Below are 55,839 nucleotides of genomic sequence, written 5' to 3'. Positions count from 1 at the left end.
GCGCCACCGCCGAGGGAGAGCGCTACAGCTGCACCCCTGAACTGGGCATCTTCCACGCCGTGACCGGCATCCACGGCGACATCCTGATCCCCGAGGACCGCCTGCGCGCCGCCCTGGTCCGCTCCCAGCAGGGCGAGACGCAACTGGAGTCCGAACTCACCAAACTCCTCGGCAAGCCGTGGGACGACGAACTGGAGCCCTTCCGCTACGCAGGCGAGGGCGCCCCGGTCCGCTGGCTCCACCAGGTGGTCTGAACCTTTCAGCCGGGCGCGCCCCTTCAGGGGCGCGGGGAACTGCGCGACAAGCCCCCACCGACGGTCAGCCGAAATCCAACGAACGACAAGTGGCCCGGGTTCCTCAAGGAGGAGCCCGGGCCACTCACCGTAAGCACAAATACGGCTGAAATCAGACCGTACGGAACGCCAGAACCACGTTGTGCCCACCAAACCCGAACGAGTCGTTCAGCGCGGCGATCCGCCCTTCGACGGGCAACTTCCGAGCCTCGCCACGAACGATGTCGGCGGCGGCCTCCGCCTCGGGGTCGAGGTTGTCGACGTTGATGGTCGGCGGCGCGACCCGGTGGTACAGCGCGAGCACCGTGGCGACGGACTCGACACCACCCGCACCACCCAGCAGATGCCCGGTCATGGACTTCGTACCGGAGACCGCGAAGTGGTCGGTGTCGTCACCGAAGACCTTGCGCAGCGCCTTCAGCTCGGCCACGTCACCGGCCGGCGTGGAGGTCGCGTGCGCGTTGACGTGCACGATCTCCGCCGGGTTCAGGTCCGTGTTGTCCAGCAGGTTCTGCAGGGCGTGGGCGATGCCCCGCCCTTCGGGCTCCGGCTGCACGATGTCGTGGCCGTCGGCCGAGATGCCCTGGCCGACCGCCTCCGCGTACACGCGGGCGCCGCGCTTGGCGGCGTGCTCGGCCGACTCCAGGACGATGACGCCCGCGCCCTCGCCGAGGACGAACCCGTCCCGGCCGAGGTCGTAGGGGCGCGAGGCGCCCTGCGGGTCGTCGTTGTTCTTGGACATCGCCATCATGTTGCCGAAGGCGGCGATGGGCAGCGGGTGGATCGCCGCCTCCGTACCACCGGCGACGACGACGTCGGCGCGGCCGGTGCGGATCATCTCGATGGCGTAGCCGATGGCCTCGGCGCCCGACGCGCAGGCGGAGACCGGGGTGTGCACACCGGCGCGCGCGCCGACGAGCAGACCCACGTTGGCCGAGGGGCCGTTCGGCATCAGCATGGGGACGGTGTGCGGGGAGACGCGGCGTACGCCCTTCTCCTTCAGCACGTCGTACTGGTCGAGCAGGGTCGTGACGCCGCCGATGCCGGAGGCGATGACCGCGCCGAGGCGGTCGGGGTCGACCGCCGCGTCCTCGCCCGCCTTGTCGGTGTAACCGGCGTCCGCCCAGGCCTCCTTGGCCGCGATCAGCGCGAACTGCGCCGAGCGGTCGAGGCGGCGGGCCTGCGGGCGCGGAATGACCTCGCCCGGCTCCACGGCGATCTGTGCCGCGATACGGACCGCCTGGTCGGCGGCCCAGTCCTGCTCCAGAGGGCCGACGCCGGAACGTCCGGCGACCAGGCCCTCCCAGGTAGAGGCTGCGTCGCCACCCAGCGGTGTGGTTGCGCCGATACCGGTGACGACCACGGTGCGATTGGTCGGGCTCACGGGAATTCTTTCTCCAACGGATACGAGGATTCAGCGGCGCCACCGCCGGGTGGCGGGGCTAGCAGCGTCCGGGGCTGGGGGTTGGCTCAGCCCTGGTGCTTGAGGATGTACTCGGTCGCGTCGCCGACCGTCTTGAGGTTCTTGACGTCGTCGTCGGGGATCTTGACGTCGAAGCGCTCTTCGGCGGCGACGACGACCTCGACCATGGACAGCGAGTCGACGTCCAGGTCGTCGGTGAAGGACTTCTCCAGCTGGACGTCCTCGACCGGGATGCCGGCGATCTCGTTCACGATGTCGGCGAGACCGGCGACGATCTCTTCCTGAGTGGCGGCCATGTCAGGCGCTCCTTCTTGTGTATCCAGAGGGTGTGGCGGTACTCCCGCCCGGAAGGATCCGGGCGGTGTGCCTAGGGGAGGGTAACGACCGTCGCGGCGTACACGAGACCCGCCCCGAAGCCGATGACGAGCGCGGTGTCGCCGCTCTTCGCCTCGCCGGTCGCCAGGAGCCGCTCCATCGCGAGCGGGATCGAGGCGGCCGAGGTGTTACCGGTGGTGCGCACATCACGGGCGACCGTGACGTGTTCCGGCAGCTTGAGAGTCTTCACCATCGAGTCGATGATCCGCTCGTTGGCCTGGTGGGGAATGAAGACGTCCAAGTCGTCCGCAGTGAGTCCGGCGGCGTCCAGCGCCTCCTTGGCGACCTTCGCCATCTCGAACACGGCCCAGCGGAACACCGCCTGGCCTTCCTGCGTGATCGCGGGGAACTTGACCTCGCCCTTGGAGTCCAGGGGCAGCTCGGACACGTCACCGATCCGGAAACGGTCCCAGGGGATGGTCTGCTTGATCGTGTGGGACTTGTCGCCCTCGGAGCCCCAGACGGTGGGGCCGATGTGCGGCTCCTGGGAGGGGCCGACGACGACCGCGCCCGCGCCGTCACCGAACAGGAAGGCCGTCGCTCGGTCCTCCAGGTCGGTCAGGTCGGAGAGCCGTTCGACGCCGATGACAAGCACGTACTCCGCGGAGCCCTCGACGACCATGCCCTTGGCGAGGGTCAGTCCGTAGCCGAAGCCGGCGCAGCCCGCCGAGATGTCGAAGGCCGCGGCCTTCGCCGTGCCGAGCTTGTCGGCGATCTCGGTGGCGACGGCCGGGGTCTGGCTGAAGTGCGAGACGGTCGAGACGACCACGGCGCCGATCTGCTCGGCGCTGATCCCGGCGTCGGCGATCGCCTTGCCGGACGCCTCGATGGACATGGCGGCGACGGTCTCCTCGTCGTTCGCCCAGTGCCGGGTCTCGATGCCGGAGCGGGAGCGGATCCACTCGTCGGACGAGTCGATCGTTTCGAGGATCACCTCGTTCGGCACGACACGGACCGGGCGGTAGCCGCCGACACCGAGGATGCGCGCGTACGGGGCGCCCTTGCTGGGCTTGATCTTCGACATGCTCTGTCGGCTCCTTACGCGCTCAGGCGGAGGCGTGCTCGGCGATGAGCTCGCGAGCCGCGTCCAGGTCGTCGGGTGTCTTCAGCGCCAGCGTCTTCACGCCGGGCAGCGCGCGCTTGGCGAGACCGGTCAGGGTGCCGCCGGGGCACACCTCCAGGAGCGCGGTCACGCCGAGTTCCTTGAAGGTCTCCATGCACAGGTCCCAGCGGACCGGGTTGGCGACCTGGCCGACGAGCCGGGCCAGCACCTCCGAGCCGGCGGAGACGGCCTGTCCGTCCTTGTTCGACACGTACGTGACCGTCGGGTCGGCGGGCGACAGCTCGGCCGCGGCGCGGGCGAGGGTGTCGACCGCCGGGGCCATGTGGTGCGTGTGGAACGCGCCCGCGACCTTGAGGGCCACCACGCGGCGTACGCCCTCGGGCTTGTCGGCCTCCAGGGCGGCCAGCTCCTCCAGCGTGCCGGCGGCCACGATCTGGCCCCCGCCGTTCACGTTCGCCGGGGTCAGGCCGAGCTTCTCCAGGTGCGGGATCGTCACTTCGGGGTCGCCGCCGAGCAGCGCCGACATTCCGGTGGCGGTGGCGGCGGTCGCCTCCGCCATGGCGAGCCCGCGGAGGCGGACGAGGCGGACGGCCTCTTCGTCGGGGAGCACGCCGGCGAGCGCGGCGGCGGTCAGTTCGCCCACGCTGTGTCCGGCGACGGCGCCGACCTTGAGCGGCAGCTGGGCGGGGTCGTCGAAGAGCGTGTACGCCGAGGTCAGCCCGGCCGCGACGAGGAGCGGCTGCGCCACCGCGGTGTCACGGATCTCCTCCGCGTCCCCCTCGGTGCCGTAACGGATCAGGTCGAGCTCCACGGCGTCGGACCACGCCTCAAGGGCACCGCGGACACCGGGGAGGTCGAGCCAGGGAGTCAGGAAGCCGGGCGTCTGGGCGCCCTGGCCGGGAGCGACGAGTACGAGCACTCTCACACTCTCTCTTGTGGATGGGCACGGCCGCCCGTGGGGACAGGGACGAAGAACAGGAGGGGGAATTGTAGGTCCCCGACAAAAGCCTAGAGCTGGGGATCTCCATCGGCCAGACGCCCCAGGATCAGCGCGATCCGCAGCGTGAACGCCGAACGTACATCCGAGGGCGACCAGCCGGTGACGTCAGTCACACGTCGAAGCCGGTAGCGCACGGTGTTGGGGTGCACGAAGAGCATCCGGGCCGCCCCTTCGAGACTGCTCGCCTGTTCGAGATAGACGCTCAGCGTCTCCAGGAGAGCGGACCCCGCTTCTTCCAGTGGTCTGTAGATCTCCTCCACCAGCTGTTCACGGGCGGAGGGGTCCGAGGCGATCGCGCGCTCCGGCAGCAGATCGTCCGCGAGAACCGGCCGCGGGGCGTCCTGCCAGGCGAAACACGCCTTGAGGCCGGCGGCGGCGGCCTGCGCGGAGCGGGTCGCGGCGAGCAGGTCGGGCACGACGGGCCCGGCCACCACGGGTCCCGCGGCATACGGCCCGATCAGGGACTTGGCGACACCGAGCGGATTGTCGCTGCCACCCGCGATGACGACCAGCCGGTCCCCGAGCACCCCGGTCAGCACCTGCAGCTTGGCGTGCCGGGCCGCACGGCGGATGGCCTCGACCGTCAGCTCGCTGTCACCGTCGGGTGCCGTGCCCAGCACCACGCACACATGCTCGGGAGAGTTCCAGCCGAGCGCCGCGGCCCGGGACACCGCACCTTCGTCGGCCTCCCCGGAGAGGACGGCGTTCACGACCAGTGACTCCAGCCGGGCGTCCCAGGCACCGCGCGCCTCGGCGGCCTGCGCGTACACCTGGGCGGTCGCGAAGGCGATCTCCCGCGCGTACACGAGCAGCGCCTCGCGGAGCACCGACTCGTCACCGGGAGCGGCCACCTCGTCGATGGCGCTCTCCATCACCTCGATCGTGGTGCGCACCATCTCGACGGTCTGGCGCAGGGTGATCGCCCTGGTCAGCTCGCGCGGCGCGGTGCCGAAGACGTCCGTGGAGATCGCCTGGGGAGCGTCCGGATGCCGGAACCACTCCTTGAACGCGGCGATACCGGCCTGGGCGACGAGGCCGATCCACGACCGGTTCTCCGGGGACATCGCCCGGTACCACGGCAGCGTCTCGTCCATGCGCGCGATCGCCTGGGCCGCGAGACTGCCGGACGACTTCTCCAGCCGCTTCAGGGTCGCGGCGTGCGCATGGGCGGCGCGGGCGGCGCGTTCGGTGTTGCTGGATTCGGGTTCGGGCACGGGACAAGACTGCCTTATCAGGACGGGAGTATGCGGCGGAGGGTCTCGGACGGCCCGTCCGACGGGTCTACGGTGGGTCCGTGATGGACGTACGGCGCGCCGACGAGCGCTACCGCGGAGGCGACCCGGCGGCCGGGATCGAGTCCCTGCACGCCTTCTCCTTCGGCCCGCACTACGACCCGGACAACCTCCGCTTCGGCGCGGTCATCGCCTGCAACGAGGAGCGCCTGGCGCCCGGCGCCGGCTTCGACGAGCACCCGCACAGCCACACCGAGATCGTCACCTGGGTCGTCGAGGGCGAGCTGACCCACCGCGACACGGCCGGCCACGAGTCGGTCGTACGCCCCGGCGACGTCCAGCGCCTCAGCTCGGCGGGCGGGGTCCGCCACATCGAACGCAACGACGGCGACACACCACTCCTCTTCGTCCAGATGTGGCTCGCCCCGCTGGAGCCGGGCGGCGACCCCGCGTACGAGGTCGTCCACGGCATCGCCGACTCCACCCCGTACGCCGTCCCGGAGGCGGCCGCGATGCTCCACGTACGCCGCCTGGCGCCGGGCGAACGCACGGCCGTCCCTGACGCCCCCTTCGTGTACGCCCATGTCGTACGCGGCGAAGTCCTGCTGGACAGCTGGGTGCTGAGCCCCGGCGACGCGGCCCGCATCACGGACGCGAAGGACCTGGAGGCGGTGGCCCGGGACGGGGCGGAGCTGCTGTTCTGGGAGATGGCGTAGGGAGGCTTTTACGGGGTGCCGGAGAGCTCGGCCAGCACCGCGTCCGTGAAGGCGGGCCACACCTCGACGGCCCACGGCCCGAACGCCCGGTCCGTCAGCGCCACGCAGGCCGCTCCCGCGTCGGGGTCGATCCACAGGAACGTCCCCGACTGCCCGAAGTGCCCGAAGGTACGCGGCGAGGACGAACTGCCCGTCCAGTGGGGCGACTTGGAGTCCCTGATCTCGAAGCCGAGGCCCCAGTCGTTGGGGTTCTGGTGCCCGTACCCCGGCAGGACACCCTTCGTCCCCGGGTACTGCACGGTCATCGCCTCCGCGACGGTCCGCGGGTCGAGCAGCCGGGGCGCCTGCACCTCGGCGGCGAACCGCACCAGATCGTCGACGGTCGAGACCCCGTCCTTCGCGGGCGATCCGTCGAGCGTCGTCGACGTCATCCCCAGCGGTTCGAGAACCGCCTGCTTCAGATACTCACCGAAGGGAATCTCCGTCGCCTTCGCGATGTGATCCCCCAACTGCTCGAACCCGGCATTGGAGTACAGCCGCCGCAGCCCCGGCGCCGCTGTCACCCGATGCTCGTCAAAAGCCAGCCCACTGGTGTGCGCGAGCAGATGCCGCACGGTAGACCCCTCGGGCCCGGCGGCCTCATCCAGCTCGACGGCCCCTTCCTCGTACGCGACAAGGGCGGCATAGGCGGCGAGGGGCTTGGTGACGGAGGCGAGCGCGAAACGCTGAGTGACGGGACCGTGGCTGCCGAGCACCGTGCCATCCGCCCGCACAACGGCCGCGGCAACGGTAGGAACGGGCCACTTCTCGATGAGGACGAGACTCTCCAAAGACATGAGCAAGAGCCTACGACCAGGGTGATGAGCGGGGTTCGGGCAGCACCCCAGTCTTTTAGGGGCGCGGGGAACTGCGCGACCAGCCACGACGCACCCGCAGCCGCCCACCGGTCAGAACTTCAGCCGCATCAAAGGATCAGGCGTACGAACAAACCCCATCGACGCATACAGCGGCGCAGCCTCCGCCGAAGCAGTCAGATCGATCTGCCCAACCCCCTCCTCCCGGAACCACCCCACCAACGCCTCCATACAGACCCGCGCATACCCCCGCCGCCGCACCCCGGGATCGGTCGCCACACTGAACACGTAACCGATCCGCCCATGCGGATTCCCGGCCCGCCCGATCCGGTACTCCACCGTCCCCACGACAAGCGCCCCCAACGCCCCCACTCGCTCGGGGTGATCGACGACGAATGCGGCGAAACCCCCGTCGGGATCGGCAAGCCGCCCCCGTACGGTGGTGAGGGACTCGGCATGCCAGTCGGTGGACGTGTCCGCCCCGGCCATGGAGTCGATCATCACCTGCCGCAGCCGGAGCAGTTCCTCGGCGTCCTCGGGCACGGCACGACGTACAAGACTCATGATCGGCACGGTAGCCACGGACCCCGGCCGATGTCGTCGGAATTTCATCGGAATCCGCTTGCTTGGAGTGCACTCCAAGGTTTTAGCGTTGAGGCCATGACGGTGATGGAGACCACGGACACCAGGAACGACACCTGTGCCGGCCCGCCGCACGCGGCCCGGCGTCCGGACGGCGAGGACCAGTACACGATCAGCGAGGTCGTCGCCTTCACCGGCCTGACGGCGCACACCCTCCGCTGGTACGAGCGGATCGGGCTGATGCCGCACATCGACCGCTCGCACACCGGCCAGCGCCGCTACAGCAACCGCGACCTCGACTGGCTCGACCTCGTCGGCAAGCTGCGGCTGACCGGGATGCCGGTCGCCGGGATGGTGCGGTACGCGGAGATGGTGCGCGAGGGCGACCACACGTACGCCGACCGCTTCGAGCTGCTCGAAGCCACCCGCCGGGACGTCCGGGAGCGGATCGCCGAGCTCCAGGACACCCTCGCGGTGCTCGACCGGAAGATCAATTTCTATGCGGACGCCGGGCGGGCCCTGGCGTCGGAGAGGTCCCGATGACGGACAGCAGGATCGCGAAGGCACAGCTCGGTACGGGCGGCCCCGAGGTCGGAGTACAGGGCCTCGGCTGCATGGGCATGAGCTTCGCGTACGGCCCGACGGACGCCGAGGAGGCCCGCGCCACGCTGGAGCGCGCGCTGGAACTCGGCGTGACGCTGTACGACACGGCGGACGCGTACGGGCAGGGGGAGAACGAGGAGTTCCTGTCGCCGTTCTTCCGGGCGCACCGGGACGAGGTCGTCATCGCGACCAAGTTCGCCATGACGATCCCGCCGGACGAGCCGACGAAGCGGATCATCCGCAACGACCGGCCGTACATCCGGCAGGCCGTGGAGGCGAGCCTCAAGCGGCTGAACGTCGATGTGATCGACCTCTACTACATGCACCGCCGTGACGTGGACGTCCCCATCGAGGAGACCGTCGGTGCCATGGCCGAGCTGGTCCGCGAGGGCAAGGTCAAGCAGCTCGGCCTCAGCGAGGTGACAGGCGGCGAACTCCGTGCCGCGCAGACGGTGCACCCGATCGCGGCCGTCCAGTCCGAGTGGTCGCTGTTCAGCAGGGACATCGAGGCGGGTGTGGTCCCGGCGGCGCGTGAACTGGGCGTGACGCTGGTCCCGTACTCCCCGCTCGGCCGGGGCTTCCTCACCGGCTCCTTCGCGAACGCGGACACGGACCTCACGGCCGACGACTTCCGCCGTCATCAGCCCCGCTACACCGGCGACAACGCGGCGGCGAACGCGGCCCTCCTGGAGCCGATCCGGGCGGTGGCGAAGGCCCACGACGCCTCCGCGGGCCAGGTCGCGCTGGCCTGGGTCCACCAGCAGGCGTCCGTCCACGACCTCCCGGTCATCCCCATCCCGGGCACCCGCAGGCGCACCCGGATCGAGGAGAACACGGCGGCCACACACATCGTCCTGACCGAGACCGAACTGGCCGTCCTGGACGAGATCGCCGCCCAGGTATCAGGCAACCGCTACGCGGACATGACGTTCGTATCGGCGGGCCGGGAGTAGAGGGCGCCCCGTAAGGGGCGCGGGGAACTGCGCGACAAGCCACGACGGTCCGCAGCCAACGAACGACCCCGCAGCCCCGCCCCCCTCACAGCTCGGCCAACAACTCGGCCTTCTTCATGGAGAACTCCTCATCCGTGACGAGCCCAGCCTCATGAAGCTCCCCAAGATGCCGGATCCGGTCGGCAATGTCGGCCGGATCCCGCCGCGCCCCGGCCCCGGCCGCGCTCCCGGCTCCGGCCCCCGGACTCTCGGGCAGGGGAGCCGAAGCCCCACCGGTCCGAACAGCGGCGAGCACCGACGCCGCGAACGGCAACGACTCATGAACCGGCCCGTACCCCAGCCCGAAAACCACGGCGGCCGGATCCTGATCCGCCTGAGGCGGCTGGGAAATCCCGTCACGGCGCAGCAGCCGCAGATGTCCCTCGAAGACCTCGGGCGAGCGCCACTCGACACCGCACAGGTCGGACACGGCGAAACCCTGGTCGCCGGCCTTCCACTTGGCGGAGGACGCCCCCGTCCAGAACCACCGGAAGTGCACGGACTTCCCGTCGAAGGACGCCTTCCCGTCGTACGCCTTGAACTGGAGCGGCGATTCGGGCGGCCGGACCAGATAGCGCTCGGCGGGCCCCGGGTCGTTGGTCGCGAGCAGCGCCCGCAGTTCGTCCGCGTAGTACTCGGCGAGCGTCTCCCGCTCGGCGGGCAGCACAAGCCGATAGGGGTCGGACCCCTCCTTGAGCTGTCCGGCCGCCGCCTCCATGAGCGGATCCGCTCCCGGTCTCGGCTCGGCGCGCAGGACGACCGTCCCGCGCTTGCCGGGCGTGAGCGTCACCGCGGCGATCGCGTCGAGCGGGATGCGGCGCTCACCGAGCGCCTGGAACAGCTTCGGCGTGCGGATCCCCCGTTCGAAGCGGATGAGCACGGAGTCGGACTCGAACTCCCAGGCGGCATGAAATCCGGCCAGTACGTCACCCATGCGGGCCATCGTATGCGGCATGCGCTTCGTAGTCCCCTCCCTGAGCAGACCGCACTTTCTTCGTTCTCTACGCGCGTCCGACTTCAGCCGTGTCGGACAAACCCTCCCGGCACACGTCATCCTCCCGGGCGCAGCGCACCGCGCCGTACGCGCCAATCCCGATCTCGGCGAAGTTCCGCAGGCTGTCGGTGCCGGGCACGAAATAGCCCGTGTGTCCCCGTGCGCCCCGGGCCGACAGCACCCGCGCGCCGAACTCCGCGGACATCGGATCGGCCCCGTGACCGAGCCCGCCGACCTCCAGATGCGGTACGTCCTCGATCCAGTCGTCGGAGTCCCGTACGGCCCACACCCGGGCGGAGGTGCGCAGCTGCGCGGCCCTCTCGACCCGCATACCGGGGCTGCCCGCCACCGCTATGTCGGAGACCCGGGAGGGCAGCGAGTGCGCGGCGACACCGCAGACGACCGAGCCGTAGCTGTGGCAGTACAGGGCCACGCCGGAGCGTCCGGGCAGCGCCCGGACCAGGGCGTTGAGCCGGACCGCGCCCTCCTCGGCGCGAATCCCGGTGGCCGCGTCCATGCCGAGCCCGCTGGGCGCCGTGTAGTCGGCCCAGGCGATGACTGCCGTACGCGTCTCCGGGCTCGCGGCCCGCTCGGCGCTGTGGAGCGACTTCGCCATGCCGACGGGCGCCGAGTACGTCCGGTTGGTGCGCTGGAACGTCAGGAGGTTGGTGTCGACGCCGGGCACCACGACCGAGACCCGCTCGGCGCTGTCCAGGTCTCCGAAGACCTCGGCGACCCGGCCCGAGCCCATCGGGTCGAAGGCGAGGATGCGGCGCTCGCCGCTCATCAGGTCCTCGTACCGGTGCATCCGGCGGCCGGCCTCGTGCTGTCCGGTCGGTGAGAGCCGGTCGTCGTGCATGCGTTTGAGCTCGACCTTGCGTGCCTGGTCGAGGGCGATGTGGTTGGCGCGGTAGCGGAGCTGTACCGGCGCCCCGTTCATGTTGCCCACCGCCAGCGGATAGCGGGCGGCGAGCCGGACCCGCTGCCGCGCGTCGAGCGAGGCGAAGAAGTGGGCCAGCCGGGCGGGCGTCGTGTCGTCCGGGTCGGGCAGGCGATGTCCGCCTATGTGACCGCGTTCCCAGGCGGACAGCGACGCCGCGAGCGGTGTGGTCGCGCCCCGGTGGTTGCGCACGGCTGTCCAGCCGGTGGTCCCGAGCATCACGAACACCACGGCCAGCGCGAGCAACATGCGCCAGACGTTCAGTTGGGGGGTGGAGTCGAAGGAAGTCACTGAAAGGACACACTAGGAGAACGAGAGTGTCTCGCGTTAACCGAGTGAGGCGGATCACGTTTCAGGAGGGGTAATTGGGTAAAACCGGGCGCATATTGAGTCGTCCGGTCACCCTGTGTAGGTGCGTGCCGAGCCCTGCCACAGGCGGAGTTCGACCCTGCGTGCGACTGTCGTCACTGAGTGTCCGTACGGTCGTTCCCGCCGTCCGTATGCCAGTTCTCCGCCAGCGCGGGCCCCACCTGATCGAGATAAGAGGCGGTCAGCTCACGCATCGCCGCCACGCTGAAGTCCTCGCCCGCGCCCCAGAGCCGGCCCGTCAGCCGCATCACCCCGCCGAAAACGGCCATGGCCACGCGCGGCCGCGGATCGGTGTCCACGTCGAGGCCCTCACGCTCGGCGATCACTCGCGCCAGTTCCTCCTCCAGTCCCTCATGGCGGCGCAGGTGGGCGGCGAGCAGCGCGGGCGTCGACTCGATCAACTGGAATGCCCGCATGTGCAGTTCGAGCGGGATGACGGCCTCGATGGCCTCACCGATGGTGTCCCAACTCGCCATGACGGCCCGGCGCAGCGCCTCCAACGGGGCCTCGTGGGAAGGGCGTCCGCGCACCGCCTCGACGAAATGCGACTCGGCCATCTCCTGGACGGCGAAGGCGGCGTCCTCCTTGCCCGCGAAGTACCGGAAGAACGTGCGCTGCGAGACGTCGACGGCCTCGACGATCTCGTCGACGGTCGTCCGCTCGTACCCCTGGGTCGTGAACAGCTCCAGGGCGGCCCGCACCAGGGCGTCCCGGGTGCGCTGCTTCTTGAGCTCGCGCAGCCCCGGCCGTGACGCCGTGTCCATGGAACCTCTTCCCGTCTTCGTCCTTCTGCTTCTGATTCGTCCCTCCGGCGCGCCGGAGGGATCCGCACAGGTGTCCGTTCGCCCAGCTGAGCCTATCCGTGGGTGACGTGACAGTTACCGACTTGTGAATTGGTTTGTCAACTGTCAGTGGCTGTCATTAGCCTCGATGCATGACTAGTCAGACCACCGTCGACACGACCGGCCCGGCCGACAAGGCCCCGCCCGCCGCCTCCGGTCCGACCCCGGGCAAGGGGCTGCGCGGCCACCCTTGGTACACCCTGTTCACCGTGGCCGTGGGCGTGATGATGGTGGCCCTGGACGGCACCATCGTGGCCATCGCCAACCCGGCCATCCAGAAGGACCTGAACGCCAGCTTCGCGGACGTCCAGTGGATCACCAACGGCTACTTCCTCGCGCTCGCCGTCACCCTGATCACGGCGGGCAAGCTCGGTGACCGCTTCGGCCACCGGCAGACCTTCCTGATAGGAGTGGTCGGCTTCGCGGCGGCCTCGGGCGCCATCGGCCTCTCCGACAGCATCGCCTTCGTGGTCGTCTTCCGAGTGCTCCAGGGCCTGTTCGGCGCACTGCTGATGCCGGCCGCGCTCGGTCTGCTGCGCGCCACCTTCCCGGCCGAGAAGCTGAACATGGCGATCGGCATCTGGGGCATGGTCATCGGCGCCTCCACCGCCGGTGGCCCGATCCTCGGCGGTGTGCTCGTCGAGCACGTCAGCTGGCAGTCCGTCTTCTTCATCAACGTGCCGGTCGGCATCATCGCGGTCGTACTCGGCGTGGTGATCCTCACCGACCACCGCGCGGAGAACGCGCCGCGCTCCTTCGACCTCCCCGGCATCGCCCTGCTGTCCGGCGCCATGTTCTGCCTGGTCTGGGCGCTCATCAAGGCCCCCGAGTGGGGCTGGGGCGACGCCATGACGTGGTCGTTCCTGGCCATCTCGGTGCTCGGCTTCGGACTGTTCGCGTACTGGGAGAACCGGGTCGCCGAGCCGCTCATCCCGCTCGGGCTCTTCCGCTCGGTGGCGCTGTCGGCCGGTGTGGTCCTGATGGTGCTCATGGCGATCGCCTTCATGGGCGGCCTGTTCTTCGTCACCTTCTACCTGCAGAACGTGCACGGGATGAGCCCGATCGACGCGGGCCTGCACCTGCTGCCGCTCACCGGCATGATGATCGTCGGCTCGCCCCTGGCCGGCGCGATGATCACCAAGACGGGACCGCGCATCCCGCTCGCGGGCGGCATGGCGCTCACGGCCATCGCCATGTTCGGTGTGTCGACGCTGGAGACGGACACGAGCAGCGGGCTCATGTCGATCTGGTTCGCGCTCCTCGGTCTCGGCCTCGCGCCGGTCATGGTCGGCGCCACGGAGGTCATCGTGGGCAACGCGCCGATGGAGCTCTCCGGTGTCGCCGGCGGTCTCCAGCAGGCCGCGATGCAGATCGGCGGCAGCCTCGGTACGGCGGTCCTGGGTGCCGTGATGGCCTCCAAGGTCGACGGCGACCTCGCGGGCAACTGGGCGGGCGCGGGCCTTCCGCAGCTCACCCCGGTCCAGCTCGACCAGGCCAAGGAGGCGGTTCAGGTCGGCGCGGCGCCGGTGGCACCGGGCACGCCGCCCGAGATCGCCGAGAAGATCACGGGCGTCGCGCACGACACGTTCATCTCCGGCATGAGCCTGGCGAGCCTTGTCGCGGCCGGTGTGGCCTTCGTGGCCATCTTCGTCGCCTTCCTCACCAAGCGGGGTGCCAACGCGGAAGCGGGCGCGGGAGTCGGACACATCTAGTCCGCCCGTCGCTCACCTCTGTAGGCCATCTCCGGCCCGGCCCCGCCGAGTTCACCCGGCGGGGCTTTCGCCTATCAGGGTGACGCCGTTCCGTATGACTTTCATATCGGTCGCGCCGCAGGTCAGAGTGCTCTCAACTGGTCCGTGGGAAGCGGGCAGTTCGGTGAGTCCGGGGCGCGCTGCCGGAGGGGGGCAGCGCGCCCCGGAAGCCGGAGGAGAAAAGGTACGGGTCTGAACCGAACGGCCCGGGGTACCCGACTTCCGAGCCCGAACCGGCCGGCATTCGGCCGGCTCAGAGGTCCAGGGAGTTGATGATGACGGGCTTCGGTCACACCACGCGCAAGCACCCTCGCTCACGTCGCCGTACGGGGTCACGGAGCGGGCCGGACCGCGCGACGCTTGGAATCATCGGAGTCATCTGCGCGGTCGCCGGTTTCTTCGTGCTGGGGATCATCCTCGGCCCGCTGGCGATCGTCTGCGGATGGCTGGCCATGGGACGCCGCTGGAACGGCGCCCGCCCACTGCCGGCGGTGATCGCGCTCGTACTCGGCGCGATAGACACGATCCTGGCGATCGTGTGGATGGCCGGAACGGCGGGCCCCGGCAACGGGATGTTCTAGCCGGACAGTGAGAGACCGTGCTGCGGGTTGTTCGTCGGCAGCGGGTCGTGTGTGGCTGATCGCGCAGTTCCCCGCGCCCCTAAAGGCTGAAAGACAGGGGCGGAGCCCCGTCTTTCAGGGGCGCGGGGAACTGCGCGACCAGCCCCCACTCACCCGCACCCGACGAACACCCGCACACACCGCTCAACTCAGCCGCTCAACCGCTCCTCCGCAACGACAGACGCCGGCTCGGACAACGCGGCAACCTGCGCCCGCAGGGCGCGCACCTCCTCCGCCAGCTCCTCGATCGCCGCGGTCTGCCGCCGCTCCTCCACATCGTCCGACTCGAACCGCGATATGAACCACGCGGCGATATTGGCGGTCACGACACCGAGAAGAGCGATCCCGGACAGCATCAGCCCGACCGCTATCATCCGCCCGAGCCCGGTGGTCGGAGCGTGGTCGCCGTACCCCACGGTCGTCATCGTGGTGAACGACCACCACACCGCGTCACCCAGCGTCCTGATGTTGCCCTCGGGCGACTCCCGTTCGACGGACAGCACGGCGAGCGAGCCGAACATCAGCAGCGCCACCACCGCACCCACCACATACGTGGTCAGCCGTATCTGCGGCGCGATCCGGGCCCGCTGCCCGACGAGCAGCAGGGTGGAGACGAGCCGCAGCAGCCGGATCGGCTGGATGAGCGGCAACAGCACCGCACACAGATCGAGCCAGTGCGTACGGACGAACTCCCGCCGCCGGTCGGTGAGAACGAGCCGTACGAGATAGTCCAGGGCGAACAGCCCCCAGACCGCCCACTCCACCCTCGTGCACCAGGAGGTCACCTCCCGGTCGGCCTCGGGCCACACGATCGGCACGGCATAGGCAACGGCAAACGCCACCGCAAGCCCCAACAAGGGCCGCTGCGTACGCTGCTCCCAACGCTCCTGCGCCGACTGCTGCTTCATGCGCGCATAGTAGAAAACGCGAAGGGGCGGCGTGACCAGTGGCCACACCACCCCTACCGCACTGTGCTAGACGCACCTCTGGTCTTTTGGCCTTTCAGCGGCGCGCCGACCCGCGTCTTCAGGCTCGCGTCAACCCGTGTGCTTTTAGGGGCGCGGGGAACTGCGCGCCCAGCCCCCACGCACCCGCAGACAACAACCGCACCCCGCGCGGAGCCCTACGCATCTCCACCAGCGGCGCCGGGATCGGCTGCGGCGGCATCCAGCAACTGATACCGATCAATCGCCTGCTTGAGCACAGACCGATCAACCTTGCCCTCACGCGCGAGCTCCGTCAGCACCCCCACCACGATCGACTGCGCGTCGATGTGGAAGAACCGCCGAGCGGCCCCCCGGGTATCGGCGAAGCCGAACCCATCGGCACCCAGCGACTGGTAAGTGCCCGGCACCCAGCGAGCGATCTGGTCCGGAACCGACCGCATCCAGTCGGAAACAGCCACGAACGGACCCTCGGCCCCGCTCAACTTCCGCGTCACATAAGGAACCTGCTGCTCCTCCTCGGGGTGCAGCAGGTTGTGCCGCTCCACCTCGACGGCCTCGCGCCGCAACTCGTTCCAGGAGGTCGCCGACCAGACATCGGCTCGTACGTTCCACTCCTCGGCGAGGATCCGCTGGGCCTCGACGGCCCACGGCACGGCGACACCGGACGCCATGATCTGTGCCGGGACGGAGCCCGAAGTGCCTTCCGCGAAGCGGTGGATGCCCTTCAGGATGCCTTCGACATCCACGCCCTCCGGCTCGGCGGGGTGCTGGATCGGCTCGTTGTAGACGGTGAGGTAGTAGAAGACGTCCTCGCCGTGCGGGTGCTCGGCGGACGAGCCGTACATCCGCCGCAGCCCGTCCTTCACGATGTGCGCGATCTCGAACCCGTAGGCCGGGTCGTACGCGACACAGCCCGGGTTCGTCGAGGCGAGCAACTGCGAGTGCCCGTCCGCGTGCTGTAGACCCTCACCGGTCAGAGTCGTACGACCGGCGGTCGCGCCCAGTACGAAGCCGCGCGACAACTGGTCGGCCATCTGCCAGAACTGGTCGCCGGTGCGCTGGAATCCGAACATCGAGTAGAAGACGTACACCGGGATGAGCGGCTCGCCGTGCGTCGCGTAGGCAGAGCCGGCCGCGATCAGCGAGGCCGTGCAGCCCGCCTCGGAGATGCCGTCGTGCAGCATCTGGCCGGTCGGCGACTCCTTGTACGCGAGGAGCAGGTCGCGGTCCACGGCCTCGTACTGCTGGCCGAGCGGGTTGTAGATCTTCGCGCTCGGGAAGAACGAGTCCATGCCGAACGTGCGGTACTCGTCCGGCGCGATCAGCACGAACCGCTTGCCGATCTCCTTGTCCCGCATGAGGTCCTTGAGCAGCCGGACGAACGCCATGGTGGTGGCGATCGACTGCTGACCCGAACCCTTCTTCACACTCGCGTACGTCTTGTCCTCGGGCAGTGCGAGCGGCTTCGACCGCACGACGCGCGTCGGGACGTACCCGCCGAGCCCCTTGCGGCGGTCGTGCATGTACTGGATCTCCTCCGAGTTCCGGCCCGGGTGGTAGTACGGCGGCGCGCCGGACTCCAGCTCCTGGTCGGAGATCGGCAGGTGCAGCCGGTCGCGGAAACCCTTGAGGTCGGCGACGGTCAGCTTCTTCATCTGGTGCGTGGCGTTGCGGCCCTCGAAGTTCGGGCCGAGCGTCCAGCCCTTGACCGTCTGCGCGAGGATCACGGTCGGCTGGCCGCTGTGCGCCTTGGCCGCCGCGTACGCCGCGTAGACCTTCTTGTGGTCGTGACCGCCGCGGCCCAGGTGCAGGATCTGGTCGTCGGTCATGTTCTCGACCATCGCCCGCAGCCGGTGGTCGTGACCGAAGAAGTGGTCGCGGATGTACGCGCCGGTCTCGGTGGCGTACGTCTGGAACTGTCCGTCGGGCGTGGTGTTCAGCTGGTTGACGAGCACGCCGTCGCGGTCCTGCGCGAGCAGCGGGTCCCAACTGCGGTCCCAGACCAGCTTGATGACGTTCCAGCCGGCGCCGCGGAACTGCGACTCCAGCTCCTGGATGATCTTGCCGTTGCCGCGCACCGGACCGTCGAGCCGCTGCAGATTGCAGTTGACGACGAAGGTGAGGTTGTCCAGGCCCTCGCGCGCGGCGATGGACAGCTGGCCGAGCGACTCGGGCTCGTCCATCTCGCCGTCACCGAGAAACGCCCAAACGTGGGACTTGGAGGTGTCCGCGATACCGCGCGCCTCCATGTAGCGGTTCATGCGCGCCTGGAAGATCGCACCGAGCGGACCGAGGCCCATTGAGACCGTCGGGAACTCCCAGAAGTCCGGCATCGACCGCGGATGCGGGTACGACGACAGGCCGTTCGGCGCCTTCGACTTCTCCTGGCGGAAGGCGTCGAGCTGCTGCTCGCTCAGCCGGTCCAGCATGAACGCGCGGGCGTAGATGCCGGGGGAGGCGTGCCCCTGGAAGAAGATCTGGTCGCCGCCGTCGCCCTCGTCCTTGCCGCGGAAGAAGTGGTTGAAGCCCACGTCGTAGAGGGAGGCGGAGGACGCGAAGGTGGCGATGTGGCCGCCGACGCCGATTCCGGGTCGCTGGGCCCTGGACACCATCACGGCCGCGTTCCAGCGGGTCGCGTTGAGGATCTTGCGCTCGATCTCCTCGTTGCCGGGGAAGAACGGCTCGTCCTTGGTGGCGATGGTGTTGACGTAGTCCGTGCTGCGCATCTCCGGCACGGCCACGCGCTTCTCGCGGGCCCGTTCGATCAGCCGCAGCATGAGATAGCGGGCCCGCTCCCGGCCCCGCTGGTCGACGGCGGCGTCGAGGGAGTCGAGCCACTCCTGGGTCTCTTCTGGATCGAAGTCAGGGACCTGACTCGGAAGGCCGCCAATGATGATCGGGTTGCGATCGGGTCCGGAAGCCACGCTGTTCCTTCGCTCTCAGGGGGCCGCTTTTTCTCGGTTTTTCCCGGTTTTTTCTTGGGAGGTCTCTCTGGTTATCTGGGTCTCTGCACCGTTCCCCATCGTGTACCTCGGGGGCGGAAACGTCATCTCTACCGAGAGGTAACCGAGACGTTCGTCCCGTCTCCCCAAGGGCGGGCCCGGCAAATCGCAACGATACGCCCGACCCATGACGCGTACCGCAAAGCCTTTCGAGTCCCGTACCCTCGTAGGGTTCGTAAATCCACAAATGGGGCAGATTGGTGTGGTGTGCGTCACCAATGGCCAGGATTCTCTGCCTGGAGTTGCGGCGACACGGTCCGGATCGTCACCGTTTCGGCGGTCCCGACGGCCGGGTACTTGCGCGATCCGCCCCGCCCGTGTGGACTACGGCCAATGCTTCGCGCACGCGCGTGGCTTGAACTTCCCCAAGCTCCAGGCTTCGCCCGAGCAGGGGGAGACCCCATTACCGAACATGATCAGGAGGCAACCCGTGAGCGCGACCGCGGACCACGCGGAGGAGCGGACGAGCCTGGCCACCAGGCTGGGATTCCAGCCCGAGCAGGTGGTCCAGGAGATCGGCTTCGACGACGACGTCGACCAGGAGCTCCGCGAGGCCATTGAAGAAGTCATCGGCAGCGAGCTCATGGACGAGGAGTACGACGACGTCGCCGACGCCGTAGTGCTCTGGTTCCGTGACGACGACGGCGACCTGACGGACGCGCTGGTGGATGCCACCACGTACGTCGAAGAGGGCGGCGCCGTCCTGCTGCTGACGCCGAAGACCGGCCGAGACGGGTATGTGGAGCCCAGCGACATCGCGGAAGCCGCGACGACCGCGGGTCTGTCCCAGACCAAGAGCATCAGCGTGGGGAAGGACTGGAGCGGGACCCGGCTGGCTACGCCGAAGGCGGCCAAGTCAAAGCGGTGACGCTCCGCTGAGTTGGGCGGGGGTTCAGGGGTTGGCACCCCTGGGCCCCCGTTTTTCGTGCCTCGGCTTTCGTTGTCGGCTGCGGGTGCGCTGTGGCTGGTCGCGCAGTTCCCCGCGCCCCTGAATACTTCAGCCCCGCCGGCAAAGAGTCAGCCTCTCCGGCGTTTGAGGAGCGGGGGTTCGGGGGCGGAGCCCCTGAGTCAGTGACGGGAATGGGTAGGGGCGGCGGGGGCGAAAAGGGGTCTCTGCGTAGGGTGGGTGCCCCGAACGGCCCCACGGACCCCACGGAAGGGATGCAGGACCATGACGATCGAGGTCGGCGACAAGGCCCCGGACTTCGAGCTGAAGGACAACCACGGCGCCACCGTGAAGCTCTCCGACTTCCGCGGCGCCAAGAATGTGGTGCTGCTCTTCTACCCCTTCGCCTTCACCGGCGTCTGCACGGGCGAACTGTGCGCCCTGCGGGACAACCTCCCGCAGTTCTCCGACCGCGACACCCAGCTGCTCGCCGTCTCCAACGACTCCATCCACACCCTGCGCGTCTTCGCCGAGCAGGAGGGCCTGGAGTACCCGCTGCTGTCCGACTTCTGGCCGCACGGCGAGGTCTCGCGCGCGTACGGGGTCTTCGCCGAGGACAAGGGCTGCGCGGTACGCGGCACCTTCGTCATCGACAAGGAGGGCATCGTCCGCTGGACCGTCGTCAACGCCCTGCCGGACGCCCGTGACCTGAACGAGTACGTGACGGCGCTCGACAGCCTCTGATCCCGGCGTGATCCCGGTGTCATCCCCGCCTGATCGCGGCCTGATCCCGGCTCCGTGACCGGCCTGTGATGCCGACACTCTGGGATTCTTCACGCCCAGGGCCTGCGGCGGCGGGGAACCCCTCACTAGGATCGACACGTTGATCCGATACCAACGCACTACGGGGCGCACCGCCCCTGGACACCAATGGGAGGACTCGTGGGAGTCAGCCTCAGCAAGGGCGGCAACGTATCGCTGTCGAAGGAGGCCCCGGGACTGACCGCGGTCATCATCGGTCTGGGGTGGGACATCCGCACCACCACCGGTACCGACTTCGACCTCGACGCCAGTGCCATCCTCACGCAAGCAGACGGCAAGGTCAGCAGTGACGCCAACTTCGTGTTCTTCAACAACCTGAAGAGCCCGGACGGCTCGGTCGAGCACACCGGTGACAACACCACCGGTGAGGGCGAGGGCGACGACGAGCAGATCAAGGTCAACCTCGCCGGCGTCCCCGCCGACATCGAGAAGATCGTCTTCCCGGTCTCGATCTACGACGCCGAGAACCGCCAGCAGTCGTTCGGCCAGGTGCGCAACGCGTTCATCCGCGTCGTGAACCAGGCGGGCGAGGCGGAGATCGCCCGGTACGACCTTTCCGAGGACGCCTCCACGGAGACCGCGATGGTCTTCGGCGAGCTGTACCGCCACGGTGCGGAGTGGAAGTTCCGCGCCATCGGTCAGGGGTATGCCTCAGGTCTGCGCGGCATCGCGCAGGACTTCGGCGTCAACGTCTGAGCCACCCCGGGGTCGTCGTCCGGCCCCGGGCAGCTTCAATCCGCTTCACCTTTTTTCCGTCCGGCGTCGCACACTCCTAGTGCGGCGCCGGACGTGCTGGACAACCCAATGGCTTGACCGGGGAGGACAAGGATCATGGGCGTCACGCTCGCCAAGGGGGGCAATGTCTCCCTCTCCAAGGCCGCACCGAACCTCACACAGGTGATGATCGGGCTCGGCTGGGACGCACGCTCGACCACCGGAGCAGACTTCGACCTCGATGCCAGCGCGCTGCTGTGCAACTCGGGGCGGGTGCTCGGTGACGAGTGGTTCATCTTCTACAACCAGCTCAAGAGCCCGGACGGCTCGGTCGAGCACACCGGGGACAACCTCACGGGTGAGGGTGACGGCGACGACGAATCCCTCCTGATCGACCTCTCCAAGGTGCCCGCCAACGTAGACAAGATCGTCTTCCCGGTCTCGATCCACGACGCGGACAACCGCGGCCAGACCTTCGGTCAGGTCAGCAACGCCTTCATCCGGGTCGTCAACCAGGCCGACGGCCAGGAGCTGGCCCGCTACGACCTCTCCGAGGACGCCTCCACGGAGACCGCGATGATCTTCGGCGAGGTCTACCGGTACGGCGCCGAATGGAAGTTCCGCGCGGTGGGACAGGGGTACGCGTCCGGACTGCGGGGCATCGCCCTGGACTTCGGGGTCAACGTCTCGTAGGGCCGCCGGGTCCGGGGAAGGTGCCCCCGGTGACCGAAGGAGAGGCCGTCGCCCGCCGTGCACCGAAAGCAGTGTGGCGGGCGGGGCCGAAGGCGCTTCACTGGCGTCCGCACCCTCTGGACCTGCGACTCTCCGGGTGGGGTGGCCCGGCCCTCTCGTCCGAGGGGCCGTCCCTCTAGACTTTGTGGTCAATGTTTCGTAAAGCCGGGTACGGCGGGGGGAAACCCCCTCCGGACTTCGTCCGGGGATAGCCCCCCATACTCACGATTGGGTAGCCAGTGGTTCTGAAAACCTTCGGCTGGTCGTTCGCGGTCACCGCGCTCGGCTTGGTCGCAGCGGTGCTGATCGACGGATGGACCGCGTTCGGGATCGTGCTGATCCTGTCCATCCTCGAGATCTCGCTGTCCTTCGACAACGCTGTGGTCAACGCCGGAATCCTGAAGAAGATGAGTGCCTTCTGGCAGAAGATCTTCCTCACCGTCGGCATCCTGATCGCCGTATTCGGAATGCGGCTCGTCTTCCCGGTCGTGATCGTCGCGATCAGCGCCTCCCTCGGCCCCATCGAGGCGGTCGACCTGGCGCTCAACGACGCCGACCGTTACCAGGAACTGGTCACCGACGCCCACCCGTCGATCGCCGCCTTCGGTGGCATGTTCCTGTTGATGATCTTCCTCGACTTCATCTTCGAGGACCGTGACATCAAGTGGCTCGGCTGGCTGGAGCGCCCGCTGGCCAAGCTCGGCAAGGTCGACATGCTGTCGGCCTGCATCGCCATGATCATCCTGCTGATCACCGCGCTGTACCTCGCCCCGAAGGCCCACCTGCACGCCGGATCCGCCGACAAGGCGGAGACGGTCCTGCTCTCCGGCCTCGCCGGCCTCATCACCTACCTCGTGGTCGGCGGGCTCTCCGGCTTCTTCGAGAACCGTCTCGAGGAAGCGGAGGAGCGCGAGCACGAGCAAGAGGAGGAGGCCAAGCGCAGCGGCAAGCAGGTCTCCGCGGGGGCACTCGTCGGCAAGGCCGCCTTCTTCATGTTCCTGTACCTGGAGGTCCTGGACGCGTCGTTCTCCTTCGACGGCGTCATCGGCGCCTTCGCCATCACGAACGACATCATCCTGATGGCCCTGGGTCTCGGCATCGGCGCCATGTACGTCCGGTCGCTCACGGTCTACCTGGTCCGCCAGGGCACCCTCGACGACTACGTCTACCTGGAGCACGGCGCGCACTACGCGATCGGCGCCCTCGCCGGCATCCTGCTCATCACGATCCGCTTCGAGGTCAACGAGATCATCACCGGCCTCATCGGTGTCGTCCTCATCGCCTGGTCCTTCTGGTCCTCCGTCCGCCGCAACCGGGCAATCGCGGCCGCAGAGGGAAAAGCTGAGGCCTCGGACGACAAGGCTGAAATCTCGTCCGGGGTGTGACACAGCTCCGAGTGAGGAACGCTCTGTGAGGGGCGGCCGTCGAGGGATTCCTCGCGGCCGCCCCGGCGCATTCATCGAGGTGAACAGGGAAGCGTGGGGGCGGGAATGAGCTTCTGGGAAGGCCTGTGGCGCGGCCGGTCGACAGACTTCGACTCGGGCAGCGCGGCGACCAACGCCATCGAACTGACCAAACGGAACCAGACGATCTCACTCACCAAGCAGGGCGCGGCCACCGGCAACCTCCGCATCAACCTGTCCTGGCGGATGCGCACCTCCGACATAGGCGGGTCCCAGCGGGACAGCCTGCTGCGCCACCCCTTCAAGGCCTTCAAGCCGGACGTGGTGCAGGCGCACACCCAGAGCATGGTCAACGTCGACCTCGACCTGGGCTGCATGTACGAGCTGGCGGACGGCACCAAGGGAGTCGTCCAGCCACTCGGCGGCTTCCTGGGCGAGCTCAACGGCGCGCCGTACGTGAAGCTCAGCGGTGACGACCGCTTCGGCTCCGGCTCGGGCGAGACGATCTTCGTCAACCTCGACCACCGCGAGCAGATCAAGCGGCTTCTGGTCTTCGTCTACATCTACGACCAGACCCCCGCCTTCGACCGTACGCACGCGATCGTGACGCTCTTCCCGAGCAACGGCCCCCGGATCGAGATCGGCCTCGACGAGCGGCACTCGCAGGCCAGGTCCTGCGCGGTCGTCATGATCGAGAACATCAAGAACGAGCTGGTGGTGCGGCGCGAGGTGAAGTTCGTGTACGGGTTCCAGGCGGAGCTGGACCGGCTCTATGGGTGGGGACTTCAGTGGGGTCGCGGTTATAAGACGAAAGCCGACCGCTGACCACGCGCTGCCGCTGGGCTTGGCAGTGGCGCCTCAGGGCTCGGGGGGTCCGGTTCGGTGGCGGCCGCGGGTTGTTTGTGGCTTGTCGCGCAGTTCCCCGCGCCCCTGAAGGGCGCGGGGCGCCCCTATCGGCCGATGAACTGGGGGCCCTGTGGGGGCAGTCTGAAGTCCGGGTCGGGGAGGGGGGCCACCGGCTGGGGGTAGCCGTAGCCGGAGTGGGCGGTTGCCGGGGCGGGCTGGGACGGGGCCGTCTGCGGGTAGCCGTAGGCGGGCTGGCTGGTGGGCTGTGGGTAGCCGTACGCGGGCTGCACGGCGGGCGGCTGCTGCCGGGTGGGCTCCGGACCCGCGGCGGCCGGTGGATAGCCGTAGGCCGGCTGCTGGGGCATCGGGGGCAGCTGCGTGTGCTGCTCCGGCGGCAGCGGCTGCGCACCGGCGGGCGGGCCGGGCAGCGCGGACGCCGACTGGTCCCCGCCCTCGGACTCGTCCACCGAGATGCCGTAGTCCGACGCCAGCCCCTGCAGGCCGTTCGTATAGCCCTCGCCCAGTGCCCGGAACTTCCAGCCCTCGCCGCGCCGGTACAGCTCGCCGCAGACCAGCGCGGTCTCCTCGCCGGTCTGTGGCTTGATGTCGAAGTACGCCACCGGCTCGGCGTCCCCGAGCACGGCGTCGTACAGCAGGATCCGCAGGGCGCTGACCCGGTCGAAGGTGACGCCGTCGGCCGAAGCGACAAGGAGAATTCGGCCCACTCCATTGTCAAGGCCGACGAGATCCGACTGAATCGTGTCGGTGAGCCCCTCGGCGAGACCCTCGTTCACGCGCTTCTTGCCGAGTCGCCAGACCTTGCCCGAAGGATGCCGGGGCTGGTTGTAGAAGACGAAGTCCTCGTCGGACCGCACCCGACCGTCGAGGCCGAGGAGCAGCGCGGAGGCATCCACGTCCGGGACACCCCGTCCCGGCGTCCAGCGCAGCACGGCGCGCACCGCAGTGGCGTCCAGCGGGACGTTCGACCCCTTCAGCATCGCGTGCGTCATGCGGTCATCCTGCCTTCTCGGTCCTGGTCACGACAACGCGGGGTGACTTCCCGACCGGCCCGATCCGCGGAGGGAAGACACAATGGTGTTTGCCTGCGTTACCTGAATTTCATGCCCGGTGGGAACCCTTGACATGGATCTCTACGTACTATTACCGGCCACATATCGTCAGGCCGCCTAGCCGCCCCGGGGGAGACTCATGCGTCATTTCGGGCACATCGCCCCTGAGGTGCGGGAACGCCTCTTCCACCAGGAGCCGTGCGTCTTCACCGCGGACTCCTCGGCCAGAATGCTGGCCGTGGCTCTCGGAGCCACCCTCTACAGCCCTGCCACCAGGCCGAAGCTGGCAGACGACATCGTGAAGCAGACCGGGCGCGGCGTCGTCTCGATGGTGCTGTGCCTGGAGGACTCGATCGACGACGCGGAGGTTCCGGAAGCCGAGGCGAACCTGGTCCGGCAATTCGCCGACCTGGCCGAACGCTGCCCGGAGACCGAGCTTCCACTGCTGTTCGTCCGGGTCAGAGCGCCCGAGCAGATCCCCGACCTGGTCGGGCGGCTCGGCGGGTCCGTCCGCCTGTTGTCCGGATTCGTACTGCCGAAGTTCACCGAGGAGCGCGGGATCCCGTTCCTGGAGGCGCTCACCGCGGCCGAGGCCGCGAGCGGACGACGGCTGTTCGCGATGCCGGTCCTGGAATCGCCCGATCTGCTGTACCGCGAGTCGCGGGCGGAGACCCTCGCCGGGATCTTCCGGGCCGTCGACAAGTACCGCGACCGGGTGCTCGCGCTGCGGCTCGGCGTCACCGACTTCTGCTCCGCGTACGGACTGCGCAGGGCGCCCGACATGACCGCGTACGACGTGCAGATCGTCGCGTCCGTGATCGCGGACGTGGTGAACGTACTCGGCAGGGCCGACGGCACCGGATTCACGGTGACCGGGCCCGTGTGGGAGTACTTCAGGGTCCAGGAGCGCATGTTCAAGCCGCAGCTGCGGCGCAGCCCCTTCACCCCGGAGGCCGAGGACCTGCGCGCCCTGCTGATCGAGCACGACATGGACGGTCTGCTGCGGGAGATCTCCCTCGACCGGGCCAACGGACTGCAGGGCAAGACCTGCATCCACCCCTCGCACGTCCTGCCCGTGCACGCCCTGTCCGTCGTCAGCCACGAGGAGTTCAGCGACGCCCAGGACATCCTGCGGCCCGAGCGGGGCGGCGGGGGCGTGCTGCGGTCCGCGTACACGAACAAGATGAACGAAGTGAAGCCGCACCGCGCCTGGGCGGAGCGCACCCTCCAGCGGGCCGAGGTCTTCGGCGTCGCGAACGAGGACATCGGCTTCGTGGAACTGCTCGCCGCGGGAATCCCCGGCTGACGCCCCCAGCACGCCTCTCTACGCTCACCGACACCCGCAGACACCCGCAGACACCCAAGGAATCCATGAACAACGCTGTGAACGACGGGGGCGGGGCAGGGGTCTGGTCGGCGACCGGATTCCGCCCCGGGACCAAGGCCGGGGCCGGCGCGGGCCCCGGCACCGGGAGCCCGTCCGGGACGCCGGGCGGAGCCGACGGTGAGACCTGGTCCGGATGCTGGGTCGCCGAGCGGCTCGGCGTCGAACTCGTCGGGGACGAGGGCCTCGGCGAACTGCTCGGACTCGCGCTGCGGCGCAACCCCAAGCGGGCCCATCTGCTCGTGTCGCACGTGCTCGGCAAGCACATACCCCAGTCGCCCGCCGTCGTGTACGGGTACGGATTCGCGCTCGGGCTCCGCGTGCGCGACCTGCTCGGCGAGGACGAGGCGCGCCGGGCCGTCGTCCTCGGGTACGCCGAGACGGCCACCGGGCTCGGACACTCCGTCGCGGACGGCGTCGGCCTCGCGCCCTGCCTCCACTCGACCCGGCGCCCGGTCGACGGCGTCGCACGGGCGGGCGGCTTCGAGGAGTCCCACTCGCACGCCACCTCGCACCTGCTGCTCCCGGAGAACCCGGACCTGCTGGCCGACGAGGGCCCACTGGTCCTCGTCGACGACGAGTTCTCCACCGGCAACACCATCCTCAACACCATCCGTGACCTGCACGAACGCTATCCGCGTGACCGGTACGTCATAGTCGCCCTGGTCGACATGCGCTCGGCCGCGGACCTCGGACGCCTGGACGACCTCGCCCGCGAGATAGGCGCCCGCGTGGACCTCGTGACGGCGGCCTCCGGCACCGTACGGCTCCCTGAGGGGGTCCTGGAGAAGGGGCAGGCGCTGGTCGCGCGGTACGAGTCCGAGGCGGAGGCCTCCGCCCAGGAGGCGCAGGAGGCCCAGGAGGCCCAGGGGGTGCAGGGGGTGCCCGCCGGGCCCGCCGGGGCCGCCCTCCGTGTCGAGCTGGGATGGCCCGCGGGGATACCCGACGGCGGGCGGCACGGCTTCACCCCCGAACATCGCGTACGCCTGGAGGGCGCCCTGCCCGCCATGGCGGCCCGTATCGCCGAAGCGCTCCCGTCCGACGCCCGCCGCGTCCTCGTCCTCGGCTTCGAGGAACTGATGTACGCGCCGCTGCGGCTCGGCGTCGCCCTGGAGAAGCTGACCGACGCCGAGGTCCGCTACTCCACGACCACCCGCTCCCCGGTGCTCGCCGTCGACGACCCCGGCTACGCGATCCGCACCCGGCTCGTCTTCCCCGCCCACGACAACCCCGCCGACGGCCCAGGCGATCGCTACGCCTACAACGTCGCGGGCGCCGGCTTCGACGCCGTCGTCGCCGTGGTCGACTCCGCCGCCGACACGCCCGAGCTGCACGCTCCCGACGGCCTGCTGGCGGCGCTCGCCGTGCACACGCCCAGCGTGCTGCTCGCTGTCGTCCCCTCGTACGCGCCGGCACGGCCGTCCACCACGTCGCCCACTGAAAGGCCATCCATGCTGCCCGAGCCCCTCCGCGGCCCCGACTTCTCCTCGTACGCACCTGACGAGGTCGGCTGGCTGCTGCAGGATCTCTCGGACACGAAGCTGGAGGCGCCTACCGAGGAGCGCGAGGAGGCCATCCAGAGCGGCGGCGCCCACTACGCGGAGTCGCTCCCGGTGGAGTACCAGCCGAGCGAGGCGTACCAGGAGCTGTTCCACAACGCGCTCGCCGTCTCGGCCACCCGCATCGCGCAGGCCGTCGGCGTCGTCACGGAGACCGTGCTCGCCGAGCGGTCCCCGCGCCCCGTCCTCGTGTCGCTCGCCCGCGCCGGCACCCCCGTCGGCGTCCTGATGCGCCGCTGGGCCCAGCACCGGCACGGCGTGGACGTCCCGCACTACGCCGTCTCCATCGTGCGCGGCCGCGGCATCGACGCCAACGCGCTGCGCTGGCTGGCCGCCCACCACGACCCGGCCGACATCGTCTTCGTGGACGGCTGGACCGGCAAGGGCGCCATCACCCGCGAACTCGCCCAGGCCGTCGAGGAGTTCGAGGCCTCCGACGGCATCACAGGCTTCGACCCGGAGATAGCAGTCCTCGCCGACCCCGGCTCCTGCGTGCGCACCTACGGCACCCGCGAGGACTTCCTCATCCCCTCCGCCTGCCTCAACTCCACGGTCTCCGGCCTCATTTCGCGTACGGTCCTCCGCGCAGACCTGGTCGGGGAGCACGACTACCACGGCGCGAAGTTCTACCGCGAGCTCGCCGACGTGGACGTCTCCGTCGCCTTCCTGGACGCCGTTTCCGACCGCTTCGACGCGGTCGACGAAGCGGTCGACGCCCAGGTCAAGGAGCTTCTCTCCACCGACCGCAGCCCAACTTGGGAGGGCTGGGCGGCAGTCGAGCGGATCAGCGAGGAGTACGGCATCCACGACGTGAACCTCGTCAAGCCCGGTGTCGGCGAGGCGACCCGCGTGCTGCTGCGCCGCGTCCCCTGGAAGATCCTCGCCCGGGCCGGAGCGGGCGCCGACCTCGACCATGTACGCCTGCTCGCCGAGCAGCGGGGCGTACCCGTCGAGGAGGTGGCCGAACTCCCGTACACCTGCGTCGGGTTGATCCACCCCAAGTACACCCGCGGCGCGACCGGCGCCGACGGCAAGGCGGTGTCGGTCTGATGACGAACGCCGCTCCGATGGCCAACTCCGGTTCGCTGCCCACCTCTTCACCTTCGCCCAAGGTGCTGGTCGCCAGCGATCTCGACCGCACGCTCATCTACTCCTCGGCCGCACTGGCCCTGACCATGCCGGACGCGCGGGCGCCCCGGCTCCTCAGCGTCGAGGTGCACGAGAGCAAGCCGCTGTCCTACATGACCGAGACCGCGGCCGGACTCCTCGCCGAACTCGGTGACGTGGCCGACTTCGTACCGACCACCACCCGCACTCGCAAGCAGTACCAGCGCATCCAACTCCCGGGCCCCGCCCCGAAGTACGCGATCTGCGCCAACGGCGGCCACCTGCTCGTCGACGGTGCGACGGACGCCGACTGGCATGCCTCGGTGACCGAGCGCCTCGCCCGCGAGTGCGCCCCGCTCGACGAGGTGCGCGAGCACATGGAGGCCACCGCCGACCCGGCCTGGGTACGCAAGCATCGCCTCGCCGAGGACCTCTTCGTATACCTCGTCGTCGAGCGCGAACTGCTCCCCGAGGACTGGGTGAAGGAGCTGGCCGTCTGGGCGGAGAACCGCGGCTGGACCGTCTCCCTCCAGGGCCGCAAGATCTACGCCGTACCGAAGCCGCTCACCAAGAGCGCCGCCATGCGGGAGGTCGCCCGCCGCACGGGAGCGACCCTCACCCTCGCGGCCGGGGACTCCCTCCTCGACGCCGACCTCCTCCTGGCCGCGGACCGCGGCTGGCGCCCGGGCCACGGCGAACTGGCCGACGCCGGGTGGACGGCGCCCGGGATCACCGCCCTTCCGGAACGGGGGGTCGCCGCGGGCGAGCGGATCCTGAGGGAGTTCTTGCGGGAGGTTCGGTAGGACTGTTGGCAGGGCTGCTGGTAGGAGTGGGCGGCGGAGGCGGTTGACCGGCGGACTTCGGTAGGGGGCGCCTGAGCGGTGGCCGTGCTGGACGGCTCAGGCTGCGCCGCCTTCTCCTTGTCCCCGGTCTGCTCCTCCTCCTTCGCGCGGCGCCGCCCGCCCGGGCCCGGCCTGAACAGCCGTACGCCCGCGAGGAGAAGCACCGCGAGCACCGCCCCCACCAGCACGACCTTCGAGTACGTCGACACATAGCCGGTGACCTCCGACCAGTTCTCGCCGAGCAGATAGCCGGCGAGGACGAAAACGGTGTTCCAGATCGCGCTTCCCAGCGTGGTCAGTCCGAGGAACACGGACAGGCGCATGCGCTCGACGCCCGCGGGCACGGAGATCAGGCTGCGGAAGATGGGGATCATCCGGCCGAAGAACACGGCCTTGGTGCCGTGGCGGGAGAACCACGCCTCCGTCTTCTCGATGTCCGAGACCTTCACCAGCGGCAGCCGGGCCGCGATCGCCACCGTACGGTCGCGGCCGAGCAGCGCCCCCACGCCGTACAGCGCGAGCGCGCCTATGACGGAGCCGGCCGTCGTCCACAGCAGCGCCGCGAACAGGTTCATCTGCCCGGTGCTCGCCGCGAACCCCGCGAGCGGCAGGATGACCTCGCTCGGCAGGGGTGGGAAGAGGTTCTCCAGGGCGATGGCAATTCCCGCGCCCGGCGCCCCTAGCGTCTCCATGAGGCTGTTGATCCACTGCGGAGCACTGCTGTCCGGCGCGGCGGCTGCGATGGCTGTCATGCCCCCACGCTAGAAAACCGAAGCTGAAGAGAGCCTGAGGACGACAGCAGGGTGCCTGGTCCTTGTGGTGGACGACGGCAGGGATTCGTGCGGTCGTCCTCAGGGATCCGTGCGGTCCCGGGTGGTGGGTCAGCCGCAGCAGCCCCCGCCGCAGCAACCGCCTCCGCCACCGGCGCTGGGGCGGGGTGCGGGTGCCGAGGCCGAGCCGCCGACCGCGACCGTCGACAGCAGTTTCACCGTGTCGTCGTGGCCGGCCGGGCAGGCCGCGGGGGCGGACGACTCGGCCATCGGACGGCTCTTCTCGAAGGTGTCTCCGCAGGTCCGGCAGCGGTACTCGTAGCGAGGCATGGGCACAGGTTAGCGGGTGCCCCGACCGTCTCCCACGGGCCCGGCTTCGGCTCCCGGGAGAGCGGGCTCGCCTCCGGCGGGAGTGGCGTCGCCCTTTGCCCCAGGCAGGGCCCTGGCTCCGCCCCCGGCCCTCAGCCGCTGCTCGCGGGCGGCCTGCTCGGGATGGCGGGAGCGCCAGTACGGGTTGTCGTGCGGCAGGGCCGAGCCGACGCGTCCGTACATCCCGAAGAACATCAGCATCACGCCGACCACAAAGCTGAACAGCACGTTCTGGATGCGGAAGGCGAGGAAGTTGAGGTCCGTGTCGAGGAGGGCGAGGTTCACGAAGCCGCTGAGGATGAACAGGACACCGAGGATCATATTGAGCGTCGAGGCGACGTTGCCGCCGATCACCATGCCCACGAAGAGCAGCAGCCCGACGCAGATCGACAGCACGCTCAGCGCGCCGTTGGTGTTCAGCCCCGCGACGGTGTCCCCGCCGGTGTCGAAGAAGCCGACCTTGTCGATCAGCCCCAGGATGCCGAAGGCGAGCAGCACAAGACCCATCAGCCCCGCGCCGACCCGGTAGAACTTGCTGAGACGGTGATCGACCGGCAGATGCTCATCGAGCCTGATCCGCCGCCTCGGCGCCGTACGAAGCACGTGCGTGGCCATATCCGCCTCCTCGGGTCCGAGCGGAGGCCGTGCCTATCCTCAGCATCCGCCCCGGACGCCCGAACCGCCACACTTGGAGCAGGTCTGGAAGGCGCCGGGTAAGCAGCAGCGCCCCTTCAGGGGCGCGGGGAACTGCGCGCCAAGCCCCCACGGCCCCGCACATACGCGACGGCCTGCATGTAATGCGTAACCCCCACGGCCCCGCACGTCACCCACGTCACCCACGGCCCGCATGCCATGCATCAGCCGCCCCACGGCCCCGCACGTACTTCACCCGCCCCCAGCGGAGCGCTCACGCTCCGCCCCCACGCTCCTCCCGAATCTGCGAAACCACCCGCCCCACGGTCCCCCGCACACCCTCCAGCTCGGTCAGGAAGTGCCAGTAGTCGGGATGCCGCCCCTCCAGCGTCCCGATCGCCCGCTCCAGCCGGGCCACCGAGTCGTCGAGCGGCCGCGCGTGCTGGGGGTCGGGGGTGTTGCGCCCCGACATGGCCAGCCGCTGCGCGTCCCGGATCGCGAACCGCGTACGGTCGATCTCCCGCTGCGGGTCCTTCGACACCTCGTTCAGCCGCCGCAACCGGTCCCCGGCCGCGGACACGGCCTCGTCGGTCGTGTTCAGCAGCGCCCGGACCGTGGACAGCAGCGAGGTGGCGTCCGCCCAGCGCTGCTCGTCCCGCGCGGTCCGCGCCTCCGCGAGCTTCCGCTCGGCCTGCCGGACGGTCTCCGCGGACTGGTCGGGCACATGCTGCAGGTCCTGCCAGCACGCCGCCGAGAACCGCCGCCGCAGCTCGCTCAGCACGGGCTCCACCTGCCCGGACCGTGTGGTGAGCGCCTGCGCGCGGGTCCGCAGCGAGACGAGGCGCCGGTCGATCTCGGCGGCCCGCTCCGGCAGCCGCTCGGCCTCCGCGCGGACCGCCTCGGCGTCCCGCGCGACCCGGTCGGCGCGCTCCAGCGTCTCCGGTACGCCGTGCTGCCCCGCACCCTGGTTCAGCTTGGTCAGTTCCGGGGCGAGGGCGGCGAGCCGGGCCGCGAGATCGTCGGCCTTGAGCTCTGTTCCCCGTACGGCATCGAGTGCGTTCGACGCGGCGAGCAGGGACTGGCGGGCGCGCTCGACGGCCGGGGCGAGGCGGGCGAGCTGTGTCTCCGCCTTGCCGAGGAGTGGGCCGAGCCCCTGCTCGAAGCGGTCCAGCTCCTGCTTGACCCGGGCCAGCTCGTCCTTGGCCTTCGTCAGCTCGGTGCGCGCGTGGGCGGCGACGGAGGCCTCAAGATCGTCACGGTCGAGGTCATGGGCGTCGACCGCACTGATGTACGTACGACTGGCCTCGTCGATGCGGCGGCCGAGCGCGTCGAAGTCGGAGACCGCGCGGCGGGCGGCGGGGGAGTCGTCGACGGCCGTGATCGTCTCGATCGAGATCCGCAGATCGCGCTGCGCGGTGTCGAGCTCGTAGAACGCTGCCGCCGCGGCGTCCTTCGCCGCCTGGGCCTCGGCCCGCTGGCTCTCGGAGCGCCCGCCGAACCATCGCCGGGTGCCGCCGCCGGCGAACGCGGCGGGCAGTGTGAGCGCGAGCAGCGGGAGCGGAAGAAGAAGCAGGGCCAGCAGGTCACGGCCAGCCCGGCCGACGCGGCCAGCACCGTGCGCCCCCGTGCGCCTGAACCCGGCACGGGGGCGAGGAACTTGCTGTGCGCATGGCACAAACGGTGTGTACGGCTGCGAAGGTGTCGCCGTCACTTCCCTCTCCCGTGCTGTCATCCGTCCTGCCCCGTGTCATTCTCCCACCAGGTAAGGACGAACACACGGGCCGGTTAGTTCGCCGTACGCACGGTGACTTTCCCGTCCTTCGTGTGGGCGGACACCACATGCGAACTGCTCTCGTCACGGGGTACGGACACATCCACTGCGCCGTCGTCGGTCCCGGTCGTGACGCGGTACGTCGCCTCCGGCAGCCCGATGGTCAGGGAACCGTCGTCCCCGCGCGCCGAGACCCGGTCCGGTACGACGGTGAGGTCGAGCCGCACCGACCCGTCCTGCGTGTTCACGTCCACCCGCCGGGAGTCGACGCGGGTCGCCTCGACCGAGCCGTCGTCGGTACGGAGAGTGAGCGCCCCGGCCACGTCCTCGACCCGTACGGAGCCGTCATTCGTGTGGATGTCCAGCGAGTCCTTGAAACCGCCGGCCTTCACGCTGCCGTCGTCGCCCTTCACGACGACCGCCACGTCACGCGGCACCTCGATGCGGTGCTTCGCCGAGCAGTCGGCGACCACACCCGAGCAGTGCATACGGAGCTTGAGCGTGCCGTCCTTCATCGCCCAGGTCACCTTGGGGTCCCCACCGATCGCGACCCGCCCCTCGAACCAGCGCGTGACCTGCACCTTCTCGACATCCGCGGCGACCAGCTCAAGCGCCGAGTCGTCGGAGTCGACGGTCAGCGTCCGCCCACTGAACGCGAAGGCCCGCTTCTCCGGATCCTTGTCGTCCCCGGCACTGGCCCCACACCCGGTGGAGAACACTCCGACGGCGACGACACCCACACCGACGGCAACAAGAGACCGCCGCGACCCACGGCCCCCACCCCGCCCGCCCACAGACCCCACACCACTGCTCGAAGACGGCTTGCTCGAAGGACGCTGAAAACCACTCATGACGGGACTCCCCCAGATTCGAATGCCCTCGGCCCCTCGCTGCGGCCCGGACATACCTCGACCGTACGGAGCCGGGGCTCACCGGGGGATCCGGGCCACTCCCGGGTTGGGGGTGGGGTAAACCCCCGCATCAGAGGGGGGCCGGGCCGGGATCGCGCCCGGCCTCCGTCCCCCGGTAACGGGTTTGCGAGGCACCGCCCCGGGCAATGTAGGCTGTCGACTCGTCCCGGGCGCGTAGCTCAGCGGTAGAGCGCCGCCCTTACAAGGCGGATGTCGGCGGTTCGAAACCGTCCGCGCCCACCAGTCCGAGGACATGAACGAGGCCCAGGTCAGCCGGTGTGATTCCGGGGACCTGGGCCTTAGCCGTTGCCGGTGGTTCGCGGCTGCCGTGCCACTCGGATGCCAGATGGGCCGCGTGGAGGTCACCTCACCTTCTTGATCTGGCCGTCGACGTAGCCGGCGATCTTGTTGTTGCGACCGTTGGCGAGGCGCTGATGGGCCAGTGCGGCTCAACGGATGATTGGGCCGTGCGGCGCATCAGCTCAAGGATGTTGAACTGGACGAGGTCTCCGAGATAGGCGCCGCGCACGCACCACAGATGTCAGACCGGCCAGGAACCCACGACTACGCCGGACTCGACATGAGTGTCTAATCGAGTGACAACGGCGACGAACAGCGGTGGACGCCCACGAACATCCTCGGACTATCCCAGCAGCTCAGAGCCGCACCGTCCCAAGGCATCGCCCCCTCATACGGTCGTCGCCAGCAGCGTGGCTGAGGCTGGAAGGTGCTGACGCAGACAATGCCCTCCGATACGGTCCCGGTCCATGGCGAATGGCAACGGTGTGCCGGAGAAAGTGGCGTGGATCCTGGTTCGGGAAGCCCGAGTGTTGGTGACGCGTAGTCACGGCAGAGATCGCTTCTACTTCCCGGGCGGTCATCGTGAGCCGGGCGAGTCCGACGGCGAGACCCTGGTGCGGGAGATCGACGAGGAACTGCAGGCAACGATTGACCCCGGTTCCATGGTGCACTTCGGCACTTTCGAGATCGGCGAGGGCCATCCGGATCACGACCCCTTCCGGATGATCTGCTACACCGCCGACCACCATGGTGAGTTGACCCCGTCGAGGGAGATCGCAGAGAAGGCGTGGTTCCGCCACGCCGATCGGGACCGAGTCTCGGCCGTCGACGAGATGGCTTTCGACGCACTTCACGAGGCCGGGCGGCTTTCCTGATCCCGTAACCGCCGCACAGCAGCGAAGCGCAGCAACCACCACGACCGCAGCCGACCGCCAGCAACCGTCGATGGCCGCTGAGCTTGAGCTTGAACGCGGTTGTCTTAGCTGCTGACAGGGCTTGATTGTCGCGGTACGCCGGTGTCATGAGGTGCGTGCAGGGCGGGGCTTGAGCGAAGAGCGTAGGCAGTTCCGCGAAGAGATCCGGATGCCGGCGTTCGAGCGGTTTGCCGTGGGTGAGCCGAGTTCGGCGATCGCGAATGAGTTACGGGTCAGCCGCTGTAGGCGGTAGTGCGCGTCTCTGGGCGAGATGCTTTGCTCTGCACATGCAGGCTGTCTACGCAAGCCTTGTCGCTGTGTTCGGCACGCTACTCGGCGCAGTGACCACCTACGCGTTCCAGCACCGCGCAGCTGAGTCCGCGACGCGCAGCTCCCGGGCAGATCGCCTACGCGAAGAGCGGCTGGCCACCTACAGCGCCTTCGCGGAGGCTGTGACGGACTATCGAAGTAGCCAATACCGGCGGTGGGAGCTCATGCAACTCGATCCAGGGAGCCCCGAGTCGACAGCCGCGACACTCGAATCGCACCGCCTGCGTTGCGTCACTCGACAGATTCGCTGGCGTATTCAACTTCTAACTGATGACCAGGAGCTCGTGCGGCTGGCGGACACGGCAGTCATCGAGGCAAGGGACATGGGTTCGGCTGATGATGTGACTGACCGCAAGCGTAGACATGATCTCACCGGCGTAGCTGTCGAGCACTTCGTTCTTCACGCTGCCACGCACGTGCGCTGACCCAGTTCTCAATCGTGAGACAGCAGAGTGCAGCTGACCACCCGCATGGCGTCCGTCTCAGGTCCAGTCTCATTCATCGCTGTTCACGGGTATTCAGACAAGACCGAAACCTGTACCCGCTCTCGCAGTTGCACGCACATGAACGCAGGTGAACGGCCCCGTTCGAAAGTCCAAGCACCACCACCACGGTTGGAAATCGTGTTGGTGGGGCGGATCCGAGTCGAGCGCGGCGGTGGGATTGTCAGACCCCGATGACAGTGTGTGCGGCATGGAGACACCCATTGCCCCTGACGGCGGGGATGAGGAGCATGCCGTCATCGCGCACTTCCGGCTGGCCAGTGACGGTTTCGGCGATGTCGGCCAGCGCGAGCAGATCTACGCAGCTGAACAGGCGATGGAGACAGCGACCGAGAAGGCAGGCGTCGGGGAGGTCGACGGGAACGAGTTCGGAGGAGGCGAAGCCGTCGTGTACGCCTACGGACCCGATGCCGATGCTCTGTTCAAGGTCCTGGAGCCGACACTGCGCAGTCTGCCGTTCCGGCCGGCACACGTCCTTCTCCGGCGGGGTGACGTCGAGACACGTGTTGATTTGTAGGCCTCCCGCCTTGGGGCGACGAACGCACCACAAGCGCACCAGATATGGCGGGGAGCAGCGGTGGACCACGGGAAATGCAGCCAAGCCCGGCGACGCTACACCGCAGGCCTTCGCCCGGGTCGGCGCCCGAACCAGCCCTAAAGAGCCGCAGCTTCCCAAGCTGGGAGCGTGACCGTGTTTGTGGGTTGGCCGGCGTCAGCTTTCCCAGCGTTCCTCGCCGCCGGGCCCGACGGTGACAGGGGTGATGCCGAGTCCGATCAAGTGCCATGACTCAAACTGCGGGTCGGGTCCGACACGCAAGCCAGCACCATTGCGAAAGTCGATGGTCAGGGTGCCGCGGCCTTGGACGTCAACGGCTGTGATCAACTGCCCGAAGAGGTCGAGCACCGGGGCAAGATGTGCGCCAGTCCTCGGCTTCAGTTCGTGCCATTCGCCGCCTGCGTCGTGGAGCAGAAACGGCGTCTCCACGATCAACTCCGCATCCACACCGCGCCCCTCGCCCTCTATGGACGTCCGCAAGCTGAGCCGCACCTGGTGATCGAACGCCGTGCGCTCCACAACGGACCCAACCAGGGGCGTGGGCACCTTCACTCCGCCTCCCGGGCGACAGCGCCCAGTTCGGCCAGCCGCTGACTGGCACAGCACCGGTGAGCACAGACTACCAGCAGGCCCGCGAGGTTCTCGGCGTACGCCTGAGGGAGGTGCCCCTCATGGCCGCCGACGGCCGGCTCACCGGTACCCAGCTCGCACAGCGGCTCGGCTGGCCACACTCGAAGATCTACAAGTTGGAGGGCGGGCGTCAGACCGCGACCGTCGAGGATCTCCGTGCCTGGGCTGACGGAGTCGGCCACCCCGATGCCTTCGACGAACTGGACGCGCGGCTCAAGGGGTTCGAGTCCCACATCCGTTCCTGGCGCCGCCAACTGGCCTCAGGACACCGGCCCGTACAGGACACCTGGAACCTCGAGGTCGGCCGGTCGAAAGTCATCTACGCGTGGGAGGAGGCAGTTGTCCCCGGCCTGCTCCAGACGGCCGACTACGCGCGCCACATGTTCCTGCGATACGCAGACCTTCAGGGTTCGGTGCGGGACACCGACGCTGCGGTGCGAGCGCGGCTGAAGCGACAGACGTGGCTCTACACAGGCGGCCACAAGTTCCACGCCTTGATCTGGGAAGCAGCCCTCCATGCCCTGATCTGTCCCCCGGCCGTCCTGGCCGGCCAGCTCGACCGCCTCGCGGGCACGATCGGCATGGACACCGTGGAGCTGGGGATCATCCCGCTCGGCGCATCCCTCAAGATCCCCACGGCGAACGGCTTCTGGATACTGGACGACAGGCTCGTCATCGCCGAGGACTGGCACGCCGAGCTGTGGCTGGACGACGCCGACTCCGTTGCGACCTACCTGAAGGTCTGGCGCACTCTGCGGGAGTCCGCGGTGTACGGGGCCGAGGCGCACAACGTCATCAGTCGCGCTCGGCGGACGTTGAATCCGCGCGATTTCATTGTGTGAACTGGACTGTGTGCGTGACGAAAGGGCTGCCCCTCGCAAGGCGGATGTCGGCGGTTCGAAATCGTCCGCGATCACCAGTTCCTGGACATGAACGAGGCCCAGATCGGCCGGTGCGAATCCGGGGACCTGGGCCTTGTGCGTTTTTCGGTGGATCGGGAGCGGGATGCCCACGTCAGGGAGCTACGCGGGGTCCGAGGGGCTCGGCGGGCGGGCGGGTATCGGGGCGACGAACTGCTCGATGTCTATGCCCTGGGATCTGAGGTGGTGCTCCGCGTTGTCGGCCAGGCGTCGGTAGTACGGCCATGTGGGGATGCCCGGCCAGAAGGCGTCCCGGTGTTGGAGGAATGATCCGGCGGCGTACTTCATTCTGGTCAGGGAGGGCGCCCAGAGGTCGAGTATTTCCTTTTCGCTCACATATTTCTTGTGGCAATACAGGCCCGCGGCATCCAGCGCGGCCAACGCCCGATTTGCGCTGGCATAGTCGGGCTCGGTCAGATCCTCGATTCGGCCGGCTCGCGCGTGCAGTTCGAACAGGACTCGTCTGCCGTTCTGCAGATCAGGACTGATCAGGAGCTCGTGGAGTTTCAGGAAGACGTCTCGTTGATCCTTGCGTCTGCTGATGAAGAGCGAGACGAGGCTAAGGGTGACTGCGATGGTCGAAATGGTGATCGACAGCATTCTCTTCCAGTCTCGGTCGGGAATCCCTCGGTGCTGCGGGGCGTCATGCGGCATGCGTCATGGAGCATCGCCCGTCGCGTTCGGTGTGGTCAACGGCGTCCGGTGCAGGTGAGTTGTGTGCCTTGTCCTGGGTCGGCCGGGTCTCAACAGGTCTGTGTGACCAGGGCGTTGACCCAGGCCCCGTGTGTCAGCACAATGAGCGCGCACTCTTGAGAGCGCTCTCAGGGTGAGTGCTCCTCGTGCGTTTGCCCGCAGTTTCGCCCGTACGTTTCCCAGGGAGAGTCATGGTCGGCAGGCAAGGTTCGGGGTTCAGTCGTCGTGCGCTCATCGGTGGTGGGCTCGGGGTCGCGGGGGTCGTCGCGGTTGGTTCCGGGGTGGCGCATGCCTCCGGGGGGTCCGGTCGGCGGCGTGGGCTTGGGTTTTTGGGTGCTGCCATGGATGGCTATCCGGAGCATGGGCGTGTTCGGCTGGCGCAGAGTTACAGCGATCAGGCGGGGCTCTTCAGTACGGCGTTCACGTATGACAATGCCTTGGCGGTTTTGGCGCAGTTGGCGGGTCGTACCGCCGGTGGGCTGGGCAGGGCCGTGGTGCTTGGTGATGCGTTGCTCTACGCCCAGGCGCATGATCCGGGGTACGACGACGGCAGGTTGCGGCAGGCCTACAACGTCGGGCCGTACACCTTCTTCGACGGGTCGCTGCAGCCGGACGGGTTCGTGCGGGCCGACGGTACCGCCAACGTGGGTACGCAGTTCGGGTTCACGGGGACGGCCGTGGGTGACATGGCCTGGGCCGGGATCGCGCTCAGTGCCCTTGCTCGGCGGACCGGGGCCCGTCGTTTTCTTGAGGGTGCTGTGCGGATCGGTGCGTGGATCGAGCGGAACGGGCGCACCGACGAACCCCTCGGGGGCTACAAGTTCGGGGTCAACGGGGCCAACGAGAAGCTGCCCTTCACCTCCACCGAGCACAACACCGATCTGGTCTGTCTGTTCGGTCGGCTCGCCCTGCTCACCGGAGACCGGGTGTGGCGGGAGCCGCGTGCGCGGGCCGAGGCCTTCGTCGAGAAGATGTGGGAGCCGGACGGGGGCTTCTTCTACACCGGCACCAACGACGGGGTGACGGTCAACAAGTCCCCGATCCCCGAGGACACCCAGACCTGGACCCATCTCGCCCTCGGCTCCCGGCCGGAGTCCCATTCGTACTCCCGCTCGTACTCACGGTCCCTCGACTGGGCTGCGGTCGAGCTGGCCGTCGTCGATCACGCCGGGCGGCGGAACAGTACGGTGCCGACGGGGCAGACGTACGAAGGCGTCACGTTCAGCTCCGCCAGTCTGGTGGCGAACGAGGACGCCCCGATCGCCGAGTTCCAGCCCAAGCCCGACCGCAGTGGGGTGTGGTTCGAGGGGACCGCTCATCTTGCGCTCGCTCTGCGGGATCGGAGCAGGGCCGGAGATGAGGCGCGTGCCCGGCGGCTGGTCGCCAGTATTGAACGGGCTCAGGATCTGCTCGGTGCCGGGCAGACCGTCGGGGGTCGTGCCCTTCCTGAACGTTCCGGTGTCGTCTCGGCTAGCAGCCCCCTCGACACCGGGTTCGGCTTCGGCTACTACCCGTACCGGCACGTGGGGGCCACCGCGTGGTACCTGCTGGCGGCTACGCGCACCAATCCGCTGAAGGCCTGAGCTGGAGGGCTTGAGCGGAGGGCCTGGGCCGAGGGCCTGAGTGGAGGGTCGGTCGCCGGTCGTCGCGAAGTCTCAGGGGGCGGCGGAGCGGTCCTCCGCCTCTGCCTCCCGTACGTGCTTGAGCGTCATCCGGGCGTCCACCTTCTCCGCGGCCGCGACCTCCGCCCAGAAGCGGTGGCAGGTCACGAAGACCGTGAGTTCGCGTTCGCGCTCGCGGAGTTTCTCCACCTCGGCCTGTTCGTCGGCCGTCCAGCCGGGGGAGGCGGGGCGCTCCACCTTGCGCCAGCCGTGGTCGTCGCTGAAGCCGTCCAGGGGCTCGACCGACCAGGGGAGCCGCTTCAGGAGGGCCAGAAGCTCGGCCCGGACCTGATGCAGCTCCTCCTGGCCGGCCAGGAGGTCACTCGGGAAGTCATAGGTCGTAGCCACGCGACAATGCTACGCCTGTTCGATTTTGGGATGCGAGTTCCTTGGGGGACTTCACGCGAATGTGTCGCGGTGGTGGCCGCCCTCACGGCCACGGCGCTCTGTCGGGCTCCTGGCGTTGTCGGACCCCCGTTCTAGGGTGGCCGCCATGGACAGCGCAGAGACATCGCAGGTGAGACTGCACGCGTGGGCCGACGGCGACTTCTGGCTTCTCCAGAGGTCCAACAGCCCCGAGATGACGGAGCACTTGGGCGGTCCGGAGACCGAGGAGAAGCTCATCGACCGGCACCGGCGTTACGTCGGTCTGGGGCCGGGGTGCATGTACCGGGTCACGTCGGCCGGCACCGGCGACACCGTGGGCTCGATCGGCTTCTGGGAGCGGGAGTGGCGGGGCGCGAAGGTGTGGGAGACCGGGTGGGGGGTCCTGCCCGAGTTCCAGGGACACGGGTTCGCCGCGGCGGCTGCCCGCGCGGTCGTCGAAGAGGCGAGGGCCGCCGGAGAGCACCGGTACCTTCACGCGTTTCCGAGCGTCGATCACCCCGCGTCGAACGCGGTCTGCCGCAGCGCCGGATTCGAACTGCTCGGTACGGCCGAGTTCGAGTACCCGAAGGGCCACTGGATCACGTCGAACGACTGGCGGGTGGATCTCGGCGAAGGCTGACGTGGAGCTCGGAGCCGGGGGCGATGTCCATGGTCGTTTCCTTCGTGATCCATGGAGGCGTCGCCGTTCCCGGGCGCGATGTCAGTGCCGCGCGCGAGACTGGACGTATGTGCCGCAGCATCAAGACTCTCCGACCGCCCGTCCTGCCCGAAGAGGCCACTGAGGACGACATCCGCGCCGCCGCGCTCCAGTACGTCCGCAAGGTCTCCGGCTTCCGTGCCCCGGCCGCGCACAACCGCGAGGTCTTCGACCGCGCGGTCGACGCGATCGCCGAGGCGACCGCCGAGCTGCTGGACGGGCTGGAGATACGAGGGCAGAGGGCCACCGGCAGCCGCCACGCCGACAGCCGCCAGGCAGGCTGACCTGCTGACCTGCGCCTGCCGAACGAGGCGCGCAGCCACTGGCGTACGTAGCCACTGGTGCGGTCAGTCAGTGGTGTGCCCACCCGCGGGCGTGCCCGCCCCGGCCGCATACGCCTCAGGCGCCCGGGCCCGCTTCGGGCACCTGCACCTGAACCTGCGCCGGTACCGACACCGGTACGGGTGCAGCCACAGCTGCCGGCGACGGCCTTCGCATCAGGAACGCCGCCCCCGCCCCCGCCCCGAACAGCGCCACCAGCGAGACACCGGTGGCGAGCCACGTCGCGCCCAGCCACTGGCCGCCGAAGTAGCCGAGGGCGACGCTGTACGCGGCCCAGGCGAGCCCCGCCAGGATCGACCACGGCAGGAATTCGCGGACGCGGCGGTGCGCGGCGCCCGCGCCGAGCGAGACGACCGAGCGGCCGGCGGGCGCGAAGCGGGCCAGGACGACCAGGGCGCCGCCACCCCGTGCGAGCGCCGCGCCGAGACGTTCCTGCGCACCTCTCAGGCGGCGGGAGCGGGCGATGGCACGGTCCAGGCGCTCCCCGCCGCGCCAGGCCAGCCGGTACGCCACCAGGTCGCCGAGGACCGAGGCGGTCGCGGCGCAGAGGGTCAGCGCGAGGAGGTCCGGCACGTGCGCGGTCGGGATGTCCGGCACGTGCACCGCCGCCGCGCCCGTACCTGCCGCGGCCGCCGTCGCCGCCGTGATGACGAGGACGCCGCTCGGCAGTACCGGTAGAAAGACGTCGAAAAGGACCGACAGAGCCACCACGGCATAGATCCATTGGCTGTAGATCCATGGGCTGCCGGACAGCGACCCCACACTCTCAAGCACCCGAACTCCCCTGTGTCTCCCCCGTAGGCCCGAACCGTGCCGTGAAACGCCGCGATGTCGCGGGGGAGCGGCAGGAGCGGCCTGTGACAGCCATACAGCGTACGCCTCGGGTCCGACAGGAGATCCACAGGGGGCACGTGCGTTCGCCACATCATGTTCACCCGGCTGCCGCTCCCCGGCGGGCGGGCCCGCGCCGCGTCCCGTACCAACGGAAAGGGGCGACCAACGGTGTGAGGAGCGGAACCGGCGATGGTGTCAGGACTAGCGGCAGTACGAACAGGTCGGACGGGAAGAGCGGGAGCAGTTGGTCTCGTGCTGGCGTCCGCCGCGCTCGCGACCGGCGCGGGCGGTGCCCACGGCGCGACCGGCGGCGACGGCGGCACGGTCGAGCCGGGCGGCGGTACCGGCGGCAAGCACGGCTACTCGATGCGGACGGACGCCCGTTTCGCCCCGCCCGGCGCCTTCGTTCCGTCGGCGGCCGTCACGTACGACATGAGGCTCGTGCCCGCCGGATCGTGGATCGAGGTGGGCCAGCGCAGTGCGGAGCGTGGTGCCACGACGGTGAAGCTGCGGGTGACCGGGCTGAAGGCGGGCCACGAGTACGGCGTGCATGTGCACCGGAAGCCGTGCGGCGCCGATCCGGCCGCCGCGGGTGGGCACTACCAGCACCGGCCGTCCACGGACCCCGCCGCCGTGAACCCCGACAACGAGGTCTGGCTCGACTTCACGGCCGACTCGCGTGGGGCGGGTGGGGCGAGTGCGCGGCACGACTGGAACTTCCGGTTCGGCGAGGCCGGGTCCGTCGTGCTGCACGGTGAACAGGGTGGTGCGGGCGTGCGGTTGGCATGCTTCACGGTGCCGTTCGGCTGGGCGTGAGCCGTCTGCTCCGCCGGGTGTTCGTCTGTGTCTGTGTCTGTGTCTGCGGGTGCGTTGTGGCTTGTCGCGCAGTTCCCCGCGCCCCTGAAGGGCGCGCCCGCCCCCGGAGCCACAAAGGGGGGGCGGGCGGCGACCGTCAGGCCGTGACGGGCTTCGACGAGTGCTTCCCGTCCGAGGATGAGGACGAGGGTGAGGATGACGACGAGGACGAGGACGAGCGGCCCTTGAACAACCGGTCCAGGCCGAACGCGCCCGAGCCGGTGAAGACCAGCAGGAGCATCGACCAGGAGTACATGGCCGCGCCCTCGCCGTTGTTCCTGATCGGCCAGAGGTGCTCGGGCTGGTGGACCTTGAAGTACGCGTAGGCCATCGCGCCCGAAGCGATGAACGCCGCGACGCGGGTGCCGAGGCCGAGCAGGACCAGGCTGCCGCCGACGAGTTCGATGACGGCCGCGTACCAGTTGGGCCAGGCGCCGGTCTCGACGGTGGAGCCCTTGCCGTCCAGTCCGCCGAGTACGCCGAGGAGCGAGACGGCGCCGTGGCAGGTGAAGAGCAGGCCGATGACCATGCGGAACAGGCCGATGGCGTACGGCTGGGCGCTGTTGAGGCGTCCGGTCATGTGGAGAGAACTCCTTCGGTCTGAATCCGGTCCCGGAAAGGGGCCGGTGTGGGGGACGGAACCGAGTGAGTGCTCCACGTTAGGTCTGCCTAATCGATGCTTGCAAGTTCAACTTTTGGCCATGCTTGTGCGTGTGCTGTGGGTTCCGGATCCCCCTCGTGGCCTTGTCCCGCTTGGTCCGCGGCCGTCCGCAGAACCGCCCGCGCCACCGCGTCGGCGTCCGACAGCGTGACCGAGTCCACACCGGGCCTGACCCCGGCGGCGGTCACCCAGTGCACACCTTCCGTAGGCACTCCGATCGCGAACCGCCTTGCGTGCACGCGTCCCTGACGGTCGATCAGACAGTAGGGGCGCTGTGTTACGTCCAGCCCTCCGGTTTCGTAACCGTCCACCGTGTGCGGGCGGCACTGGCCCGTCTTCAGGAGCCGGGCGAGGAGTTCGTCGGCCGTCCGCCTGAGGTCCGGCTCGGGCAGCCGTGCCTCGACGAGCGTCGTCGCCGTCACGGTCGAGCCGGGTACGTCGGGGGAGTGCGCCACCCAGGCCCCGCCCTCGGCCCGCACCTCCAGCCGCGGGCCCAGCACCTCCAGGACGCCCGCCTCGATCAGCGCGGTCATCTCCTCGATACGGCGCCGGGGCGGGCCGATCGAGAGGAACGCGTTGAGCGGGGTGTACCAGCGGTCCAGGTGCTCCCGGCGCGAGGCTCCCCCGAGCCCTCCGTGGTCGACGATCTGCCGCAACTCGTTGCGCAGGTCGCGCAGTACGTCGAGAGCCGCCTTGAGGGGACCGTCGACGTTGCCGAGCGCGGCCTGCGCGGCGTCCTCGCGGAGATGGCCGAGGAGCCACTCCCGGAAGTCGCCGGGACCGGCGAAGACCCGGCCGCCGTACGGCCGTGAAATCCGGTCCCAGGACCAGCGGTCGGCCTCCGCGATCCCGAACTCGGCCAGGACCGGCGCCTCTTGGGGATCACGATGGGGGACGGCGAGGAAGCGCTCACGGAAGCCGCATATCGGGGTGGTGCGAGGTCCCAACAGCCCCTCGTAATAGACGGTTTCGACCTCCTTCGCCACCAACGGCCATATCTCCGTGAGGAAGTCCGGCGCGTCGCCCGAGTCCGCGCGCTTGCGGAAGCGGGAGATGACCTCCGGGGTGAGGACGAGCGGCACGTGACGCCCGTACGGGCCCTTCGCGTTGTCGCCGCGCGCCTGGTACGGGATACCGCGGCGGGAGCCGGCCCGCAGGTGCGGCTCCCGGCCCGAGGGGAGGTAGCGCAGGCCGGCCGGGGTGCGCTCGAAGCGGCCGCCGCGGGCCGTCGTCAACAGCGCCATGTGGTCGAAGAAGTTGAGGCCGAGACCGCGCAGAAGGACGGTCTCGCCGGGAGCGACGGAGGAGAGGTCGAGGTCCGCCGGGTTGGCGGGCGGGACATGACGCAGGCCGTGCTGGTCGGCGTACGCGGCCAGGCGCTGCTGTGCCCGGTCGGCCACGGCCGGCAGATGGCCCTGGGCCAGGACCACGGCGGACAGGTCCGGGATGGTGCGGCCGTTGTCGAGTACGAGGATCTGGTGGCCGTCGGCCGTCTCGTCGAGGCGGGTCGCGCGCGCCCGGTGCGTCAGGACCCGCAGCGCGGGCGGTGCCCCGCGGACCACCTCGCCGAAGACCCACTCCAGGTACTGCCCGTACTGGGCGCGCGTCGGATAGTCGTCCGGGCCCAGCTCGCCGTCGGCCCAGGTGTGCAGGCTCGGGCCGGGGCGTATCGGGCCCGAGCAGTCCACGCTGTCGTCGGTGAAGAGGGTGACCTGCGAGGCGACGGTGTTCATCAGCAGCTCGGCCGGCTGGGCGGTGCGCCAGACCCGGCCGGGGCCCGGCGGTGACGGATCGACGACATGGACCGTCAGACGGGTGCCGGGAGCGAGGAGCTCGGGCGCGGAGGCGCAGAGGCGTTCCAGGACGCTGGTACCGCGGGGGCCCGCGCCGACGAGCGCGACGGACGCGGCCCGACCTCTCCCGGAGTTCGCGGTCTCCGTCGGTGCCGTGGTCTCCGTCGGTTCCGTGGTCCGTGCCGCGTCCGTCGGCTCCGCGGTCGCTGCAGACAAAAGTGTGACTCCCGGACAGGTGGGGCGCTGGGGCGCGGGGCAGAGCACACCGTCCGCCGGAAGCGGACGGTCCGCATCATCATGCCGTCGCGTGCCACGGGAGCCGAGCCCTGGAACGGATCAACCGGGCCGGTTGTGGGATGCGTCACGAGCACCACGGGCAACAAGCGTGTGCATCACGGGCAACGCGGCAGCACTGGGGCAACGAGGGCAACGAGGGCATCGTGTGCAATAAACGTATGCAATGTGTCCGTGTGCTAGCTGAGTTCGGATTCGACGATCGTTCGCAGCCGGGCCGCGCCGCCCCGTTCCTGGCGCGCCTGGTCGAGCCGCAGACGGGCCGAACGGCCGCGCAGGGTCAGTGTCATGAGCTGGTTGCCGAACCAGGGACCGCCCGTTTTCCGCCAGTCGACGGGTGGACGCCCGAGTCTGCCGTGCCGGGCGAAGCGGCGGCCGATCGCGCGGCCGACGCCGCTCCAGCCGAAACGGAAGCCGATCCTTATCGAGAGCGGGATGGAGTTGTGGACGGGGGAGCAGGTCAGCTGGAGCACCCGGGCGTCGGGTCCCGGGCCCTCCCGCCAGACCGGCTCGGCGATGTACGCGTGGTGCACGTCCCCGGACAGCACGCACACCGTCGCCGGGGCCTGCGGTCCCGAGCCGGCCTCGGCGATCAGCTCCGCCAGCGCGTCGAACGACGTCGGGAACGCCGCCCAGTGCTCCAGGTCCGCCGCCCGCCGCAGGTTCTCCCCGAACCGGGCCCAGCGCTCGCCCCGCTCGCCCCGGCACAGCGCGGCGTTCCAGCCCTCCGCGTCGTGCACGAGGTTGGGGAGCAGCCAGGGCAGGGAGGTGCCGATGAGGAGATGGTCGTACGAGCCCGGCTCCTCCAGCACCTGCTCGCGCAGCCATGCCTCCTGGGCCGGGTCGAGCATCGAGCGGTTCTTCTCGTCGAGGACGCGGGCCGCGCGGGAGTCGACCATCAGGAGCCGGGTACGGCCGAAGTCGCGGCGGTAGCTCCAGCGGACCGAGGCCGGGTCCGTGTCGGCCCGGGCGGCGAAGGTGCGCAGGGCGTCCGTGCCGTCGGGGGTGGCGCGGACCGCTTCGTACAGGGGGTCCTCGGCGAGGGTCTCGGGCGGGAGGTTGCCGAGGTGCTGGTGGACCCAGTACGACATCAGGCCGCTCAGGATCCGCTCGCGCCACCAGGGCGTGGCCCGCATGTCGGCGACCCAGGCCTCGCTGGTGTTCCAGTCGTCGATGACGTCGTGGTCGTCGAAGATCATGCAGCTGGGCACGGTGGAGAGCAGCCAGCGGATCTCGGGGTCGAGCCACGATTCGTAGTAGAGGTGCGTGTACTCCTCGTAGTCCGCGACCTCGGCGCCCGGCGGTTCGTTCAGCCCGCGGCGGGCCTCCAGCCAGCGGCGGGTGGCCTTGGAGACCTCGTCCGCGTACACCTGGTCGCCCAGCAGCAGCAGGACGTCCGGGCGTTCGCTCTCCGGGTCCGCGGCGATACGGGCCGCGAGGGTGTCCAGGGCGTCCGGGCCTCCCGGGTCCTCCTCGCCCGCGGCCGGGGCGGCCCAGCGGCAGGAGCCGAAGGAGACCCGTACGGTCTCGTGGTCGTCCACCGGGGTGTGGATGACCGAGGGCGGGAAGCGGGAGTCGGGGAGCGGCCAGACCTGTGCCCCATCGAGCAGCACCTCGTACGTGGATGTCGTGCCCGGGGTCAGTCCGGTGACCGGGATCAGGGCGTAGTGATGGCCCGCGATCTGGAACGTACGGGTCTTGCCGCCCGCCCCGTCCGGGCAGCGCACCTCGGCGGTGCACGGGCGGCTCGCCTCGACCCAGATGGTCGCGGCCGAGCCGTCGACGTACCTCAGCAGTGGACCCAGGCGCAGTCCCGCCACGCGATCACTCTCCTCCGTCGCCCCGTACGGTACGGAACGACGGAGGTGAGCGGGGAGGTTCCGTGCATGGTGCAGTTGATCAGGGGCCGATCGGCCGCACATCAGTTGTCCGTCAGCTGGCCATCTGCCGCCTTTTGCTGCCGGTCGGCCGTCGGTCCGCTGTGGATCAGTTGGTGATCAGCAGCCGCTGAGGACCGAGCTGAGCTTGCTCTTCTCCGCCGAGTCGACGGAGAGGTCGTAGTAGTACTTCACCTGGACCCAGGCGCGTACGTAGGTGCAGGCGTAGGCCGTGCGCGACGGCATCCACTCGGCCGGGTCCTGGTCGCTCTTCGACTGGTTCACGTTGTCCGTGACGGCGATGAGCTGCGGGCGGGTGAGGTCGTTGGCGAACGCCTGGCGGGTGGACGCGGACCAGCTGTCGGCGCCGGAGTCCCAGGCCTCGGCCAGCGGGACGAGGTGGTCGATGTCGAGGTCGGAGGCGGCGGTCCAGGTCGCGCCGTCGTAGACGGAGTACCAGCTGCCGCTGGTGGCCGCGCAGGCGGAGCTGGTGACGACGTTCGTGCCGTCGCGCTTCAGGACCGTCTCACGGGTGTTGCAGGTGCCGCTGATGGTGATCCAGTGGTTGAACAGGTCGCGGTCGTAGCCGGTGCGGTCCTCGGTCGCCACGGTGAGCGAGGCGAGGTAGGTGCGGGCGGTGGCGGCGCTGACCGGGGTGGGCAGCGCGGCGGAGGCGGTCGGGCCGTTGAAAAGCCCGACCATGGCTATCAATCCGGCGAAGGCGGCCACTAGACTCAGCCGTCGACGCGCGTAGATCTTCGGCATGCGAACTCCCTTGGGGTGGGGGGAAGTTGACCTGCGAGCGACTGAATGCTCGCGGTGGCCGGTTTCCGGGAGATGTGCGTCAGGTGAGAAGTTAATGACGTGTTCATGACACAACAAGAGGCTGGGCGGGACTTTCGGGATTTCGTCGGCCGCCCTGTTGTGGGTTCGTGTGGAATGGGGTCTCTGGGGTGGTAGCGGGATCGGGTCTTCGTTTTGTACCGTGGGGGAACAAAGTGGCTCCCGTCCGCACTCCCTGACCGGCGGGCGGGGCCGCCTTGTCCCCCCGGGGGTCAGGGAACGGCCCCGCTCGGGACCCCTCTTCCACGCTTTGGAGCATGCCGATGACGGCGTCAACCGTGCTGACCGCCCGTGCCCTGCTGCTGGACATGGACGGCACCCTCGTCAACTCGGACGCCGTCGTCGAGCGCGTGTGGCGCCGCTGGGCCGACCGGCACGGGCTCGACGGGGACGAGGTCATGAAGGTCGTCCACGGGCGGCAGGGGTACGCGTCGATGGCCGTGCTGCTGCCCAGCCGGCCCATGGAGCAGAACTACGCCGACAACGCGCGGATGCTCGCCGAGGAGACGGCGGACATGGACGGGGTTGTCGCGATTCCGGGGGCCGCGGAGTTTCTTGCCTCGTTGCGGGGGGTGGTGGCGCATGCGCTCGTCACGTCCGCGGATGTTGCGCTGTCCACCGCGCGGATGGGGGCGGCGGGGCTTTCGCTGCCGGAGGTTCGGGTCACGGCGGAGTCCGTGGGGGCGAGCAAGCCGGATCCTGAGGGGTTTTTGAAGGGGGCGGCGGAGTTGGGGGTCGCGCCTGAGGAGTGTGTGGTGTTCGAGGACTCGGGGGCGGGGATCTCGGCGGGGCGCTCCGCGGGGATGCGGGTTGTCGGGGTTGGGCCCCGGGCTGGGTTTCATCGGCCGGATGTTGTGGTGCGGGATCTTCGACAGGTGGCTGTTGAGGGGTTGGGGGGTGGGGTGGTTCGGCTGCGGGTGGGGTGACCCGGGGGTCGGTTTGCGGGTGCTGGGGGTTCTGCGGGGTGCGTGCTGCGTGCTGCGGGCTGTCGGGTGCGGGTTGTGTTGGGCTTGTCGCGCAGTTCCCCGCGCCCCTGGGATGGGGTGGGCTGGGGTTTGGTGTTGGGTGCGGCTGAGTGGGGGCTGGTCGCGCAGTTCCCCGCGCCCCTGAAAGCCCGGGGTTCGGCTGTTTGAAGGGGCAGGTCCGGTTGCCGTTGGAAGCCTGGGGTCCGGCCGGTTGAAAGGGGGGGCCTCCGGTGCGTTCGCTAGCCGGAGCCGGAGCCGGAGCCGGAGCCGGAGCCGGAGCCGGAGCCTTTGAGGCCGGAGGCTCGGTGCCTTCAAGGCCCAGGGGTTCGACCCCTTCGCCGCCCGGAGCCCGGAGCCTTCGAGCCCGGAGCCTCGGTAGCTTCAAGGTCCAGGGGGTTCGAACCCCTCGCTGCCTGGAGACCGGCGCCCGGAGCGCCATGAGCCGAGTCCGGCATCCGGTGTCTTTGAGGTTCAGGGGTCGGTGTCCTCAAGGCCCGATGCTCGGCGTCTTCCAGGCGCCGGGGGCCGCGTCATCGAGGCCCAGGGTTCGGCCCCTTCGCTGCCCGGAGCCCGGCGCCCAGAGCCGCTGCCCGGTGTCCTCAGCTTGGCGTTCGGTGTCTTCGAAGGGCACAGGGGTTGGGTCCTTCGAGGTCAGGGCTTGGCTTGGGGCTCTATGGTTCTGTCGTTTCTGATTCCAGGCGGGTGCGGGTTTCTTTGTCGTATGTGCCTGTGTCCTCGTTGTTGATGTTTCGGGTCAGTTGGTAGTTGCGGACGGCGTTTTCGGTTTTGTTGTCGTAGTCGCCGTCGGGGGTGCCCGTGAAGAGGGCGACCTGCTGGAGGCGTTGCTGGAGTTCGGTCACCTCGGGGCCCTCGTCGCCGCGGCGCAGGGTCACGGGCTCGGCCTTCTCCGGTGGGGTGGAGGGCGGGCTGGTCGTGGGGGTGGGGGCGCCCGTCGACGGGGCGCGGGTCGTGGCGGTCGGGCGCGGCGGCGCCGGCGAGGTCGTCGAGCGCGTCGGTGACGGTGTCGCGCTCGCGCTGCTCGACTCCGACGGTGAGGGCGACGGCGACCCCGTGGGCGACTCGGAGACCGACGGCGACGGCTCCTCCAGGGGCGTGTCCGGCACGCTCGCCCGTATGTCGTCCGGGGCCGCACTCTCCCGCGACGGCGCGTCGTACGAGAACAGTCCGCTCGCGAACCCCGCCGCCGCGACCACCGCCGCCGTGGCACCGGCCCCGACGAGTGCGAAGCGGCGGCGTCGGCCCGTGCTCTCCGTGGGGTCCTCGGCCCGGTCCAGCTGACGAGCCTCCTCGAAGAGGCTCGTGTTGGGAGCGGGGGGATGAGGGAGCGCCGTCGCGCGGGGCAGCTGGGCGGTGGCGGTCGCGTCGGCCGGCTGCGCTTCGGGCTCCGCCCTCGTGGGTGGCGGCTCGGATGGGGTGCCGTACCTGTGGTCCTGCCCGTACCCGTGCTCGTCGTCCGTGCCGTCAGGCGCAGGAACACCCGCCGGCGTCGACCCCGCCGTCGTCGGGTCCAGGTCCACGTACGGGCGGATGCGCAGGGGGTCGAAGTCCTCTGCGGCGGCGGCCTCTGCTGAGCGGGTCTCCAGGAGGGCGTCCGCCGCCCGGCGGGCGCAGTCGCACGTGGGGGAGCCCCCCGACTCCCAGGGCGCCCCGCATTCCGGGCATATGTGACCGTTCCGGTCGTTCACGTGTGGGTTCCTCCCCGTACGAACTCCAGCGATTATGCAGACACCCTCCACACAATCTCCCGGTTACCCCCGGAATCCCGGACTCCGTAGCGGATTCAACAGGCCATAACCGGTCACACCGACCAGGATGGAAGAGGAAACGGGACTCTCGTGGCCGGGAGGTCTTCATGGCCGAGGATGCGCACGGTGCGAACGACACGAACGGCATGGACACACCGAAGGCGGCCCACCCCACCCGGGACCATTCGCACGGTGCCACCGCCGGTCAGGAGCACCCGAAGGGCGGCGTCCTCGTCTCGATCGGGGCCCTGCTGCTCGGACTGCTGCTCGCCGCGCTCGACCAGACGATCGTGTCGACCGCGCTGCCGACCATCGTCAGCGACCTGGGCGGCCTCGACCACCTGTCGTGGGTCGTCACCGCGTATCTCCTCGCCTCCACGGCCGCCACCCCGCTCTGGGGCAAGCTCGGTGACCAGTACGGACGCAAGAAGCTGTTCCAGACCGCGATCGTGATCTTCCTGATCGGCTCCGCGCTGTGCGGCATGGCGCAGAACATGCCCCAGCTGATCGCCTTCCGCGCCCTCCAGGGCCTCGGCGGCGGCGGACTCATCGTGCTGTCGATGGCGATCGTCGGCGACATCGTCTCGCCCCGCGAACGGGGCAAGTACCAGGGCCTGTTCGGCGCGGTCTTCGGAGCCAGCAGTGTCCTTGGTCCGCTGCTCGGCGGGCTGTTCACCCAACACCTCAGCTGGCGCTGGGTCTTCTACATCAACCTCCCCATCGGGATCGTCGCGCTCGCCGTCATCGCGACCGTCCTGCGCATCCCGGTCCGCGCCCAGAAGCACACGATCGACTACCTCGGTACGTTCCTGATCGCGGCTGTCGCCACCTGTCTGGTCCTCGTCGCCTCGCTCGGCGGCAACACCTGGGGCTGGGGCTCGCCGCAGATTATCGGCCTCGCGGTGCTGGGTGCCGTCCTCGCCGTGGCGTTCGTGGCCGTCGAACAGCGCGCCGCCGAACCCGTACTGCCCCTGAAGCTGTTCCGGATCCGCACCTTCACCCTTGCCGCCGTGATCAGCTTCATCGTCGGCTTCGCGATGTTCGGCGCGATGACGTACCTCCCGACGTTCCTCCAGGTCGTCCACGGCATCTCGCCCACCATGTCGGGTGTGCACATGCTGCCGATGGTGGCCGGACTGCTCGTCTCCTCGACCGTCTCTGGGCAGATCGTCAGCCGCACGGGCCGCTGGAAGGTGTTCCCCATCGCCGGTACGGGCGTCACCGCGATCGGTCTGCTGCTCCTGCACCAGCTCGACGAGAACAGCTCCGCGGCCGAGATGAGCTCGTACCTCCTCGTGTTCGGCCTGGGGCTCGGCCTGGTCATGCAGGTCCTCGTGCTGATCGTGCAGAACTCCGTCTCGTACGAGGATCTCGGCGTCGCCACCTCCGGCGCCACCTTCTTCCGCTCCATCGGCGCCTCGTTCGGTGTCGCGATCTTCGGCACGGTCTTCGCAAGTCGGCTGGCCAGCGAACTGACCGCCGCGCTCCGGGGGCAGGACCTCCCGCCGAGCCTCGGCACGGACGCGCTGAAGTCCGACCCGAAGATCATCGCCGACCTCCCGGCCGCACTCCGGCCACCCGTCGTCGAGGCGTACTCCACCTCCATCACGGACGTCTTCCTGTACGCGGCCCCGGTCGCCCTCCTCGGCTTCGCGCTCGCCTGGTTCCTGCGCGAGGACCGGCTGCGGGCCTCGGTGACGGCACCGGACGCCACCCAGACGCTGGCCAGCAACCCGGTGGAGCGCTCCTCGTACGACGAGGTGTGCCGCGCGCTGTCCGTGCTCGGCACCCGCGAAGGGCGGCGCGAGATCTACAAGAAGATCACCGCCCGCGCCGGGTACGACCTGCTGCCCGCCGCGAGCTGGCTCCTGCTGCGGATCAGGCGCTACGGCTGGGCCGAGCCGGCCGTCCTCGCCGAGCGCAGCGCGGTGCCCCTGCACGTCGTCATCGCGGCCGCCCGCCAGGTCGAGGAGAGGCATCTCGCCGTACGGGAGGGCCTCGACCTCGTCCTGACCGACCAGGGCAGCGAGGCCGCCGAGAAGCTGGCAAAGGCCCGTGAGGAGTCCCTCGCCGAGCTCCTGGGCGACTGGTGGGGCCCGGACCGCCCCACCGACCTGGTCCGGCTGGTCGAGGAGCTGAACGCCGAGATGTGCGGCTCCAACGAGGAACGCCCACACAACGGAACCGTGCCGAAGCCGACCGGCCGGGTGTGGCTCACCAAGTGAACCCGGGACGGCGGCCCGGCGGATGACGGGCGGGATGTGATGACGGGCGAGACGCGATGACGCGCGAGCCGTTCAGGCGGTGAGGAGGCTCTTGGCGAACCAGTGCTCGGCGTACACGTCGTCGTTGTACGCCTCGGTCTCCGCGTAGCCGTGCCGGGCGTACAACGCCCGCGCCTCCACCAGGTCGCCCCGGGTGTCGAGGACCAGCCGCCCGGCCCCGAGCGCCCGGGCCGCCTCCTCGGCCGCCCCCAGAAGAACGGCACCGCCGCCCCTGCCCCGCAGATCCGCGCGTACGAAGACACGCTTGAGCTCGCCCGTCGCCGCGTCGCGGAGCCGTACGCCCGCCATGCCCGCCGCCTCGCCGTCGTGCCGTGCGACGACCAGCACTCCATCCGGCGGGGCGAATTCGGCCCCGGTGTCGGCGGCGATCTCGCGTTCCAGCTCGGCGGGGTCGGTGTCGTGCCCGCGGTGCAGCCGGTACCAGCGGTCGCTGACCTCCGTGTAGTACGCCCGCCAGAGGGCGACCGCGGTCGGCGAGTCGAACGGCTCGGGGGCCACGGTCCAGGGCGCCGGCGTACCGGGCGTACGTGTCGTCATGGCGGGCATTGTCACGAGATCCCGTACGCCGTCCGCAAGCGAATTACCGCCCCCCGGCTGTCCCGGTGGCCCGCTTGCCGCCGGCTCACCCGGTGGTCCGCTTCAGGGCCCGCAGGTGGATGTGGGTGACCTCCGGGGAGTCGACTACCGCGGCCTTCTCCCACTCGATGTGGTCCGTGCCCAGGTTGTCGAAGAGCCGGGTGCCGGCGCAGGTGAGGACCGGGACGACGTGGAGGAGGAGTTCGTCGAGGAGACCGGCGCGGATGAACTGCTGGACCAGGTTCGCGCCGCCCGCCAGGGAGACGCCCTTCTCGCCCGCCGCCTCCCGGGCCAGGGCGAGGGCGTGCTCGGGGCCCTCGGTGACGAAGTGGTAGCTCGTGCCGCCTTCCTTCACCACGGTCTCGCGGGGGTGGTGGGTGACGACGTACACGGGCATGTGGAACGGCGGCTCCTCGCCCCAGGGCACCTCGCCGCTGATGAACATGCCGTGGCCCATGACCACCGCGCCCGACCGGGCGACCCACTCGGCGACGACGTCGTTGTCCCGGCCCTCCGTTCCGCCCTTCTGCCCCTGCATCTCGCGGAACGCGCGCAGTCCGTACACCCAGTTGTGAATACGTTCGCCGCCGATGCCGAGCGGGTGCTCGGCTCCCGAGTCGGGGCCGGTGATGTATCCGTCGAGCGATATGCCGATCCGTGCGACGACCTTGCTCACGATGTTCTCCTCGGTATCAGGAGGCGCCCCTGTGCCGCCCCTCACTCGTGCTCTCACCCATGCG

At 69.4% G+C, this 55,839-nt stretch carries 53 protein-coding genes, 1 tRNA gene and 1 pseudogene (1 of these 55 running past the window's edge); 26 read left to right on the top strand and 29 right to left on the bottom strand.

The annotated features are described in order from the left end of the window. Positions 1 to 254 carry the 3' portion of a DUF3145 domain-containing protein gene (locus tag ACFWXQ_RS28160; protein ID WP_055611750.1) on the top strand. 241 nt of this gene lie to the left of the window's left edge, so the window shows 254 of its 495 coding nt (coding positions 242-495); the start codon falls outside the window, past its left edge; it ends in the stop codon at positions 252 to 254. A gap of 151 nt (positions 255 to 405) precedes the next feature. Here ACFWXQ_RS28160 and ACFWXQ_RS28155 read toward each other — a convergent pair whose 3' ends face one another. From ACFWXQ_RS28155 to fasR, 5 genes are all read right to left on the bottom strand, one after another. Further along, on the bottom strand, positions 406 to 1,677 hold the full coding sequence (locus ACFWXQ_RS28155; protein WP_189838052.1) for a beta-ketoacyl synthase: 1,272 nt from the start codon (positions 1,675 to 1,677) through the stop codon (positions 406 to 408). An 86-nt stretch (positions 1,678 to 1,763) separates the two neighbouring features. Next, positions 1,764 to 2,012: an acyl carrier protein gene (locus tag ACFWXQ_RS28150; RefSeq protein ID WP_055611752.1), complete on the bottom strand. Its 249-nt coding sequence runs from the start codon at positions 2,010 to 2,012 to the stop codon at positions 1,764 to 1,766. A gap of 71 nt (positions 2,013 to 2,083) precedes the next feature. Further along, positions 2,084 to 3,115 carry a ketoacyl-ACP synthase III gene (locus ACFWXQ_RS28145; protein WP_055611753.1) on the bottom strand — a complete coding sequence of 344 codons (1,032 nt, stop codon included), beginning with the start codon at positions 3,113 to 3,115 and terminating at the stop codon, positions 2,084 to 2,086. Positions 3,116 to 3,137: 22 nt separating this feature from the next. Further along, complete coding sequence (locus ACFWXQ_RS28140; protein ID WP_383945378.1) at positions 3,138 to 4,073, bottom strand: ACP S-malonyltransferase; 936 nt, start codon at positions 4,071 to 4,073, stop codon at positions 3,138 to 3,140. Between the two features lie 89 nt (positions 4,074 to 4,162). Next, positions 4,163 to 5,368, bottom strand: a complete 1,206-nt coding sequence (gene fasR, locus ACFWXQ_RS28135) for a fatty acid biosynthesis transcriptional regulator FasR (protein ID WP_189838055.1) — start codon at positions 5,366 to 5,368, stop codon at positions 4,163 to 4,165. Positions 5,369 to 5,448: 80 nt separating this feature from the next. On the opposite strand from fasR, the gene ACFWXQ_RS28130 reads away from it, so the two are divergent. Then, a complete protein-coding gene (locus tag ACFWXQ_RS28130; RefSeq protein WP_383945374.1) occupies positions 5,449 to 6,102 on the top strand; it encodes a pirin family protein in 654 nt (217 codons plus the stop codon). Between the two features lie 8 nt (positions 6,103 to 6,110). Here ACFWXQ_RS28130 and ACFWXQ_RS28125 read toward each other — a convergent pair whose 3' ends face one another. Next, positions 6,111 to 6,938, bottom strand: a complete 828-nt coding sequence (locus ACFWXQ_RS28125) for a serine hydrolase domain-containing protein (protein WP_383945371.1) — start codon at positions 6,936 to 6,938, stop codon at positions 6,111 to 6,113. A 111-nt stretch (positions 6,939 to 7,049) separates the two neighbouring features. After that, positions 7,050 to 7,520 (bottom strand): GNAT family N-acetyltransferase, encoded by a 471-nt coding sequence (locus ACFWXQ_RS28120; RefSeq protein ID WP_383945368.1) that lies wholly within the window; start codon positions 7,518 to 7,520, stop codon positions 7,050 to 7,052. Between the two features lie 96 nt (positions 7,521 to 7,616). On the opposite strand from ACFWXQ_RS28120, the gene ACFWXQ_RS28115 reads away from it, so the two are divergent. Together ACFWXQ_RS28115 and ACFWXQ_RS28110 are read left to right on the top strand one after the other, a co-directional pair. After that, positions 7,617 to 8,081, top strand: coding sequence for a MerR family transcriptional regulator (locus ACFWXQ_RS28115; protein ID WP_383945365.1), 465 nt, complete (start codon positions 7,617 to 7,619; stop codon positions 8,079 to 8,081). Beyond that, the gene (locus ACFWXQ_RS28110; RefSeq protein WP_383945362.1) at positions 8,078 to 9,094 is read left to right on the top strand and encodes an aldo/keto reductase; all 1,017 of its coding nucleotides are present in this window, start codon (positions 8,078 to 8,080) and stop codon (positions 9,092 to 9,094) included. The genes ACFWXQ_RS28115 and ACFWXQ_RS28110 overlap by 4 nt, the downstream gene beginning before the upstream one ends. 85 nt (positions 9,095 to 9,179) lie before the next feature. Here the strand turns inward: ACFWXQ_RS28110 and ACFWXQ_RS28105 are convergent, their stop codons facing one another. From ACFWXQ_RS28105 to ACFWXQ_RS28095, 3 genes are all read right to left on the bottom strand, one after another. Then, positions 9,180 to 10,076, bottom strand: a complete 897-nt coding sequence (locus ACFWXQ_RS28105; protein WP_383945425.1) for a DUF4429 domain-containing protein — start codon at positions 10,074 to 10,076, stop codon at positions 9,180 to 9,182. 58 nt (positions 10,077 to 10,134) lie between these two features. Continuing rightward, positions 10,135 to 11,358, bottom strand: a complete 1,224-nt coding sequence (locus ACFWXQ_RS28100; protein WP_383945359.1) for an alpha/beta hydrolase — start codon at positions 11,356 to 11,358, stop codon at positions 10,135 to 10,137. 173 nt (positions 11,359 to 11,531) lie between these two features. Beyond that, the gene (locus tag ACFWXQ_RS28095; protein ID WP_383945356.1) at positions 11,532 to 12,200 is read right to left on the bottom strand and encodes a TetR/AcrR family transcriptional regulator; all 669 of its coding nucleotides are present in this window, start codon (positions 12,198 to 12,200) and stop codon (positions 11,532 to 11,534) included. Positions 12,201 to 12,370: 170 nt separating this feature from the next. On the opposite strand from ACFWXQ_RS28095, the gene ACFWXQ_RS28090 reads away from it, so the two are divergent. Both ACFWXQ_RS28090 and ACFWXQ_RS28085 read left to right on the top strand, forming a co-directional pair. After that, the gene (locus ACFWXQ_RS28090; protein ID WP_383945353.1) at positions 12,371 to 13,990 is read left to right on the top strand and encodes an MFS transporter; all 1,620 of its coding nucleotides are present in this window, start codon (positions 12,371 to 12,373) and stop codon (positions 13,988 to 13,990) included. A 311-nt stretch (positions 13,991 to 14,301) separates the two neighbouring features. Then, complete coding sequence (locus tag ACFWXQ_RS28085) at positions 14,302 to 14,610, top strand: small hydrophobic protein (protein WP_383945350.1); 309 nt, start codon at positions 14,302 to 14,304, stop codon at positions 14,608 to 14,610. Positions 14,611 to 14,798: 188 nt separating this feature from the next. Here the strand turns inward: ACFWXQ_RS28085 and ACFWXQ_RS28080 are convergent, their stop codons facing one another. Beyond that, positions 14,799 to 15,557 (bottom strand): potassium channel family protein, encoded by a 759-nt coding sequence (locus ACFWXQ_RS28080; RefSeq protein ID WP_383936262.1) that lies wholly within the window; start codon positions 15,555 to 15,557, stop codon positions 14,799 to 14,801. 215 nt (positions 15,558 to 15,772) lie between these two features. After that, positions 15,773 to 18,520, bottom strand: a complete 2,748-nt coding sequence (aceE, locus tag ACFWXQ_RS28075; RefSeq protein WP_383936264.1) for a pyruvate dehydrogenase (acetyl-transferring), homodimeric type — start codon at positions 18,518 to 18,520, stop codon at positions 15,773 to 15,775. A gap of 508 nt (positions 18,521 to 19,028) precedes the next feature. Between aceE and ACFWXQ_RS28070 the strand changes: the two genes are divergently transcribed. The 6 genes from ACFWXQ_RS28070 to ACFWXQ_RS28045 all read left to right on the top strand — a co-directional run bounded on the left by ACFWXQ_RS28070 (position 19,029) and on the right by ACFWXQ_RS28045 (position 23,980). After that, the gene (locus tag ACFWXQ_RS28070) at positions 19,029 to 19,466 is read left to right on the top strand and encodes a DUF3052 domain-containing protein (protein ID WP_055611766.1); all 438 of its coding nucleotides are present in this window, start codon (positions 19,029 to 19,031) and stop codon (positions 19,464 to 19,466) included. Positions 19,467 to 19,769: 303 nt separating this feature from the next. Beyond that, positions 19,770 to 20,228: a peroxiredoxin gene (locus ACFWXQ_RS28065; protein ID WP_189838067.1), complete on the top strand. Its 459-nt coding sequence runs from the start codon at positions 19,770 to 19,772 to the stop codon at positions 20,226 to 20,228. Positions 20,229 to 20,426: 198 nt separating this feature from the next. Then, on the top strand, positions 20,427 to 21,002 hold the full coding sequence (locus tag ACFWXQ_RS28060) for a TerD family protein (protein ID WP_383936267.1): 576 nt from the start codon (positions 20,427 to 20,429) through the stop codon (positions 21,000 to 21,002). A gap of 135 nt (positions 21,003 to 21,137) precedes the next feature. Further along, entirely contained in the window at positions 21,138 to 21,713 is a 576-nt protein-coding gene (locus ACFWXQ_RS28055) for a TerD family protein (RefSeq protein ID WP_055617906.1), read from the top strand. Positions 21,714 to 21,991: 278 nt separating this feature from the next. Beyond that, the gene (locus tag ACFWXQ_RS28050; RefSeq protein WP_383936269.1) at positions 21,992 to 23,137 is read left to right on the top strand and encodes a DUF475 domain-containing protein; all 1,146 of its coding nucleotides are present in this window, start codon (positions 21,992 to 21,994) and stop codon (positions 23,135 to 23,137) included. 105 nt (positions 23,138 to 23,242) lie between these two features. After that, complete coding sequence (locus ACFWXQ_RS28045; RefSeq protein ID WP_200398437.1) at positions 23,243 to 23,980, top strand: Tellurium resistance; 738 nt, start codon at positions 23,243 to 23,245, stop codon at positions 23,978 to 23,980. A gap of 125 nt (positions 23,981 to 24,105) precedes the next feature. Here ACFWXQ_RS28045 and ACFWXQ_RS28040 read toward each other — a convergent pair whose 3' ends face one another. Then, positions 24,106 to 25,011, bottom strand: coding sequence for a TerD family protein (locus ACFWXQ_RS28040; RefSeq protein WP_383936271.1), 906 nt, complete (start codon positions 25,009 to 25,011; stop codon positions 24,106 to 24,108). 199 nt (positions 25,012 to 25,210) lie between these two features. Here ACFWXQ_RS28040 and ACFWXQ_RS28035 point away from each other — a divergent pair, with 199 nt between their 5' ends. The 3 genes from ACFWXQ_RS28035 to ACFWXQ_RS28025 all read left to right on the top strand — a co-directional run bounded on the left by ACFWXQ_RS28035 (position 25,211) and on the right by ACFWXQ_RS28025 (position 29,924). Beyond that, a complete protein-coding gene (locus ACFWXQ_RS28035; protein ID WP_383936273.1) occupies positions 25,211 to 26,377 on the top strand; it encodes an HpcH/HpaI aldolase/citrate lyase family protein in 1,167 nt (388 codons plus the stop codon). Positions 26,378 to 26,442: 65 nt separating this feature from the next. Then, on the top strand, positions 26,443 to 29,064 hold the full coding sequence (locus ACFWXQ_RS28030; protein ID WP_383936275.1) for a phosphoribosyltransferase: 2,622 nt from the start codon (positions 26,443 to 26,445) through the stop codon (positions 29,062 to 29,064). Between the two features lie 17 nt (positions 29,065 to 29,081). After that, positions 29,082 to 29,924 (top strand): HAD family hydrolase, encoded by an 843-nt coding sequence (locus ACFWXQ_RS28025; protein ID WP_383936407.1) that lies wholly within the window; start codon positions 29,082 to 29,084, stop codon positions 29,922 to 29,924. Between the two features lie 142 nt (positions 29,925 to 30,066). On the opposite strand, the pseudogene ACFWXQ_RS28020 reads toward ACFWXQ_RS28025, so the two are convergent. The 5 genes and pseudogenes from ACFWXQ_RS28020 to ACFWXQ_RS28000 all read right to left on the bottom strand — a co-directional run. Beyond that, positions 30,067 to 30,715, bottom strand: a pseudogene (locus tag ACFWXQ_RS28020) (DedA family protein); the annotation flags it as partial. Between the two features lie 129 nt (positions 30,716 to 30,844). After that, positions 30,845 to 31,063: a zinc ribbon domain-containing protein gene (locus ACFWXQ_RS28015; protein WP_266740207.1), complete on the bottom strand. Its 219-nt coding sequence runs from the start codon at positions 31,061 to 31,063 to the stop codon at positions 30,845 to 30,847. Between the two features lie 9 nt (positions 31,064 to 31,072). Continuing rightward, complete coding sequence (locus ACFWXQ_RS28010) at positions 31,073 to 31,717, bottom strand: DUF4383 domain-containing protein (RefSeq protein WP_383936277.1); 645 nt, start codon at positions 31,715 to 31,717, stop codon at positions 31,073 to 31,075. A gap of 292 nt (positions 31,718 to 32,009) precedes the next feature. Continuing rightward, positions 32,010 to 33,446 (bottom strand): hypothetical protein, encoded by a 1,437-nt coding sequence (locus tag ACFWXQ_RS28005; protein ID WP_383936279.1) that lies wholly within the window; start codon positions 33,444 to 33,446, stop codon positions 32,010 to 32,012. Between the two features lie 74 nt (positions 33,447 to 33,520). After that, positions 33,521 to 34,246 carry a DUF4097 family beta strand repeat-containing protein gene (locus ACFWXQ_RS28000; RefSeq protein ID WP_383936281.1) on the bottom strand — a complete coding sequence of 242 codons (726 nt, stop codon included), beginning with the start codon at positions 34,244 to 34,246 and terminating at the stop codon, positions 33,521 to 33,523. Positions 34,247 to 34,585: 339 nt separating this feature from the next. Here ACFWXQ_RS28000 and ACFWXQ_RS27995 point away from each other — a divergent pair. The 4 genes from ACFWXQ_RS27995 to ACFWXQ_RS27980 all read left to right on the top strand — a co-directional run bounded on the left by ACFWXQ_RS27995 (position 34,586) and on the right by ACFWXQ_RS27980 (position 36,981). Continuing rightward, positions 34,586 to 34,660 (top strand) — tRNA-Val (locus ACFWXQ_RS27995). 524 nt (positions 34,661 to 35,184) lie between these two features. Further along, the gene (locus tag ACFWXQ_RS27990; protein WP_383936283.1) at positions 35,185 to 35,592 is read left to right on the top strand and encodes an NUDIX domain-containing protein; all 408 of its coding nucleotides are present in this window, start codon (positions 35,185 to 35,187) and stop codon (positions 35,590 to 35,592) included. A 326-nt stretch (positions 35,593 to 35,918) separates the two neighbouring features. Continuing rightward, complete coding sequence (locus ACFWXQ_RS27985) at positions 35,919 to 36,386, top strand: hypothetical protein (protein ID WP_383936285.1); 468 nt, start codon at positions 35,919 to 35,921, stop codon at positions 36,384 to 36,386. A gap of 268 nt (positions 36,387 to 36,654) precedes the next feature. Then, the gene (locus ACFWXQ_RS27980; protein ID WP_383936287.1) at positions 36,655 to 36,981 is read left to right on the top strand and encodes a hypothetical protein; all 327 of its coding nucleotides are present in this window, start codon (positions 36,655 to 36,657) and stop codon (positions 36,979 to 36,981) included. Positions 36,982 to 37,176: 195 nt separating this feature from the next. On the opposite strand, the gene ACFWXQ_RS27975 is transcribed toward ACFWXQ_RS27980, so the two are convergent. After that, entirely contained in the window at positions 37,177 to 37,572 is a 396-nt protein-coding gene (locus tag ACFWXQ_RS27975) for a DUF6188 family protein (protein ID WP_383936289.1), read from the bottom strand. Positions 37,573 to 37,628: 56 nt separating this feature from the next. Here ACFWXQ_RS27975 and ACFWXQ_RS27970 point away from each other — a divergent pair, with 56 nt between their 5' ends. Next, positions 37,629 to 38,492: a helix-turn-helix domain-containing protein gene (locus ACFWXQ_RS27970; RefSeq protein WP_383936291.1), complete on the top strand. Its 864-nt coding sequence runs from the start codon at positions 37,629 to 37,631 to the stop codon at positions 38,490 to 38,492. A 180-nt stretch (positions 38,493 to 38,672) separates the two neighbouring features. Here ACFWXQ_RS27970 and ACFWXQ_RS27965 read toward each other — a convergent pair whose 3' ends face one another. Further along, on the bottom strand, positions 38,673 to 39,170 hold the full coding sequence (locus ACFWXQ_RS27965; RefSeq protein ID WP_383936293.1) for a hypothetical protein: 498 nt from the start codon (positions 39,168 to 39,170) through the stop codon (positions 38,673 to 38,675). A gap of 284 nt (positions 39,171 to 39,454) precedes the next feature. On the opposite strand from ACFWXQ_RS27965, the gene ACFWXQ_RS27960 reads away from it, so the two are divergent. Next, a complete protein-coding gene (locus ACFWXQ_RS27960) occupies positions 39,455 to 40,846 on the top strand; it encodes a Tat pathway signal sequence domain protein (protein ID WP_383936295.1) in 1,392 nt (463 codons plus the stop codon). A gap of 72 nt (positions 40,847 to 40,918) precedes the next feature. On the opposite strand, the gene ACFWXQ_RS27955 is transcribed toward ACFWXQ_RS27960, so the two are convergent. Further along, a complete protein-coding gene (locus tag ACFWXQ_RS27955; RefSeq protein ID WP_383936296.1) occupies positions 40,919 to 41,272 on the bottom strand; it encodes a hypothetical protein in 354 nt (117 codons plus the stop codon). Positions 41,273 to 41,417: 145 nt separating this feature from the next. Between ACFWXQ_RS27955 and ACFWXQ_RS27950 the strand changes: the two genes are divergently transcribed. Then, on the top strand, positions 41,418 to 41,930 hold the full coding sequence (locus ACFWXQ_RS27950) for a GNAT family N-acetyltransferase (protein ID WP_383936298.1): 513 nt from the start codon (positions 41,418 to 41,420) through the stop codon (positions 41,928 to 41,930). Between the two features lie 107 nt (positions 41,931 to 42,037). Then, positions 42,038 to 42,292, top strand: a complete 255-nt coding sequence (locus ACFWXQ_RS27945; RefSeq protein WP_383936300.1) for a DUF2277 domain-containing protein — start codon at positions 42,038 to 42,040, stop codon at positions 42,290 to 42,292. 115 nt (positions 42,293 to 42,407) lie between these two features. Here ACFWXQ_RS27945 and ACFWXQ_RS27940 read toward each other — a convergent pair whose 3' ends face one another. Beyond that, on the bottom strand, positions 42,408 to 43,124 hold the full coding sequence (locus ACFWXQ_RS27940; RefSeq protein ID WP_383936302.1) for a DedA family protein: 717 nt from the start codon (positions 43,122 to 43,124) through the stop codon (positions 42,408 to 42,410). Between the two features lie 249 nt (positions 43,125 to 43,373). On the opposite strand from ACFWXQ_RS27940, the gene ACFWXQ_RS27935 reads away from it, so the two are divergent. Continuing rightward, on the top strand, positions 43,374 to 44,000 hold the full coding sequence (locus tag ACFWXQ_RS27935; RefSeq protein ID WP_383936304.1) for a superoxide dismutase family protein: 627 nt from the start codon (positions 43,374 to 43,376) through the stop codon (positions 43,998 to 44,000). 136 nt (positions 44,001 to 44,136) lie between these two features. On the opposite strand, the gene ACFWXQ_RS27930 is transcribed toward ACFWXQ_RS27935, so the two are convergent. The 4 genes from ACFWXQ_RS27930 to ACFWXQ_RS27915 all read right to left on the bottom strand — a co-directional run bounded on the left by ACFWXQ_RS27930 (position 44,137) and on the right by ACFWXQ_RS27915 (position 49,429). Continuing rightward, a complete protein-coding gene (locus tag ACFWXQ_RS27930) occupies positions 44,137 to 44,619 on the bottom strand; it encodes a DoxX family protein (RefSeq protein WP_383936306.1) in 483 nt (160 codons plus the stop codon). Positions 44,620 to 44,708: 89 nt separating this feature from the next. Continuing rightward, complete coding sequence (locus ACFWXQ_RS27925) at positions 44,709 to 46,562, bottom strand: FAD/NAD(P)-binding protein (RefSeq protein ID WP_383936409.1); 1,854 nt, start codon at positions 46,560 to 46,562, stop codon at positions 44,709 to 44,711. 404 nt (positions 46,563 to 46,966) lie between these two features. Continuing rightward, the gene (locus tag ACFWXQ_RS27920; protein WP_383936308.1) at positions 46,967 to 48,607 is read right to left on the bottom strand and encodes an alkaline phosphatase D family protein; all 1,641 of its coding nucleotides are present in this window, start codon (positions 48,605 to 48,607) and stop codon (positions 46,967 to 46,969) included. Between the two features lie 177 nt (positions 48,608 to 48,784). Further along, complete coding sequence (locus ACFWXQ_RS27915; RefSeq protein WP_189838102.1) at positions 48,785 to 49,429, bottom strand: HNH endonuclease family protein; 645 nt, start codon at positions 49,427 to 49,429, stop codon at positions 48,785 to 48,787. A gap of 335 nt (positions 49,430 to 49,764) precedes the next feature. Here ACFWXQ_RS27915 and ACFWXQ_RS27910 point away from each other — a divergent pair, with 335 nt between their 5' ends. Further along, positions 49,765 to 50,433 (top strand): HAD family hydrolase, encoded by a 669-nt coding sequence (locus ACFWXQ_RS27910; RefSeq protein WP_383936310.1) that lies wholly within the window; start codon positions 49,765 to 49,767, stop codon positions 50,431 to 50,433. 710 nt (positions 50,434 to 51,143) lie between these two features. Here the strand turns inward: ACFWXQ_RS27910 and ACFWXQ_RS27905 are convergent. After that, positions 51,144 to 52,178: a peptidoglycan-binding protein gene (locus ACFWXQ_RS27905; protein WP_383936312.1), complete on the bottom strand. Its 1,035-nt coding sequence runs from the start codon at positions 52,176 to 52,178 to the stop codon at positions 51,144 to 51,146. Between the two features lie 167 nt (positions 52,179 to 52,345). Here ACFWXQ_RS27905 and ACFWXQ_RS27900 point away from each other — a divergent pair, with 167 nt between their 5' ends. Then, positions 52,346 to 54,463 (top strand): DHA2 family efflux MFS transporter permease subunit, encoded by a 2,118-nt coding sequence (locus tag ACFWXQ_RS27900; RefSeq protein ID WP_383936314.1) that lies wholly within the window; start codon positions 52,346 to 52,348, stop codon positions 54,461 to 54,463. 72 nt (positions 54,464 to 54,535) lie between these two features. On the opposite strand, the gene ACFWXQ_RS27895 is transcribed toward ACFWXQ_RS27900, so the two are convergent. Together ACFWXQ_RS27895 and ACFWXQ_RS27890 are read right to left on the bottom strand one after the other, a co-directional pair. Further along, positions 54,536 to 55,060, bottom strand: coding sequence for a GNAT family N-acetyltransferase (locus ACFWXQ_RS27895; protein ID WP_383936316.1), 525 nt, complete (start codon positions 55,058 to 55,060; stop codon positions 54,536 to 54,538). 85 nt (positions 55,061 to 55,145) lie between these two features. Further along, positions 55,146 to 55,775, bottom strand: coding sequence for a dihydrofolate reductase family protein (locus ACFWXQ_RS27890; protein WP_383936318.1), 630 nt, complete (start codon positions 55,773 to 55,775; stop codon positions 55,146 to 55,148). Between the last annotated feature and the right edge of the window lie 64 nt (positions 55,776 to 55,839).

Source organism: Streptomyces sp. NPDC058697 (assembly GCF_042715345.1).
Classification (GTDB): Bacteria; Actinomycetota; Actinomycetes; order Streptomycetales; family Streptomycetaceae; genus Streptomyces; species Streptomyces liliifuscus.
This window is presented reverse-complemented; position numbering and strand designations above follow the sequence as displayed.

Coding starts and splice junctions, on each gene's coding strand:
- ACFWXQ_RS27990 (WP_383936283.1), top strand. CDS start 35,185: ATGGCGAATGGCAACGGTGTGCCGGAGAAAGTGGCGTGGATCCTGGTT.
- ACFWXQ_RS28065 (WP_189838067.1), top strand. CDS start 19,770: ATGACGATCGAGGTCGGCGACAAGGCCCCGGACTTCGAGCTGAAGGAC.
- ACFWXQ_RS28120 (WP_383945368.1), bottom strand. CDS start 7,520: ATGAGTCTTGTACGTCGTGCCGTGCCCGAGGACGCCGAGGAACTGCTC.
- ACFWXQ_RS27965 (WP_383936293.1), bottom strand. CDS start 39,170: ATGCTGTCGATCACCATTTCGACCATCGCAGTCACCCTTAGCCTCGTC.
- ACFWXQ_RS27900 (WP_383936314.1), top strand. CDS start 52,346: ATGGCCGAGGATGCGCACGGTGCGAACGACACGAACGGCATGGACACA.
- ACFWXQ_RS28115 (WP_383945365.1), top strand. CDS start 7,617: ATGACGGTGATGGAGACCACGGACACCAGGAACGACACCTGTGCCGGC.
- ACFWXQ_RS28150 (WP_055611752.1), bottom strand. CDS start 2,012: ATGGCCGCCACTCAGGAAGAGATCGTCGCCGGTCTCGCCGACATCGTG.
- ACFWXQ_RS28035 (WP_383936273.1), top strand. CDS start 25,211: ATGCGTCATTTCGGGCACATCGCCCCTGAGGTGCGGGAACGCCTCTTC.
- ACFWXQ_RS28105 (WP_383945425.1), bottom strand. CDS start 10,076: ATGGCCCGCATGGGTGACGTACTGGCCGGATTTCATGCCGCCTGGGAG.
- ACFWXQ_RS28080 (WP_383936262.1), bottom strand. CDS start 15,557: ATGAAGCAGCAGTCGGCGCAGGAGCGTTGGGAGCAGCGTACGCAGCGG.
- ACFWXQ_RS28015 (WP_266740207.1), bottom strand. CDS start 31,063: ATGCCTCGCTACGAGTACCGCTGCCGGACCTGCGGAGACACCTTCGAG.
- ACFWXQ_RS27915 (WP_189838102.1), bottom strand. CDS start 49,429: ATGCCGAAGATCTACGCGCGTCGACGGCTGAGTCTAGTGGCCGCCTTC.
- ACFWXQ_RS27960 (WP_383936295.1), top strand. CDS start 39,455: ATGGTCGGCAGGCAAGGTTCGGGGTTCAGTCGTCGTGCGCTCATCGGT.
- ACFWXQ_RS28145 (WP_055611753.1), bottom strand. CDS start 3,115: ATGTCGAAGATCAAGCCCAGCAAGGGCGCCCCGTACGCGCGCATCCTC.
- ACFWXQ_RS27910 (WP_383936310.1), top strand. CDS start 49,765: ATGCCGATGACGGCGTCAACCGTGCTGACCGCCCGTGCCCTGCTGCTG.
- ACFWXQ_RS28040 (WP_383936271.1), bottom strand. CDS start 25,011: ATGACGCACGCGATGCTGAAGGGGTCGAACGTCCCGCTGGACGCCACT.
- ACFWXQ_RS28085 (WP_383945350.1), top strand. CDS start 14,302: ATGATGACGGGCTTCGGTCACACCACGCGCAAGCACCCTCGCTCACGT.
- ACFWXQ_RS27945 (WP_383936300.1), top strand. CDS start 42,038: ATGTGCCGCAGCATCAAGACTCTCCGACCGCCCGTCCTGCCCGAAGAG.
- ACFWXQ_RS28125 (WP_383945371.1), bottom strand. CDS start 6,938: ATGTCTTTGGAGAGTCTCGTCCTCATCGAGAAGTGGCCCGTTCCTACC.
- ACFWXQ_RS28095 (WP_383945356.1), bottom strand. CDS start 12,200: ATGGACACGGCGTCACGGCCGGGGCTGCGCGAGCTCAAGAAGCAGCGC.
- ACFWXQ_RS27895 (WP_383936316.1), bottom strand. CDS start 55,060: ATGACGACACGTACGCCCGGTACGCCGGCGCCCTGGACCGTGGCCCCC.
- ACFWXQ_RS28110 (WP_383945362.1), top strand. CDS start 8,078: ATGACGGACAGCAGGATCGCGAAGGCACAGCTCGGTACGGGCGGCCCC.
- ACFWXQ_RS27935 (WP_383936304.1), top strand. CDS start 43,374: ATGGTGTCAGGACTAGCGGCAGTACGAACAGGTCGGACGGGAAGAGCG.
- ACFWXQ_RS28030 (WP_383936275.1), top strand. CDS start 26,443: ATGAACAACGCTGTGAACGACGGGGGCGGGGCAGGGGTCTGGTCGGCG.
- ACFWXQ_RS28010 (WP_383936277.1), bottom strand. CDS start 31,717: ATGGCCACGCACGTGCTTCGTACGGCGCCGAGGCGGCGGATCAGGCTC.
- ACFWXQ_RS28090 (WP_383945353.1), top strand. CDS start 12,371: ATGACTAGTCAGACCACCGTCGACACGACCGGCCCGGCCGACAAGGCC.
- ACFWXQ_RS27985 (WP_383936285.1), top strand. CDS start 35,919: ATGCAGGCTGTCTACGCAAGCCTTGTCGCTGTGTTCGGCACGCTACTC.
- ACFWXQ_RS28055 (WP_055617906.1), top strand. CDS start 21,138: ATGGGCGTCACGCTCGCCAAGGGGGGCAATGTCTCCCTCTCCAAGGCC.
- ACFWXQ_RS28045 (WP_200398437.1), top strand. CDS start 23,243: ATGAGCTTCTGGGAAGGCCTGTGGCGCGGCCGGTCGACAGACTTCGAC.
- ACFWXQ_RS27930 (WP_383936306.1), bottom strand. CDS start 44,619: ATGACCGGACGCCTCAACAGCGCCCAGCCGTACGCCATCGGCCTGTTC.
- ACFWXQ_RS27950 (WP_383936298.1), top strand. CDS start 41,418: ATGGACAGCGCAGAGACATCGCAGGTGAGACTGCACGCGTGGGCCGAC.
- ACFWXQ_RS27980 (WP_383936287.1), top strand. CDS start 36,655: ATGGAGACACCCATTGCCCCTGACGGCGGGGATGAGGAGCATGCCGTC.
- ACFWXQ_RS28025 (WP_383936407.1), top strand. CDS start 29,082: ATGGCCAACTCCGGTTCGCTGCCCACCTCTTCACCTTCGCCCAAGGTG.